This window comes from Blastococcus sp. TF02A-26, from assembly GCF_003319125.1.
Taxonomy (GTDB): domain Bacteria; phylum Actinomycetota; class Actinomycetes; order Mycobacteriales; family Geodermatophilaceae; genus Trujillonella.
The window spans coordinates 1-55,809 of sequence record NZ_QOHG01000005.1; the positions used below are offsets into that span (position 1 = coordinate 1).

Annotated in this window: 53 protein-coding genes, 2 tRNA genes, 1 other RNA gene and 1 pseudogene (1 of these 57 only partly in view); 16 read left to right on the forward strand and 41 right to left on the reverse strand. The window is 74.7% G+C overall.

All coding sequences use genetic code 11. The features are described 5' to 3' along the window. A pseudogene (locus DQ240_RS06805) lies at nt 1-224 on the forward strand (integrase core domain-containing protein); the annotation flags it as partial. Here the strand turns inward: DQ240_RS06805 and DQ240_RS06810 are convergent. Further along, on the reverse strand, nt 221-2,230 hold the full coding sequence (locus DQ240_RS06810) for a TPM domain-containing protein (protein ID WP_233498563.1): 2,010 nt from the start codon (nt 2,228-2,230) through the stop codon (nt 221-223). The pseudogene DQ240_RS06805 and the gene DQ240_RS06810 overlap by 4 nt on opposite strands. Before the next feature lie 94 nt (nt 2,231-2,324). Between DQ240_RS06810 and DQ240_RS06815 the strand changes: the two genes are divergently transcribed. Then, complete coding sequence (locus DQ240_RS06815; RefSeq protein ID WP_113838886.1) at nt 2,325-2,684, forward strand: Rieske 2Fe-2S domain-containing protein; 360 nt, start codon at nt 2,325-2,327, stop codon at nt 2,682-2,684. A gap of 79 nt (nt 2,685-2,763) precedes the next feature. On the opposite strand, the gene DQ240_RS06820 is transcribed toward DQ240_RS06815, so the two are convergent. From DQ240_RS06820 to ffs, 8 genes are all read right to left on the reverse strand, one after another. Then, entirely contained in the window at nt 2,764-4,470 is a 1,707-nt protein-coding gene (locus tag DQ240_RS06820; RefSeq protein WP_113838887.1) for an ABC transporter ATP-binding protein, read from the reverse strand. Next, nucleotides 4,467-5,495: an ABC transporter permease gene (locus DQ240_RS06825; RefSeq protein ID WP_113838888.1), complete on the reverse strand. Its 1,029-nt coding sequence runs from the start codon at nt 5,493-5,495 to the stop codon at nt 4,467-4,469. The genes DQ240_RS06820 and DQ240_RS06825 overlap by 4 nt, the downstream gene beginning before the upstream one ends. Beyond that, nucleotides 5,495-6,601: an ABC transporter permease gene (locus DQ240_RS06830; protein ID WP_113838889.1), complete on the reverse strand. Its 1,107-nt coding sequence runs from the start codon at nt 6,599-6,601 to the stop codon at nt 5,495-5,497. Before DQ240_RS06830 ends, DQ240_RS06825 begins: the two co-directional genes overlap by 1 nt. Before the next feature lie 106 nt (nt 6,602-6,707). After that, entirely contained in the window at nt 6,708-8,354 is a 1,647-nt protein-coding gene (locus DQ240_RS06835) for an ABC transporter substrate-binding protein (RefSeq protein WP_113838890.1), read from the reverse strand. 194 nt (nt 8,355-8,548) lie between these two features. Beyond that, entirely contained in the window at nt 8,549-9,148 is a 600-nt protein-coding gene (gene recR / locus DQ240_RS06840) for a recombination mediator RecR (protein WP_113838891.1), read from the reverse strand. A 31-nt stretch (nt 9,149-9,179) separates the two neighbouring features. Next, nucleotides 9,180-9,515, reverse strand: a complete 336-nt coding sequence (locus DQ240_RS06845) for a YbaB/EbfC family nucleoid-associated protein (RefSeq protein ID WP_113838892.1) — start codon at nt 9,513-9,515, stop codon at nt 9,180-9,182. Nucleotides 9,516-9,585: 70 nt separating this feature from the next. Further along, complete coding sequence (locus DQ240_RS06850) at nt 9,586-11,859, reverse strand: DNA polymerase III subunit gamma and tau (RefSeq protein WP_113838893.1); 2,274 nt, start codon at nt 11,857-11,859, stop codon at nt 9,586-9,588. A gap of 133 nt (nt 11,860-11,992) precedes the next feature. After that, an RNA gene (gene ffs / locus DQ240_RS06855) (signal recognition particle sRNA small type) lies at nt 11,993-12,088 on the reverse strand. Between the two features lie 207 nt (nt 12,089-12,295). On the opposite strand from ffs, the gene DQ240_RS06860 reads away from it, so the two are divergent. Beyond that, nucleotides 12,296-13,222, forward strand: coding sequence for a DMT family transporter (locus tag DQ240_RS06860; RefSeq protein ID WP_113838894.1), 927 nt, complete (start codon nt 12,296-12,298; stop codon nt 13,220-13,222). A 46-nt stretch (nt 13,223-13,268) separates the two neighbouring features. On the opposite strand, the gene DQ240_RS06865 is transcribed toward DQ240_RS06860, so the two are convergent. Together DQ240_RS06865 and DQ240_RS06870 are read right to left on the reverse strand one after the other, a co-directional pair. Beyond that, a tRNA-Ser gene (locus tag DQ240_RS06865) sits at nt 13,269-13,353 on the reverse strand. Nucleotides 13,354-13,389: 36 nt separating this feature from the next. Further along, a complete protein-coding gene (locus tag DQ240_RS06870; protein WP_113838895.1) occupies nt 13,390-15,378 on the reverse strand; it encodes a hypothetical protein in 1,989 nt (662 codons plus the stop codon). A 197-nt stretch (nt 15,379-15,575) separates the two neighbouring features. On the opposite strand from DQ240_RS06870, the gene DQ240_RS06875 reads away from it, so the two are divergent. Next, nucleotides 15,576-15,920, forward strand: coding sequence for a hypothetical protein (locus DQ240_RS06875; RefSeq protein ID WP_113838896.1), 345 nt, complete (start codon nt 15,576-15,578; stop codon nt 15,918-15,920). Nucleotides 15,921-15,960: 40 nt separating this feature from the next. Continuing rightward, nucleotides 15,961-17,670 carry a serine/threonine-protein kinase gene (locus tag DQ240_RS06880; protein ID WP_199589138.1) on the forward strand — a complete coding sequence of 570 codons (1,710 nt, stop codon included), beginning with the start codon at nt 15,961-15,963 and terminating at the stop codon, nt 17,668-17,670. 72 nt (nt 17,671-17,742) lie between these two features. Here the strand turns inward: DQ240_RS06880 and DQ240_RS06885 are convergent. The 4 genes from DQ240_RS06885 to DQ240_RS06900 all read right to left on the reverse strand — a co-directional run bounded on the left by DQ240_RS06885 (nt 17,743) and on the right by DQ240_RS06900 (nt 19,565). Next, a tRNA-Ser gene (locus tag DQ240_RS06885) sits at nt 17,743-17,830 on the reverse strand. A gap of 10 nt (nt 17,831-17,840) precedes the next feature. Beyond that, complete coding sequence (locus DQ240_RS06890) at nt 17,841-18,281, reverse strand: nucleoside deaminase (RefSeq protein ID WP_113839111.1); 441 nt, start codon at nt 18,279-18,281, stop codon at nt 17,841-17,843. Nucleotides 18,282-18,399: 118 nt separating this feature from the next. After that, complete coding sequence (locus DQ240_RS06895) at nt 18,400-19,056, reverse strand: HAD-IA family hydrolase (RefSeq protein ID WP_113838897.1); 657 nt, start codon at nt 19,054-19,056, stop codon at nt 18,400-18,402. Beyond that, complete coding sequence (locus tag DQ240_RS06900; protein ID WP_113838898.1) at nt 19,053-19,565, reverse strand: tRNA adenosine deaminase-associated protein; 513 nt, start codon at nt 19,563-19,565, stop codon at nt 19,053-19,055. The genes DQ240_RS06895 and DQ240_RS06900 overlap by 4 nt, the downstream gene beginning before the upstream one ends. 175 nt (nt 19,566-19,740) lie before the next feature. Between DQ240_RS06900 and DQ240_RS06905 the strand changes: the two genes are divergently transcribed. Both DQ240_RS06905 and DQ240_RS06910 read left to right on the forward strand, forming a co-directional pair. After that, nucleotides 19,741-20,667 carry a prephenate dehydrogenase/arogenate dehydrogenase family protein gene (locus DQ240_RS06905; protein WP_113838899.1) on the forward strand — a complete coding sequence of 309 codons (927 nt, stop codon included), beginning with the start codon at nt 19,741-19,743 and terminating at the stop codon, nt 20,665-20,667. A gap of 38 nt (nt 20,668-20,705) precedes the next feature. After that, nucleotides 20,706-20,939 carry a DUF2630 family protein gene (locus tag DQ240_RS06910; RefSeq protein ID WP_113838900.1) on the forward strand — a complete coding sequence of 78 codons (234 nt, stop codon included), beginning with the start codon at nt 20,706-20,708 and terminating at the stop codon, nt 20,937-20,939. A 13-nt stretch (nt 20,940-20,952) separates the two neighbouring features. Here DQ240_RS06910 and DQ240_RS06915 read toward each other — a convergent pair whose 3' ends face one another. Then, entirely contained in the window at nt 20,953-22,167 is a 1,215-nt protein-coding gene (locus DQ240_RS06915; RefSeq protein ID WP_113838901.1) for a CdaR family transcriptional regulator, read from the reverse strand. Nucleotides 22,168-22,347: 180 nt separating this feature from the next. Here DQ240_RS06915 and DQ240_RS06920 point away from each other — a divergent pair, with 180 nt between their 5' ends. The 7 genes from DQ240_RS06920 to DQ240_RS06955 all read left to right on the forward strand — a co-directional run bounded on the left by DQ240_RS06920 (nt 22,348) and on the right by DQ240_RS06955 (nt 30,481). Next, nucleotides 22,348-23,238 (forward strand): ABC transporter ATP-binding protein, encoded by an 891-nt coding sequence (locus DQ240_RS06920; protein ID WP_233498565.1) that lies wholly within the window; start codon nt 22,348-22,350, stop codon nt 23,236-23,238. Next, nucleotides 23,231-24,016, forward strand: coding sequence for an ABC transporter ATP-binding protein (locus DQ240_RS06925; protein ID WP_233498566.1), 786 nt, complete (start codon nt 23,231-23,233; stop codon nt 24,014-24,016). Before DQ240_RS06920 ends, DQ240_RS06925 begins: the two co-directional genes overlap by 8 nt. 33 nt (nt 24,017-24,049) lie before the next feature. Next, entirely contained in the window at nt 24,050-24,934 is an 885-nt protein-coding gene (locus DQ240_RS06930; RefSeq protein ID WP_113838903.1) for a branched-chain amino acid ABC transporter permease, read from the forward strand. Continuing rightward, a complete protein-coding gene (locus tag DQ240_RS06935) occupies nt 24,931-26,106 on the forward strand; it encodes a branched-chain amino acid ABC transporter permease (protein WP_113838904.1) in 1,176 nt (391 codons plus the stop codon). Before DQ240_RS06930 ends, DQ240_RS06935 begins: the two co-directional genes overlap by 4 nt. A 113-nt stretch (nt 26,107-26,219) precedes the next feature. After that, entirely contained in the window at nt 26,220-27,581 is a 1,362-nt protein-coding gene (locus DQ240_RS06945; RefSeq protein WP_233498567.1) for an ABC transporter substrate-binding protein, read from the forward strand. Between the two features lie 169 nt (nt 27,582-27,750). Then, entirely contained in the window at nt 27,751-28,728 is a 978-nt protein-coding gene (locus DQ240_RS06950; protein WP_113838906.1) for a UDP-glucuronic acid decarboxylase family protein, read from the forward strand. A gap of 97 nt (nt 28,729-28,825) precedes the next feature. Continuing rightward, complete coding sequence (locus DQ240_RS06955; protein WP_113838907.1) at nt 28,826-30,481, forward strand: substrate-binding domain-containing protein; 1,656 nt, start codon at nt 28,826-28,828, stop codon at nt 30,479-30,481. Here DQ240_RS06955 and DQ240_RS06960 read toward each other — a convergent pair. From DQ240_RS06960 to DQ240_RS07000, 9 genes are all read right to left on the reverse strand, one after another. Further along, nucleotides 30,478-31,362 carry a glycosyltransferase family 9 protein gene (locus DQ240_RS06960; protein WP_233498568.1) on the reverse strand — a complete coding sequence of 295 codons (885 nt, stop codon included), beginning with the start codon at nt 31,360-31,362 and terminating at the stop codon, nt 30,478-30,480. The genes DQ240_RS06955 and DQ240_RS06960 overlap by 4 nt on opposite strands. A gap of 131 nt (nt 31,363-31,493) precedes the next feature. Then, nucleotides 31,494-32,873 (reverse strand): D-glycero-beta-D-manno-heptose 1-phosphate adenylyltransferase, encoded by a 1,380-nt coding sequence (gene rfaE2 / locus DQ240_RS06965; protein WP_113838908.1) that lies wholly within the window; start codon nt 32,871-32,873, stop codon nt 31,494-31,496. Beyond that, complete coding sequence (locus tag DQ240_RS06970) at nt 32,870-33,550, reverse strand: SIS domain-containing protein (RefSeq protein WP_113838909.1); 681 nt, start codon at nt 33,548-33,550, stop codon at nt 32,870-32,872. Before DQ240_RS06970 ends, rfaE2 begins: the two co-directional genes overlap by 4 nt. Beyond that, nucleotides 33,547-34,773, reverse strand: coding sequence for a glycosyltransferase (locus DQ240_RS06975; protein ID WP_113838910.1), 1,227 nt, complete (start codon nt 34,771-34,773; stop codon nt 33,547-33,549). Before DQ240_RS06975 ends, DQ240_RS06970 begins: the two co-directional genes overlap by 4 nt. Continuing rightward, entirely contained in the window at nt 34,770-35,762 is a 993-nt protein-coding gene (locus DQ240_RS06980) for a glycosyltransferase (protein WP_113838911.1), read from the reverse strand. Before DQ240_RS06980 ends, DQ240_RS06975 begins: the two co-directional genes overlap by 4 nt. Then, the gene (locus tag DQ240_RS24395) at nt 35,759-36,760 is read right to left on the reverse strand and encodes a glycosyltransferase family 9 protein (protein WP_113839115.1); all 1,002 of its coding nucleotides are present in this window, start codon (nt 36,758-36,760) and stop codon (nt 35,759-35,761) included. The genes DQ240_RS06980 and DQ240_RS24395 overlap by 4 nt, the downstream gene beginning before the upstream one ends. Continuing rightward, complete coding sequence (locus tag DQ240_RS06990) at nt 36,757-38,262, reverse strand: HAD-IIIA family hydrolase (protein ID WP_113838912.1); 1,506 nt, start codon at nt 38,260-38,262, stop codon at nt 36,757-36,759. The genes DQ240_RS24395 and DQ240_RS06990 overlap by 4 nt, the downstream gene beginning before the upstream one ends. Nucleotides 38,263-38,396: 134 nt before the next feature. Then, nucleotides 38,397-38,891 carry a MarR family winged helix-turn-helix transcriptional regulator gene (locus tag DQ240_RS06995; RefSeq protein ID WP_113838913.1) on the reverse strand — a complete coding sequence of 165 codons (495 nt, stop codon included), beginning with the start codon at nt 38,889-38,891 and terminating at the stop codon, nt 38,397-38,399. A gap of 25 nt (nt 38,892-38,916) precedes the next feature. Beyond that, nucleotides 38,917-39,825, reverse strand: a complete 909-nt coding sequence (locus DQ240_RS07000) for a hypothetical protein (RefSeq protein ID WP_147261948.1) — start codon at nt 39,823-39,825, stop codon at nt 38,917-38,919. Nucleotides 39,826-40,250: 425 nt separating this feature from the next. Here DQ240_RS07000 and DQ240_RS07005 point away from each other — a divergent pair, with 425 nt between their 5' ends. After that, nucleotides 40,251-41,720 (forward strand): NAD-dependent succinate-semialdehyde dehydrogenase, encoded by a 1,470-nt coding sequence (locus DQ240_RS07005; protein WP_233498569.1) that lies wholly within the window; start codon nt 40,251-40,253, stop codon nt 41,718-41,720. A gap of 10 nt (nt 41,721-41,730) precedes the next feature. On the opposite strand, the gene DQ240_RS07010 is transcribed toward DQ240_RS07005, so the two are convergent. Both DQ240_RS07010 and DQ240_RS07015 read right to left on the reverse strand, forming a co-directional pair. Beyond that, on the reverse strand, nt 41,731-42,939 hold the full coding sequence (locus tag DQ240_RS07010; RefSeq protein WP_113838916.1) for a glycosyltransferase: 1,209 nt from the start codon (nt 42,937-42,939) through the stop codon (nt 41,731-41,733). Nucleotides 42,940-43,090: 151 nt separating this feature from the next. Continuing rightward, nucleotides 43,091-44,326 (reverse strand): benzoate/H(+) symporter BenE family transporter, encoded by a 1,236-nt coding sequence (locus tag DQ240_RS07015; protein ID WP_113838917.1) that lies wholly within the window; start codon nt 44,324-44,326, stop codon nt 43,091-43,093. A gap of 110 nt (nt 44,327-44,436) precedes the next feature. On the opposite strand from DQ240_RS07015, the gene DQ240_RS07020 reads away from it, so the two are divergent. Next, on the forward strand, nt 44,437-45,003 hold the full coding sequence (locus DQ240_RS07020) for a MarR family winged helix-turn-helix transcriptional regulator (protein ID WP_113838918.1): 567 nt from the start codon (nt 44,437-44,439) through the stop codon (nt 45,001-45,003). Between the two features lie 45 nt (nt 45,004-45,048). Here DQ240_RS07020 and DQ240_RS07025 read toward each other — a convergent pair whose 3' ends face one another. The 14 genes from DQ240_RS07025 to DQ240_RS07090 form a co-directional block, all read right to left on the reverse strand. Next, nucleotides 45,049-45,444: a RidA family protein gene (locus tag DQ240_RS07025; protein WP_199589140.1), complete on the reverse strand. Its 396-nt coding sequence runs from the start codon at nt 45,442-45,444 to the stop codon at nt 45,049-45,051. Then, entirely contained in the window at nt 45,441-45,809 is a 369-nt protein-coding gene (locus DQ240_RS07030) for a hypothetical protein (protein WP_199589141.1), read from the reverse strand. Before DQ240_RS07030 ends, DQ240_RS07025 begins: the two co-directional genes overlap by 4 nt. Further along, entirely contained in the window at nt 45,802-46,899 is a 1,098-nt protein-coding gene (locus tag DQ240_RS07035) for a Rieske 2Fe-2S domain-containing protein (protein ID WP_113838920.1), read from the reverse strand. Before DQ240_RS07035 ends, DQ240_RS07030 begins: the two co-directional genes overlap by 8 nt. Nucleotide 46,900: 1 nt before the next feature. Further along, nucleotides 46,901-47,119 carry a recombinase-like helix-turn-helix domain-containing protein gene (locus DQ240_RS07040; RefSeq protein WP_113838921.1) on the reverse strand — a complete coding sequence of 73 codons (219 nt, stop codon included), beginning with the start codon at nt 47,117-47,119 and terminating at the stop codon, nt 46,901-46,903. Then, on the reverse strand, nt 47,112-47,678 hold the full coding sequence (locus tag DQ240_RS07045) for an alpha/beta fold hydrolase (RefSeq protein WP_113838922.1): 567 nt from the start codon (nt 47,676-47,678) through the stop codon (nt 47,112-47,114). The genes DQ240_RS07040 and DQ240_RS07045 overlap by 8 nt, the downstream gene beginning before the upstream one ends. Next, nucleotides 47,678-49,348, reverse strand: coding sequence for a thiamine pyrophosphate-binding protein (locus tag DQ240_RS07050; RefSeq protein WP_113838923.1), 1,671 nt, complete (start codon nt 49,346-49,348; stop codon nt 47,678-47,680). Before DQ240_RS07050 ends, DQ240_RS07045 begins: the two co-directional genes overlap by 1 nt. 12 nt (nt 49,349-49,360) lie before the next feature. Further along, nucleotides 49,361-50,143, reverse strand: a complete 783-nt coding sequence (locus tag DQ240_RS07055) for an SDR family oxidoreductase (RefSeq protein ID WP_113838924.1) — start codon at nt 50,141-50,143, stop codon at nt 49,361-49,363. Nucleotides 50,144-50,154: 11 nt separating this feature from the next. After that, the gene (locus DQ240_RS07060) at nt 50,155-50,898 is read right to left on the reverse strand and encodes an SDR family oxidoreductase (RefSeq protein ID WP_113839117.1); all 744 of its coding nucleotides are present in this window, start codon (nt 50,896-50,898) and stop codon (nt 50,155-50,157) included. Next, nucleotides 50,895-51,686 carry an alpha/beta fold hydrolase gene (locus DQ240_RS07065; RefSeq protein ID WP_199589142.1) on the reverse strand — a complete coding sequence of 264 codons (792 nt, stop codon included), beginning with the start codon at nt 51,684-51,686 and terminating at the stop codon, nt 50,895-50,897. The genes DQ240_RS07060 and DQ240_RS07065 overlap by 4 nt, the downstream gene beginning before the upstream one ends. Before the next feature lies 1 nt (nt 51,687). Continuing rightward, entirely contained in the window at nt 51,688-52,701 is a 1,014-nt protein-coding gene (locus tag DQ240_RS07070) for a VOC family protein (RefSeq protein WP_113838925.1), read from the reverse strand. Nucleotides 52,702-52,787: 86 nt separating this feature from the next. Beyond that, a complete protein-coding gene (locus tag DQ240_RS07075) occupies nt 52,788-53,759 on the reverse strand; it encodes a PDR/VanB family oxidoreductase (protein ID WP_113838926.1) in 972 nt (323 codons plus the stop codon). A gap of 40 nt (nt 53,760-53,799) precedes the next feature. Further along, nucleotides 53,800-54,345 (reverse strand): cupin domain-containing protein, encoded by a 546-nt coding sequence (locus tag DQ240_RS07080; RefSeq protein ID WP_113838927.1) that lies wholly within the window; start codon nt 54,343-54,345, stop codon nt 53,800-53,802. Between the two features lie 36 nt (nt 54,346-54,381). Next, a complete protein-coding gene (locus tag DQ240_RS07085) occupies nt 54,382-54,753 on the reverse strand; it encodes a RidA family protein (protein ID WP_113838928.1) in 372 nt (123 codons plus the stop codon). Further along, on the reverse strand, nt 54,750-55,809 hold the 3' portion of the coding sequence (locus tag DQ240_RS07090; RefSeq protein ID WP_113838929.1) for an aldehyde dehydrogenase. It continues 506 nt past the right edge of the window; the window shows 1,060 of its 1,566 coding nt (coding positions 507-1,566); its start codon lies beyond the right edge, outside the window; it ends in the stop codon at nt 54,750-54,752. Before DQ240_RS07090 ends, DQ240_RS07085 begins: the two co-directional genes overlap by 4 nt.

Sequence of the window (55,809 nt, forward strand, 5' to 3'; positions counted from 1 at the left end):
CATCAAGCACTCCCGCACCCGCGTCCGACGTCCCCAGACCAACGGCAAGGTCGAACGGCTCAACCGCACCCTGCTCGAGGAGTGGGCCTACAAACGGCTCTACACCTCCGAGAAAGCGCGGCGGGCGCTGGCTGCACCAGTACAACCACCACCGGCCCCACACCGCCCTGCGCAACCTCCCGCCCATCACCCGCTGCACCAACGTCTCCGGGCAGTACACCTAGAAGCTGCCGCCGCCGCTGCGCCGTCCGCCGCCACCGCCGCTGAACCCGCCGCCGCCCCGGCGACCCGAGCCGCCGAACGAACCGCCGTACCGGCGCCCACCGCCCGCGCCGCCCCCGAAGAGGATGCCGCCGAGGACCAGGCTGCCCAGGTCGGGACCGCGCCCGTAGCCGGGTCCGGCGAAGCCACCGCCCCCGTAGCCGCCGCCGTAGCCGCCCCCGCCGTAGCCGGAGTTCCACGACGAGACGTCGGACTGCGCCCGCTGCAGCGCCTGGGAGGCGAGCGCGTCGGCCTGCTGGGCCTCCTGCAGGGCGGCGACCGGGTCGGTCGCCGCCAGACCGGTCGCCGCCTGCAGGTGCCGCTCGGCCTCGGCCAGCCGGGTCCGGGCCTCGGGTCCGACCGCGCCGCGGCGGGTGGCGATGAAGTCCCCCGCGGCGGCGATGGTCGACCGGGCGCTCAGCAGCGTCTGGTCCAGGCTCGCGGCCGCCCGGCGGGCACGGGCCTGCGCGTCGCGGGCCACCCCGAGCGCCTGCTCCAGCGCGATGTCGGCCTCCTCGAGCCGGCGCAGCGCGGTGAACGGGTCCGGCAGCGCCCCGCCGGTGGTGGCCATGGCCTCCTCGGCGGCGGCGAGCCCCGCCTCGGCCCGCGCGATCTGCGGCTGCAGGCCGCTGCGGTCACCGGACGCGACCAGCGCCCGCGCCTCGGCGAGGTCCTCCTCGGTGTCGGCGCGGGCGGCCGGGATGCGCTGCACCGCCGACTCGAGGTCGGCGGCCAGCCGGCCGATGGCGTCGAGCAGCTGGCCGGTCTGCACGACGGCGTCCTCGGCGGCCCGGAGGTCGCCGACCGCGGCCCCCGCCGCGCCTGCATCCAGTGCCGTCCGCGCCTCCGCGACCTCCTTCTCGGCTGCGGCCAGGCGCGCCCGGGCCTGCTCCAGGTTGTCCGCGACGGGCGCGATCGCGGCCGGCGCGTAGCGGCGCTGCAGCTCGGCCATCCGCTGGGCGTCGGCGGGCAGCCGGCCGTGCAGGGCGGTGATCCGCGGGCCGAGCGCCTCCAGCGCCTGCGGGGCGTTCTTCTCGAGGTCGCGCAGCTGGTCGAAGGCCTCGGCCTGCTCGTCGAGGCGGGCGTCGGCGGCCGAGGTCAGCTGCAGCATCTCGGTGAGCATCGCCCGGGTCGTCGGCTCGTCCTCCGGGATCTCGTCGTCGAGCTGCTGCCGGAGGGTGAACGCGCGGGTCAGCTCCTGGCGGGACTGCGCGAGCGCCTCGGCGAACCCGGTGACGGCGTCCTCCCCGTACTGCAGCCGGGCGAAGTCCAGGTCCAGCTGCGAGGTCTTGATCGCCTCGTCCAGCTCCAGCAGCGCCGTGCTGGCCTGCGCCTGGAGCTGCTCGGTGGGCACTCCCGCGTGCGGGTCGGGCCGCTCCAGCCGCTTCACCTCGGGCGCGGCCGCCTCGCGCCGGCGCGAGCGCATGACGAGGTAGGCGCCACCGCCCAGGACCGCCAGGCTCCCGACGACGGCGAGCGTCCCCAGGCCACCTCCGCCGTCGCCCCCCTTCGCGTCGGCCAGCCCGGCGGCGAACGCCTCGACACCGCCTCCCCAGTCACCGTCCCGGAACGGCCCCTCGGCCTCGCGGGCCGCGACCTGCTCGGCCTCCTCGAGCGAGAAGCCGCTGGTCGGCCCGACGCTCAGGGCGTACTCGCGCTCCACGGTGGCGACGGCGAAGAGGACGTCGCTGTCGTCCAGCCCGGACCGCGCCGCGGTCTGCTCGGTCCAGGCCCGCCGGCCCAGACCGTCCCAGGAGTCGACGAAGACCACCAGGAGCTCGATGCCCTCGTCGGTCTCCAGCTGGGCGACGGCGTCCTCCACCTGGGACTGCTCGTCGTCGGAGAGGACGTCGACGCGGTCGTCCACCTGCCCGACGACGTCGACGGGGGGCTCGGCCAGCGCGGCGGGCCCGGTCAGGACCACCGCCCCGGTCACGGCGAGGACGACGGACAACCGGCGGAGAGCCACGACGACGACCCTACCGACGCCGCACGGTCTGGGACGGCCGCGAGCGGGTAGGGCCCGGGAGAGACCGCATGTACACGACCGAGTTGGAGACGACATGGCCGACCAGCCCGACCGCATCCCCGCCGCCGACCTCCCGCCCGGCGCAGTCCGCCGGGTGGGCGACTGGGCGGTGGGCAACCGCGGCGGCGCCTACTTCGCCGTCTCCCGCCGGTGCCGCCACCAGCTGGCCGACATGTCCCAGGGGACGATCGACGCCGAGGGCTGCCTGGTCTGCCCGTGGCACCAGAGCCGCTACGACGTCCGCACCGGCGAGATGGTCAGCGGGCCCAAGGGCTTCCTCGGCTACCGGGGGCCGACGCCGGGCTACACGCAGCTGGTCCGCGGCTACGCGAAGTACCTCCGGCTGCGGGTCCGCCGCGCCCTGCGCCGCGGCGACGACGTCGTCCTCGAGTAGACCAGGCATGGGAAGCGATCCCCACGTATCGGGCGCGAGTACGTGGGGATCGCTTCCCATGCGTCGGGAGGCGGGGCACTCAGGCCAGGGACTGCCAGGCGGCGCGGCGGGTGGCCTGCTCGTCGGGGTCCGGCACGGGCAGCGAGGCGAGCAACCGCTGCGTGTAGGGGTGCTGCGGCGCGCCCAGCACCTGCTCGCCGGTGCCCTCCTCGACCAGCTGCCCTCGGTAGAGGACGGCGATCCGGTCGGCCAGCAGGTCGACGACGGCGAGGTCGTGGCTGATGAACAGGCAGGCGAAGCCGAGCTCCCGCTGCAGCTCGTCGAACAGCTCCAGCACCCGCGCCTGCACGGAGACGTCGAGCGCCGAGGTGGGCTCGTCGGCGATCAGCAGCTCCGGGCCCAGTGCCAGGGCCCGGGCCAGGCTGGCCCGCTGCCGCTGCCCGCCGGAGAGCTCGTGCGGGAACCGGTCGCCGAACGACCGCGGCAGCTGCACCGCCTCGAGCAGCTCGTCGATCCGGCCGCGCGCGTCGTGCGCGTCCGACGCCCGGCCGTGCACGACCAGGGGCTCGGCCACGGCCTCGGCGATGGTCAGCAGCGGGTTGAAGCTGGACGCCGGGTCCTGGAAGACGAACCCGATCCGCTCCCGCACCGGGCGGAAGCGCTTCTCCTTGACGCCGTTCATCTCCGTGCCGAGCACCGTGAGCGACCCGCCGGTGACCTTGGTCAGCCCGGCGATGGCCCGCCCGATCGTCGTCTTCCCGCTGCCGCTCTCGCCGACCAGGCCGAGCACCTCGCCGGGCCGGATGGCGAAGCTGACGCCGTCGACGGCGGTGAAGTCGGGCTGGCGCAGCCGGCCGGGGTAGACGATCCGCAGGTCCCGGGCCTCGACCACCGGTGCCGACTCCGCCCAGCCGGGCGGCCGGGTGGCCGCCCGCTCCTGGGTCCGGGCCAGGCCCTGGCCCAGCCGCGGCACGGAGCCGAGCAGCTGCTTGGTGTAGTCCTCGCGGGGGTTCGCGAACAGCGTCCGGACGTCGGCCTGCTCGACGAGTGCGCCCTGGTACATGACCGCCACCCGGTCTGCGAGGTCGGCGACGACCCCCATGTTGTGGGTGATCAGCACGATCGCGGTGCCGAACTCGTCGCGGCAGCGGCGCAGCAGGTCGAGGATCTCGGCCTGCACCGTGACGTCGAGGGCGGTGGTCGGCTCGTCGACGATGATCACGCCGGGGTCGAGCACGAGCGCCTGCGCGATGACGATGCGCTGCTTCTGCCCGCCGGAGAACTGGTGCGGGTAGTGGTCGATCCGCTTCTCCGGCTCGGGGATGCCGACCCGGCGCAGCACGTCGATCGCCTTCTCGCGCGCCTCGGCGCGGGAGTAGCCGCCGTGCGCGCGCAGCCCCTCGATGATCTGCCAGCCGACCTTGTAGACCGGGTTCAGCGAGGTCGACGGCTCCTGGAAGACCATGGCCGCGTCGCGGCCGCGCACGTCCCCGAGCTCGGCCCGCTTGAGCGTGACGACGTCGGAGCTGCGGCTGCCGTCCTTGCGCGTGAGCAGCACCGCGCCGCGCGTGGTGGCGGTCTCCGGGAGCAGGCCGAGGATGCTGCGCGCGGTCACGGTCTTGCCGCTGCCGCTCTCCCCCACCACGGCCAGGACCTCGCCGGGACCCACCTGCAGCGAGACGTCCTGGACGGCGACGACCCGGCCCGCGTCGGTGGCGAAGGTGACCGAGAGGTCCCGGATGTCGACGACGGGACCGGCCGGGGCGGGCTGCGTGCTCGAGCTCATCGCGTCTCCTCGATACCGGCCAGACCACCGGGGCCCGCGCCGAGCGGACCACCGGGCACCACCGTGACCTCACCGGTCTCGCCGGCGTCGGCCGCCCGCCGGCTGCGCAGCCGCGGGTCGGCCAGGTCGTTGAGGCTCTCGCCGACCAGCGTCAGGCCGAGCACGACCCACACGATCGCGACGCCCGGGAAGATCGACGTCCACCAGATGCCGCTGGTCACGTCGGACAGCGCGCGGTTGAGGTCGAAGCCCCACTCGGCGCCGGAGGTCGGCTCGATGCCGAAGCCGAGGAAGCCCAGGCCGGCGAGGGTGAGGATCGCCTCGGAGGCGTTGAGCGTGAGGATCAGCGGCAGCGTGCGGGTGGCGTTGCGCAGCACGTGCCGGGTCATGATCCGCCAGTGGCTCGCGCCGATGACCTTGGCCGACTCGACGTAGGCCTCGGCCTTGATCCGCACCGTTTCGGCGCGGATCACCCGGAAGTACTGCGGGATGTAGATGACCGTGATCGAGATGGCCGCGGCGAAGATCCCGCTCCACAGGCCCGACTGGCCGCCGCTGATGACGATCGCCATCACGATGGCCAGCAGCAGGGTCGGGAAGGCGTAGACGGCGTCGGCGATCACCACGAGGACGCGGTCCAGCCAGCCTCCGAAGTAGCCGGACAGGAGGCCGAGCAGCACGCCGATGAAGATCGACAGCACGATCGCCACGACGATGACGGCGAGGGCGGTCCGGGTGCCGTAGATGACCCGGGAGAGCACGTCGTAGCCGCCGACGGTCGTGCCGAGCCAGTGCTCGCCCGACGGCGACTGCTGGGCGCCGAACGGCCCGTCGGCGTCGCGCAGCTGGTTGTAGCCGTAGGGCGCCAGGAGGTCGGCCAGCGCCGCCGTCAGCAGGAAGACCCCGGTGAGGACGAGGCCGGCGACGAGCATGCCGCGCTGCAGGCCGACGGCCTGCTTGAGCTGGCGGACGACGGGCAGGCCGCGCCGCGGACGAGCGGTCGGCGGGGTGGTGGCGGTGGACATCAGTACCTCACCCGGGGGTCGATGAGCGCCGCGATCACGTCGACGACGAAGTTGGTGACGGCGACGACGACCGCCAGCAGGACCACCAGCCCCTGGACGGCGACGAAGTCACGGGCCTGGAGGTACTCCGACAGCTGGAAGCCCAGCCCTCGCCACTCGAAGGTGGTCTCGGTGAGCACCGCACCGCCGAGCAGCAGCGCCACCTGCAGGCCGATGACCGTGATGATCGGGATGAGCGCCGGCCGGTAGGCGTGCTTGCGCAGCAGCCGGCGCTCGCTCACCCCGCGGGAGCGGGCCGCCTCGACGTAGCCCATGCCCAGCGTGCCGATGACGTTCGTGCGGACCAGCCGGAGGAACACGCCCGCGGTGAGCAGGCCGAGGGCGACGGCGGGCAGGACCGCGTGCTCGAGGACGTCGCGGACGACCTCGCCGTTGCCGGTCTTGATCGCGTCGATCAGGTAGATGCCGGTCGGGTTGTCGACCGAGGTCTGGATCAGGATCTCGCTGCGGGTGGAGGCCCGGCCGTTGGCCGGCAGCCAGCCCAGGCCGCTGGTGAAGATCAGCTTCAGGATCATGCCCGCGAAGAAGACGGGCGTCGCGTAGCAGAGGATCGCGAAGACCCGGAGGACGGCGTCGGGCCAGCGGTCGCGCGCGTAGGCGGCGAAGCGCCCCAGCGGGATGCCGATCAGCAGGGCCACGACCAGCGCGTAGACGGCGAGCTCGAGGGTGGCGGTGCCGAAGTCGGCGAGCACCTCGGTGACCGGCTGGTTCGTCGACAGCGTGGTGCCGAAGTCGAGCCGGATCAGCTGACCCAGGTACTCGACGTACTGCGTGAGCAGGGGCCGGTCGTAGCCGGCGGCGGCGACCCGCTCCGCCAGCTCCTCGGGACCCAGGCGGCCGCCCAGCGCCGCCGTGATCGGGTCACCGGTCGTGCGCATCAGGAAGAAGACCGACGTCACCAGGATGAAGATGGTCGGGAAGATCAGCAGGAACCGGACCGCGATGTAGCTGCCCAGCCCGCCGCCGCCGCGGCGCCGACGTGTCGGTGGAGCGGCCTCGGGGACGGCGGCCGGCTCCCCGGTCAGCTCGGTGCTCGTGGTGGTCATGTCTCCTGCTCGTGCTCCTGCGGCGGCTGCGAGGCGCCGCACATGGGGAGGCCCCGGGTGATCACCGTGAGGGGATCACCCGGGGCCGGGTACCGCTGTGCTGCCGTCAGGCCCGCTCGAGGGCCCCGTAGCGGAACTTGAACGACGCGTCGAGGGTGTCCCCGGCGCCGCTCACGCCCGTGCGGACGACGGCGATCTGCGCACCCTGCAGGTAGGGCAGCGTGGACAGGTCCGCGGCCACCAGGTCCTGGATCTGCTCGATCAGGGCGGTGCGGGCGGCCTCGTCCGGAGTCGCGAGCTGCTGCAGGATCAGGTCGTTGACCTGCTGGTTCTCGTAGTGGTTGCCGAGGAAGTTCTCCGTGAGGAAGAACGGCGTCAGGTAGTTGTCGGCGTCGGAGTAGTCCGGGAACCAGCCCAGCTGGTAGGCCGGGTAGACGTCCTCGGTCCGCTGCTCGGAGTACTGCGTCCACTCCGTGGTCTGCAGGTCCACCGTGAACAGCCCGGTCGACTCCAGCTGGTCCTTGATCAGCGCGTACTCGTCACCCGAGGACGGGCCGTAGTGGTCGTTGGAGTACTGCAGCGACAGCTGCACCGGGGTCTGCACGCCGGCGGCCTGCAGGCGCTCGGCCGCGCGGTCGGCGTCCGGGCCACCCTGGCCGTCGCCGTAGAGCCCCTCCAGCGACTGGGTCGCGCCGGTCAGGCCGTCGGCCACGTAGGAGTACAGCGGCGAGTAGGTGCCCTTGTAGACCTGGTCGGCGATCTCCTGGCGGTCGATCAGGTCGGCCATCGCCTGGCGGACGGCGAGCGCCTTGGCCGGGTCGGCCTCCGCGGTCGTCGCGCCGTAGGGCTGGGTGTTGAAGTTGAAGACGATGTAGCGGATCTCGCCGCCGGGACCGTCCACGACCTCGACGTCGTCGTTGCCGCGCAGGTCCTCGACGTCGGTCGCGGAGAGGCTGCGGTAGGCGACGTCGACCGCGCCCTCCTCGACGTCCAGCTTCAGGTTCGAGGACTCGGCGTAGTAGCGGACGTTGATCGTGTCCGTCTTCGGAGCGCCGAGCAGACCCTGGTAGTCGGGGTTGGCCTCGTAGGCGATCAGGTCGTTGATCTCGTAGCTGGTGATGACGTACGGACCGGCGAAGGCGTTGCCCTCCACGATCTCGTCGTCGGGGGTCAGCTCGTCGGCGGAGAAGACCTCCTCGTCGACGATCGGCCCGACCGGGCTCGACAGGACCTGCGGGAAGGTCTGGTCGTCGGGGTTCACCAGGTTGAAGACGACGGTGGTGTCGTCCGGCGCCTCGACGCTGTCCAGGTTGGCCAGCAGCGACGACGGGCCGTTCTCGTCGGCGATGGCGACCTGGCGGTCGAAGGAGAACTTGACGTCCGACGAGGTGAGCTCGTGGCCGTTGGCGAAGGTCAGACCGGACTTCAGGGTCACGGTGTACTGCGTGGGCGAGGTGAACTCGGCCGACTCGGCGATGTCGGGCTCCACCTCGGGGCTGCCCAGCGGGGTGTTCAGCAGGAAGGGGAACACCTGGTTCATCACGGCGAACGAGCCGTTGTCGTACGAACCGGCCGGGTCGATCGTCGTGATCTTGTCGGTCGTGCCGATGATCAGCGCGTCGCCGCTCCCGGAGCCGCCACCGGAACCGCCGTCGTCATCGCCGCCGCCGCAGGCGGTGAGCGCCAGCGCCGTCGCGGCGATACCTGCCGTGGCCACGCGCACGCGCCGGCCACCGGAACCCAGGGGGGTCATCCACTACCTCGTTCTCGGTTGTGACGGCCCGTCGAACGACGGCTGCACGCCACGCAAATGGTTAGCTACCCATGAGTAGAACACCCGTCCCAGTGCCTGGGAAACGATCCCCCGATCGGTACCCGACCGTGATGGCCCCCTCGTCGGGGGCCTGCCGCGAGCCCGCGAGTGGTGGGGGGCGAGGGGGTCCTTCGTCAGGCGTCGATGCGGCGGCGGCCCTCGAACGCCCGGCCGAGCGTGACCTCGTCGGCGTACTCGAGGTCCCCGCCCACCGGCAGGCCGCTGGCCAGCCGGGACACGGCCAGGCCCATCGGGGCGACCAGCCGGGCCAGGTAGGCCGCCGTCGCCTCGCCCTCGAGGTTGGGGTCGGTGGCGATGATCAGCTCGGTGACCTGGCCGTTCATCAGCCGGGTCATCAGCTCCTTGACCCGCAGGTCGTCGGGCCCGACGCCCTCGATCGGGCTGATCGCGCCCCCGAGCACGTGGTACTTGCCGCGGAACTCCCGGGTGCGTTCGATCGCGACGACGTCCTTGGGCTCCTCGACGACGCAGATGACGTCCTCGCTGCGCCGCGGGTCCCGGCAGATGCGGCACTGCTCGGCCTCGGCGACGTTGAAGCAGGTCACGCAGAACCGCACCTCGGCCTGCACCCGCTGCAGCGCGGCGACCAGCCGGCCGACGTCGGCGGACTCCGCCGCCAGCAGGTGGAAGGCGATGCGCTGCGCGCTCTTCGGCCCGACGCCGGGCAGCCGGCCGAGCTCGTCGATGAGGTCCTGGACGGCGCCCTCGTACACGGTGTGCCTCTCCCCCTGGTGCGTCCGGCGCTCAGGCGCCGGGCAGCCCGAGCCCGCCGCCGAGGCCGCCCATGAGCGGACCCATCCGGTCGGCGGCCAGCTCGTTGGCGAGGCGACCGGCGTCGCGGACGGCGGCGACCACGAGGTCCTGCAGGGTCTCGATGTCGTCGGGGTCGACGGCGGCCGGGGAGATCGTGACCGCGGTCAGCTCGCCGCCGCCGGTCATCGTGGCGGTGACCAGGCCGCCACCGGCGGAACCGGTGACCTCCTCGCTGGTCAGCTCCGCCCGGGCGGCCATCACCTGCTGCTGCATCTGCTGGGCCTGCTGCATGAGCTGCTGCAGGTCGGGGGCGCCTCCGGGGAACATGCCCCGAGCGTAGGCCCGACGTCAGGGACCCGCGGCGCGCGGAGCAGCCGACGCCTGGCGCGGCGACCCGCTATTCGTCGATGGGGCGGGCGCCGAGCTGGGCGCGCAGCAGCGACAGCGCCGCCTGCTCGGGGTCGACGACGGGCTCGGGCGGCCGGTCGCTGGTCGCCTCGGCGGCCCGCTCCGCCATGAGCTCCCGGGCCTCGGCGGCGTCGGCGGCCCGCTGCGCCTCGCGGGCGGCCTCGCGGTCCGGCCCCGGCGCGCCGCCCGGTGACCGGCCGGCACCCTCGACGACCGCCTGCACCTTCCAGCGCACACCGAGCAGCTCCTGCAGCGCGGTGCGGACGATCTCCTGGTTCAGCTCGTCGCCGAGCATCTTGGCCAGGGCCGGCGAGGTCATCGCCAGGTGCAGCGTGCCGCCGGTCAGGTCGTGCACCTGCGCGGACTTCAGCAGGGCCTCGGTGGTGCGCTTGTGCTTGCGGACCACGGCCAGCAGCTCCGGCCACACCCGCCGGACGTCGGCGGTGGTCAGGTCGCCGCCCGGCGCCTCGGCGGCCGGCTCGGGGTTGGCCGAGACCACGGGGGTCGGCTCCCCGCCGCGAGGCGCCGGCGCGGACTCCGCCGCGGCCCGGGGTGCGGCGCTCTCCCGGGGAGCGCCGACCCGTGCGGCCGCGGCGCGGGCGGCGGCGGGCTCGGCCGGGTGCGGCCAGTCCTCGTCGTCGGTGGGCTCCGGCGGCAGCGGGATGTCGGGCTCGTCGGTGGACACCCGCGGCTTCGGGGTCTCCCGCGCGGGTGCCGGCGGGGCGGGCTTCGCGGCCGCGGGCTTCGCGGCCGGGGCGCCGGACCCCGGCTTGGTCGTCTCCGGCCAGTCGTCGTCCGCCGCCGCGGGGGCTGACGGAGCCATGGCGGCCGGAGCTGCGCGCTCCTCGGCCGCCGGCTCCGCGGCCGCCGGCGACGGGGTGGGTGCCGGAGGCGCGGCGGGCGGAGTGGGTGCCTGGGGCGCGGCTGCGGCCGGGCCGGCGGTCGCCCGGGACGGCCGGACGTACTCCCGCCGTGGCGCGGAGGGCTGTTCCCGGGCCGGCTCCTCGGCGGCCGGGCGCGTCGGCGCCTCGCGGACCGGCGCCTCGCGGACCGGCGCCGGTGCCGCGGCGCCGTCCATCGGCCGGCCGGCGTGCTCCCCCGCGATCGACATCCGGCGCTCGAGCCGCTCCAGGCGCTGGAGGGTGGCGGTCGCGGCGTCGTCCGTGCCGGGCAGCAGCATGCGCGCGCACACGAGCTCGAGGAGCAGTCGCGGCGCCGTCGTCCCGCGCATCTCGGTGAGGCCTGCGTGGACCGTGTCGGCCATCCGGGAGAGGGTCGCCGACCCCAGCGCCCGCGCCTGGGAGCTCATGAGGTCCAGCCGGTCGGGCGGGCAGTCGAGCAGCCCGTTGCCGCCGGCGTCGGGAACGGCGTCCAGCACGATCAGGTCGCGCAGCCGGTCGAGCAGGTCGGTGGCGAACCGGCGCGGGTCGTGCCCGGCCTCGACCACGCGGTCGACCGCCCGGAAGACCCCCGGCGCGTCGGAGGCGGCCAGCGCGTCGATGGTCTCGTCGAGCAGCGCGTCGTCGGTGACGCCGAGCAGCCCCACGGCCGACGCGTAGGTGACGCCCTCCGGCCCGGCACCGGCCAGCAGCTGGTCGAGGATCGACAGCGAGTCGCGCACCGAGCCGCCGCCGGCCCGGACGACGAGCGGGAAGACGGTCGGCTCGACCGTGACGCCCTCGGCCGCGCACGTCTTCTCCAGCAGGCCGCGCAGGGTGGACGGCGGCACCAGCCGGAACGGGTAGTGGTGGGTGCGCGAGCGGATGGTGGGGAGCACCTTGTCCGGCTCGGTGGTGGCGAAGACGAAGACGAGGAACTCCGGCGGCTCCTCGACCACCTTGAGCAGGGCGTTGAAGCCCTGCGTGGTGACCATGTGCGCCTCGTCGACGATGTAGACCTTGTAGCGGCTGCTGACGGGGGCGAAGAAGGCCCGTTCGCGCAGGTCACGGGCGTCGTCCACACCGCCGTGGCTGGCCGCGTCGATCTCGATGACGTCCAGCGAGCCCGGGCCGTCGGGCGCCAGCGCGACGCAGGAGCCGCAAACCCCGCACGGGGTGGACGTGGGGCCCTGCTCGCAGTTGAGCGAGCGGGCGAGGATGCGCGCCGACGACGTCTTGCCGCAGCCGCGCGGGCCGCTGAACAGGTAGGCGTGGTTGATCCGGCCGCCGTCGATCGCGTTCACCAGCGGCGCGGTGACGTGCTCCTGCCCGACCACCTCGGCGAAGGTCGCCGGGCGGTACTTCCGGTAGAGCGCCAGAGCCACGGAGGCAGGTTACGTGCCGGGGGTGACGGCTCAGGACGGCTGCGCCCGCGCCGTCCAGATCGGCGATCTCGTCACCATCAGCGGCTGATCCCGCCGACATCGCCGATCTCGGCGAGGAGGGCCGCCGGAGGACGAAAGGGACCCCCCGCGCACCCGCCAGAGCCCGCTTATCCTTGCTGCCTTCCGGCCCTGGGGAGGTTCACAGGGTGACGCCACGCGAGGGGTCGTGGACCACTGTAGTGGAGAGCGGCCGGGCTCCGGCGACGCCGTCCCCTAGGCTCGCGGCATGACGCCCCGGCGCGCCCTCGCGCTGCCCCCGCCGCGCTCCTGACCCGGAGCGCCGCGCGCCCCTGACACCCGCCGGGCCACGCCCGCGGGTGCACCGCCCCGCGCTCCGGACCGCCGTCCCGTCGATCCGGATCCGCTCAGGAGCGTCATGTCCACCCCCACCCTCGCCGCGACGTCGCGTCGCGGTTTCCTCTTCGTCGTCCTCGCCGCGCTGTGCTGGGGCACCTCGGGCCTCAGCGGCCAGGTCGTCGCCGACCGCAGCGACCTCTCCGCCCTCGACATCGCCTGGTACCGGCTGGCCATCGGGGCCGTCGTGCTGCTGGCCGCCTGGGGGGTCACCTCCCGGCGGCGGACCGGCCGGGTGGTCGTCGGCCGCCCGGTGGCCGCCCGTCTGCTGCTCGTCGGCGCCGGGCTGGCCGGCTACCAGCTGGCCTACTTCAGCGCGGTCGACCGTGCCGGGGTCAGCATCGCGACGCTGGTCGCGCTCGGCCTGGCCCCGCTGCTCATCGCCCTCGGTGCGGCGCTGCTCGGGCACGGCCGGCCCAGCGCCGCCACGCTGACCGCGCTCGTCGTCGCCCTCGCCGGTCTCACGCTGTTGGTCGGGGTGTCCGCCGGTGACGGCGGGACGGCGGTGCTGCTCGGCACGCTGCTCGCCTCGGGCTCGGCCCTCGGGTACGCCGTCGTCACGCTGGCCGGTGGCGGCGTCCCGGCCGGGGTGCCGGTCACGCTGGTCGGGTTCGGCGGCGGTGCGCTGCTGCTCACCCCGGCCGTGCTCGCCGCCGGCCTCTCGGTGCCCACCGACCCGACGGCGCTGGCGGTGCTGCTCTACCTGGGGCTCGTGCCGAGCGCGCTCGCCTACGGGCTGTTCTTCACCGGCGTGCGCACGGTGCCCGGCCCGGTGGCGTCGATCGTGACGCTGCTCGAGCCGCTCACGGCCACCGTGCTGGCGACGGCGTTCCTCGACGAGCGGCTCGCGCCCGCCGCGGTCGCCGGCGGGCTGCTGCTGCTCGCCGCCGTCGCGGGCCTCTACCTGCGCGAGCTCGGCCGCGCGCCGGAGGTCGAGGGCGGGCTCTGAACGCAGCAGGGCCCCCGGCGCTCGCCGGGGGCCCTGCTCTCACGTGCGGAGGATGGGAGATTCGAACTCCCGAGGGGTTGCCCCCAACCCGCTTTCCAAGCGAGCGCCATAGGCCACTAGGCGAATCCTCCCGTGCGGGCCCAGACTACCGGGCGCCACCGCGACGGTCAGCCGCGGCTCTCCACCACCAGCACCTGGTCGGCCGGACCGAGCGCGAGCACCGCGCTCTTCGCCGGGTTGAGGTGCACCGTGCCGCTGGCGGCGTCCCGGTAGCCGAGCACCGACTCGTCGCGGGCCGCCCCGGCGGCGACCAGGGCGCCGTAGGGCACCGGCTCGTGCCCGGCGTAGCGCAGCGCCGGGCGGAAGGACAGCCGCGCCCCCTCGGGGGAGAACAGCTCGAGGAAGACCTGCGCGAGCTCGGTGCGCTCCGACAGCTGGGCGAGCATGAGGCTGGTCACCTCGTCGCTGACGATCCAGTCGTCGACCCCGCCGGCCTGGGCCAGCTCGACGTCGTCGCGGTCGAGCACCTCGGCGACGATCCGGACGCCGCCCTCGCGACCGGCCGGCCAGGCGCGGCGCAGCGCCAGCAGGGTGAGCAGCGTGCGGGCGTCGCTGTCGGCGGCGTCCCCGGCGTCCCGGTAGCTGAGCACGATGCCCTGGTCGTAGCGCTCCGCGGCCACGAGATCGGCCAGCTCGTCGGGCCCCGCGCTGGTCGTGTGCACGACCAGTTCGGTGTTCTCCAGGCCGGGCACGCGGACGTCGAGCGGGTCGACCAGCGCCGGGTCGACCACGACCTCCATCACCGTGCCGGCCCGGGCGAACTGGTCGATCTCGCGCACGACCTTGGGCCCGAGCACGCTCCAGCCGACGACGAGCAGCCGCTGCGGCGCGGGCGGTTCGTCGGCGGCGATCGCCGGCACGGGCAGCGCGTGCGGGACGACGCCGGTGCTGAGGAACGTCGAGTCGTCCTCGGCGACCGCGAGCACCTCGTCGCCCTGGGCCAGCACCGTGGTGCCCGGCGGGTTGACCAGCAGGGTGCCGTCGGCGCGGGCGATGCCGAGCACCGCGCAGCGCTCGAACGCCGTCAGCACCTCGGCGTAGGTGCGACCGGTCAGCTCCGGGAAGGAGCCGAAGTAGATCTCGTCCCCGTCGAAGTCGAGCAGGTCGCGCAGCACCTGGGACAGGCCGCTCTGCCGGCAGGACTGGGCGGTGATCTCGGCGATCACGTGGTCGGAGTTGACGGTGACGACGCGGCCGTCGGTGAGCGTCTGCAGGCTCGCGGCGTACAGCGGGTCGGAGATCTCGGCCACCACGCGCGGCCCGCTGAAGTCCGGGTCGAGCGTCTTGATGGCGAGGACGGCCTTGATCGCGTCGGCGTCCCCCGCGCCGGCGCCCATGACGACCACCGAGCGGGCGCCGAGCAGGTTCACCATCCGCAGGTCGGCGGCCTTCGCCGGGGACCCGGAGCGGCAGACCACCCGGGTGCTGCCGGTCTCGGGGACGGCGGCGGCCAGCGCGTCCTCCATGACGGTCTTGTCCTCCGCGCCGAGGACGACGACGGCGGCGTCCCTCTCGCTGGCGTTGGCGACCACCAGCTCGGAGATGATCGCGGCGATGCGCGGCGACCAGCCCAGCACCACGGTGTGCCCGCTCTCCAGCACGTCGCTGCGGCCCTTGCGCAGCCCCTCGATCCGCTGGTCGACGGCGTTGGCGATCAGGCCGATGAGGCTGCCGGCGATGAAGATGCCGGCCAGCGTGACGACGAAGGACAGCAGCCGCATCGGCCAGCTGGAGTCGCCGGCGAAGGTGCCGGCGTCGACCACCCGCAGCATCGCCTGCCAGATGCCCTCGGCCGGGTTGGACACCGGACCCTCGCCGTTGACGCCGTCCAGCCGGAAGGCCCAGAACGCCAGTCCGGCCAGCACGAAGATCGCCAGCGTCACCAGCGCCAGCCAGCCAATGACGACCGCCGGGCCCCGGGCCAGCGCGTTGTCGAACCGGTAGCGCAGCCGCTGGCCCAGCGTGGGCCGCATCGTCGGCCGGGGACGGCGGGCACCCGGCGGCAGCGGCGCGGGGGCACTGCTCATGCGGCTGCGGCGGCTGACCGCCTTGCCCGGGCGGGCGGGCCGCGACGTGGCGGTCGTGATCTCGGGCATGGGAGGCTCCTCGCTGCGAACCCGGCCGTCCGCAGCTCGGCGGTCGGGCGTCGGCGCACCGTAGCCCTCCGGACGCCTGAGCTGGGGCGTCGTCGTCACGGCTGGGACGGCGGTTGGACGACGGACGCGTGGGAATGGAGAACCGGTCGGGCCGCAGCGGACCGGCCGGAGGAGCCGGAGAACGGGAGGCGGTCGGGATGAGCGCAGCAGAGCCACGGCCGGAGGTCGTCGACGCCATCGTCGCGGTGCTCAAGGGCGCCGACCCGGAGGGCCTGCCGCCCGGTGCCACGCCGGAGGAGAAGCAGGCCGCCAAGGACCGCTACCTCACCGAGTTCGCCGCGGAGCGCATGCACCGCGACCGGCAGACCCAGGCGTGGGAGCTGCTGCTGACCCGCAGCTACGACGAGCCGCCCACCTGGCGGACGCTCTTCGACGACCTCTCCCCCGACGCCGCGGAGGAACTGGGCGAGCTGTACGACGCCCTGCCGGCCGGCGCCCAGGAGGAGTACGCCCGCCGCTTCGGCGCGCCCAGCACCGTCTGAGCGGCGTGCGGCTCGGGGTTCGGCGCGGCGGGGAGCACCCGTGCAGGTGATCGGGCCGGGCCACCTCGTCTCCGGGCGCTACCGGTTGCTGGCGCAGATCGCCGGCGGCGGGATGGGCACGGTCTGGCGCGCCCGCGACGAGCTGCTCGGCCGCCAGGTCGCGGTGAAGCAGATCCTCCCGCCGGCCGACGCGGGCCCGGAGCTGATCGACCAGCAGCGCCAGCGGGCGCTGCGGGAGGGCCGGATCGCCGCCCGGCTGAGCCATCCGCACGCCATCTCCGTCTACGACGTCGCCACCGACGGCGGCCAGCCGTGGCTGGTGATGGAGTACCTGCCCTCGCGCAGCCTCGCGCAGGTCCTGTTCGACGACGGCCCGCTGCGCCCGGACCAGGTCGCCCAGATCGGGGCCCAGGTCGCCGACGCGCTGGCGGCCACGCACGCGGCGGGGATCGTGCACCGCGACGTCAAGCCGGCCAACGTGCTCGTGGGCCAGGGCGGGGACGTCGAGGGCCTGGTGAAGATCACCGACTTCGGCATCTCGCACGCGATCGGCGACGTCACCCTCACCCAGACCGGCCAGATCACCGGCACGCCGGCCTTCCTGGCGCCGGAGGTGGCCCAGGGGGTGGAGATGAGCGAGGCCAGCGACGTCTTCTCGCTCGGCGCGACGCTCTACACCTGCCTGGAGGGCCAGCCGCCGTTCGGCATGGACGACAACGCCCTCCGCCTGCTGCACCGGGTGGCGCAGGGCTCCGTGCGACCGCCCGGCCGCGCCGGCTCCCTCACCGCGCCGCTCATGGAGATGCTCGTCGACGACCCGGGGGCGCGGCCGACGATGGAACGGGTCCGCGACCGGCTGGTCCGGCTCGCCGCCGGACGCGACGGCGACCCCACGACCGTGCTGCTGGCGCGCACCGACCTCCGTGCCGCGCCCGGGCGCTCGCGGACGGCGTCCCTGCCCGTCGACGAGGCCCCCGTCCGCGCCGCTCCCCCACCGCCGCCGACGCCACCGCCGCCACCACCGCGGACGCTGGCCGGCCCGGCGCCGGAGCCCGCCGCGGCGCCGGACCCGACGCCCACCCCGACCCCCGATCCGCCGGCCGCCCCGGCACCGGCGGCTGCGCCCGACCGGGAGCCGGCCCGGGCGGTCGCTCCGGCGGCGGCCCGGCCCCGGCGGGACCGGCGCCGCTGGCCGCTGCTGGTCGCGGGGCTGGTGCTGCTGCTCCTCGTCGGCGGCGGGGTCACCTGGTTCGCGCTGGCCAACGGCGGCGACGGGGACGACCCGAGCGCGGACCGGCCGGCGTCGTCGTCGGAGCCGACCGCGCCGACGTCCTCGGAGACGGAGGAGACCCCGACCACCTCCGGCGTCGACGAGGACGAGCCCACGTCGTCGGCGGAGCCCGGCCCGCCGTCGTCGGAGGAACCGCCGCCGGATCCGGCCGCGGAGGTGCAGCAGACCCTCGAGCAGTACTACGCCCTCCTGCCCGGCGACCCCGAGAGCGCCTACGCCCTCACCGGCCCGGGCCTCCGGTCACTGGTGAGCTACGGGTCCTACTCCGGGTTCTGGAGCACCTGGGCCGCGGTCCAGCTGCTCGACGTCCGGGACGTGACCGACCAGGGCGACCGGATCACCGCGACGACGGAGGTGCAGTTCTCCCGCTCCGGGGAGACGCAGGTCGAGACGCACTCCGTCGAGTTCGTGCGCGGGGAGGACGGGCGGCTGCTGGTCGACCTCGACGTCGCGGTCTGAGCGCTCCTCCGGTACGACGACGGCGGCGCCGGCCCGGGACACGGTCCCGGACGGACGCCGCCGTCGGTGTGCTGGCGGTGGCGGTGGGATTTGAACCCACGGAGGCTTGCACCTCACCCGCTTTCGAGGCGGGACCCTTCGGCCGCTCGGACACGCCACCGCCGGAGAGACTACAGGCTCCGCCGGGCGCGGAAGAACGCGCGTAGCAGCGTGGCGGACTCCTCGGCCCGGATCCCGCCGGTGACCAGCGGGCGGTGGTTCAGCCGCCGGTCCCGGAGCACGTCCCAGAGCGAGCCGGCCGCGCCCGCCTTGGGGTCGTCGGCGCCGTAGACGACGTGCGCCACGCGGGACAGGACGCTCGCGCCGGCGCACATCGTGCAGGGCTCCAGCGTGACCACGAGGGTCGCGCCGGTCAGCCGCCAGCCGTCCCCGACGACCGGCGCCGCCGCGCGCAGCGCCAGCACCTCGGCGTGCGCGGTCGGGTCACCGCGCTTCTCCCGCTCGTTGGCCGCCTCGGCGAGGACGGTCCCGTCCGCTCCGAGGACGACGGCGCCGATCGGGGTGTCGCCCCACTCCTCCGCCGCGGCGGCCAGCTCCAGGGCCCGGCCCATCGCCGCCTCGAGCACGGGACCGGCGAGCGGTCCGGCGCCGGTCACCGGGTGTCCCCGCGCCCGCTCGGGCTCTGCTCCACATCGGGAGCACAGCCCGAGCGTGCGGGGAGGGACACCGTCACCGGCCCGCGCCGGCGAGGTCCAGGCCGACGAGGTCCGAGAGCTCGGCGAGCGCCACGGCCGGGTCGACCACCTTGATGGTGTGCATGCCCAGCGCACGGGCCGGCTTGAGGTTGATGCCCAGGTCGTCGAGGTAGGCGCAGTCCGACGCGGTCACCGGGCGTCGCACGGCCTCCGACAGCCGCTGCAGCGCCCGCTCGTAGATCTCCGGCTCCGGCTTGCGCACGCCCTCCACCGAGGACTCGACCACGGCGTCGAACACTCCCAGCAGGTCCCCGAGCCGCCCGGTCCGCTCCATCGGCGCCACGTTGTTCGACAGCAGCGCCAGGGGCACGCCGGCCTCCCGCAGCGCGGCGACGGCGGCCAGCATCGCCGGCCGCAGCTCCCCGGCCAGGGCGGCGAGCACGCGCCGGGCGTCCACGCGGTGACCGGCGGCCAGCGCCTCGGCCTCGAACGCGGCGCAGAAACCGGCCGTGTCGAGCTCTCCCCGCTCGTACCGGGCCCAGGCGTTCGCGTCCGGATCGGTGCTGTTGAGCCGGCGGATCAACCCGTCGGGCAGGCCGGCCTCCGCCTCGTAGGCGGCGAACGCGGTCATCGGGCTCTCCGTGATCACCCCGCCGAGGTCGAACACCACCGCCGAGACCGTCGCGCTCACGGGGCCACCGCCGCGGCGAGCTCGTCGGCGAAGCCCAGCCGGCCGGCGATGCGGGCGACCATCTCGTCGGCCCACAGGTCGTCGGCGGTCACGATCGGCCGGAGCTCGTCGGCCGGCAGCCCGTAGTCGGCCAGGAGGTCGAGGTCACCGCCGGGCCAGCCGGTCTCGTCGTCGTCGAACGCGCCCTCGGTGTCCACCGCGATGCCGTAGCGCTCGACCACCTCGCTGGCGAGCAGCCACTCCAGCATCGTGGCGTCGGAGATGAAGGCCCGCACCATGCCGCCGGGGCCGTGCCGCAGGACGACGAAGTAGAGCCGCGAGTCGACCACGACGACGAACGGGCCGGGCCACTCCTCGGCCCCGGGCTCGCCGAGGGCCCGCTCGAGCACGGGCAGCTCGTCCCCGGCGTCCTCGGCCAGCAGCTGCACGTGCCACGTCCCCCCGTTCCGGGCGACGCGCAGCGCGTAGCTGGCCGGGCCGGGCGGGGAGGAGGGGTCGGCGGAGGTCATGGCACGCGGCGGAGGGGGAGCGTGTGGGACATGGCGCGCGGAGATGGGGGGAGCGCGTGGGACATGGCGCGCGGAGATGGGGGGAGCGCGTGGGACATGGCGCGCGGAGATGGGGGGAGCGCGTGGGACATGGCGCGCGGAGATGGGGGGAGCGCGTAGGTCATAGCCTCTGATCATGGCCGACGCCGCGTTCCCGGTGCCCACGATGCCCGTCCCGCCGGTCGGGGTGGTGGGCCTGGGCCAGCTCGGCGGGTCGTTCGCCGCCGCACTCGTCGAGGCCGGCCGCGAGGTCACCGGGTGGGACGTCGACCCCGCCGCCCGGGACGCGGCCGCCGGGCGCGGGGTCCGCATCGGGACGGAGATGTCCGGGGTCGTCGTCCTCGCCGTGCCGGTCCCGGCGATGGCCACGGCGCTGGCCGGGGTCGCGGTCGACCCGACCGCCACGGTGACCGACCTCGGCTCGGTGAAGCTGCCGGTGCTGCGGACGGTCGGCGCCACCCTCGGGAACCGGTTCGTGGGCGGCCACCCCATGTGCGGCACGGAGCGCTCCGGCCACGCCGCGACCGATCCCGCTCTCTTCCGCGGCGCCCGGTGGGCGGTCTGCCTGGAGCCGGACACCGACCTGGCCCGGTGGCTGCGCGTCGCCGAGGTCGCGCTGGCCGTCGGCGCCGAGGTCGTGCCGGTCGCGGCCGCGGAGCACGACGACGCCGTCGCGGCGATCAGCCACGTGCCCCACCTGCTGGCCGCGGCCCTGGCCGCCGCCGCGGGGCAGGCCGGGCCGCTGGCGCTCTCGCTGGCCGCCGGCAGCTTCCGCGACGGGACCCGCGTGGCGGCCAGCGACCCCGCACTGGTCACCGCCATGGTCGAGGACAACGCCGGGCCGACGGCCGCCGCGCTCGCCCGCGTCCAGGAGCAGCTCACCCGGCCCTGGCCCGAGCTGGTGGCCGCCGGCCACGCGGTCCGGGCGGCGGCGCCGGCCGGATCGCGCACGATCCGGGTGCCGCTCGAGCGGGCGGCGCTGCTGGCGCTGGGCCGGGCCGGGGGTGCCGTCACCCGGCGCCTGGCCGCCTTCGTGGAGGGCCGGCTGCCCGACACCCCCTGACCGTTTCCCCGCCCGGCACCGCGGGCAGGGAGGCGATCATGGACGAGAAGGACCTGCTGAGCCGCATCCACTCCCTGGTCGAGGAGGAGCACGCGCTCCGCGACAGCGGGGAGCACACCGACGAGCAGCGCTCGCGCATGAGCGAGCTCGAGGTCCAGCTGGACCAGTGCTGGGACCTGCTCCGCCAGCGGCGCGCGAAGCGGCAGTACGACGAGGACCCCGAGGAGGCCGAGGTGCGCCCCGCCTCGGAGGTCGAGGGCTACCTGCAGTAGCGGAGGGCCGCCGTCACGCGGCGGGGCGGGCCGCCGTCTGCAGTTGGGGCGCGATGAGCAGGGCGAGCTGCCACAGCAGCCGGGCCCTCGGGTCGGTGACCTTGCGCCCGGTCACCGACTCGATCCGCCGCAGCCGGTGCATGACCGTGTTGCGGTGGCAGTAGAGCTCGTCGGCCGCGCGGGTCGGTGAGCCGTCGGCGGCCAGGAACGCCGCGAGGGTCTCCAGCAGCACCGCCTGCTCGTCCTCCGGCAGCTCCAGCAGCCCGCCGAGGGACTGCCCCACCAGCCGCGAGCTGATCTCCGGGGAGTTGCTCAGCAGCGCCTCGGGCAGCCGGTCGTCGATCGTGACGACCTGGCGGGTGCCCACCGGCAGCGTGCGGGCAGCGGTGTCGGCCAGCCGGTAGGCGGTGGCCACCCCGGCGGCGCCCTCCACCTCCGCGGAGACGCCGACCGGCCCGGCGGCCATCGCCCGCAGCCAGCCCAGCACGTCGGTCGACCGGCGGGTGCCCAGCGCCACCACGCCCACCTGCGCGCCGGACCGCTCGCCCCACACCGAGCGGACGCCGCGGCGCAGCAGACCGCCCGCGGGGTCCACCAGGCTGGCGGCGCCCTCCTGGTCCGGGATCGCGACGACGGCCAGCAGCCGGCCGGCGAGCGGCATGCCGAGCAGCTCGGAGGCGGCACGGACGAACGCCGGGTCGCCGCCCCGGCCCTCCAGCAGCCCGTCGAGCACGTGGCTCCGGGCGGCCTCGTCGACCGAGTCCATCCGCCGCTGCTCCTCGCGGTAGCCCTCGGCGAGCGCCGCGCACTCCACGTCGTTGGTCCGCCAGACCGAGCCCGCCACCTCGACCAGGAGGGTGTCGTTCGCGGCGCCGGAGTCACGGGCGACGGCCAGCAGCGTCTCCCAGGTGATCTGCCCACCCAGCCGGTAGGCGCGCAGCACCGCCTCCAGCGGGATGCCCTGGGCGGCCCGCCGGCGGCCCACCTCGCGCGCCTCGGAGCAGTGCACCTCGCTCGTCCCGCCCGCCAGGCCCACCAGACTGCGGACGCCGCCGGCCAGACCGGCCCGGCTGGACCGGCGCAGCTCGACCAGGTCCAGCTCGCGGTAGGCCGGCTCGGTCCGCAGCAGGACGTCGACCATGCGGTCCACCATCGCGTCCACCTGGTCGAACATCTGTGGCGCGATCTGGCTCAGCCGGTCCGCCACCTCCGACGGGAACACGTGCACCGCCCACCTCCCCTGCCACGCTGCGCTGCGCACAACCCCGGTCGTCCATCACTGTGCGTCGCGCCCATTGTGACCGTCACCACCGGCAGGCAATCTCCTGGGGACGTAGCCGTGACCCAATCGTCGCCGACCGCACACCCGGTCGGGTGACCTCCTAGACCCCCGAGGAGATGTGGGCCCGTGGCGGAACCGCCGCACGACCGCACCGCCGATGGACCGGACCGGTCCCCCACTGCCCGACTCGAGATGACGGGCATCAACGTCGCCTTCGGCGGTGTGACCGCCCTCGAGGACGTGTCCCTCACCGTCGAGCCGGGCCAGGTACACGGCCTGATCGGCCCCAACGGGGCCGGCAAGACGACGATGTTCAACGTCGCCTGCGGGCTGGTGCGCCCCGACTCCGGGCGCATCACCTGGCGCGGAGAGGAGCTCCGCCGACTGCGCCCGGCCCAGCTGTCCAAGCTGGGCATCGCCCGCACGCTGCAGGGCGTCGGCCTGTTCCCCGGCATGACGGTCCTCGAGAACGTCATGGTCGGCGCGCACCGGCACGCCAAGGCCGGCTTCTTCTCCGCCCTGTTCGCCATCCCCACGGCGGACAAGGACGAGGAGCGGCTGCGCCGGCGCGCGCTGGACGCGCTCGCCGAGCTGGACGCCGTCGAGTACGCCGGGCGCTACCCCGGCAGCCTCCCGTACCCGGTGCAGAAGCGGGTCGCACTCGCCCGTGCCCTGGTCGCCGACCCGGAGCTGCTGCTGCTCGACGAGCCGGCCAGCGGTCTGTCCGAGGACGAGATGCACGAGCTCGGCGAACTCATCCGCGTGCTCTGCAGCCGGATGAGCGTGCTGCTGGTCGAGCACCACATGGACCTGGTCATGCGGGTCTGCGACCGGATCACCGTGCTCGACTCCGGCCGGCAGATCGCCGTCGGCACACCCGAGGAGATCCGCGCCGATCCCGCCGTCACCGAGGCCTACCTCGGCGACGACGTCGACGTCGACGCCGATGCCGCGGAGCTCGGCGGCCGGTCGGCCGCCCAGGTCCCCGCCAGCACCCAGGAGGGCCCCCGTGGCTGAGCCGCACGGCGCCACCCGCTACGGCGGCGGCCGCCCGGACACCGCCGTAGCCGGCGGGACGACGACGACCACCGCGCTGCTCGAGGTGCAGGGCCTGTCCACCTCCTACGGTCCCGTGCGCGCCCTCGACGGCGTCTCGCTGACCGCGGAGGCCGGCCGGATCACCGCCGTCCTCGGTGCCAACGGCGCGGGCAAGACGACGCTGCTGCGCACGATCAGCGGACTGGTCCGCCCCACGTCCGGGAAGGTCCTGCTCGACGGCGAGGAGATCACCCGCGCGCCGGTCGAGGCCATGGTCCACAAGGGCATGGCGCACGTCCCGGAGGGTCGCGGCGTCATCGCCGAGCTGACGGTGGACGAGAACCTGCGCGTCGGCTCGCTGTTCCGCGGCAAGGTCGGGCGCGAGGAGTTCGACCGGGTCTACGACCTGTTCCCGCGCATCGCGGAGCGACGGGACAACCCCGCGCACACGCTCTCCGGCGGTGAGCGGCAGATGCTCGTCGTCGGCCGCGCCCTGCTGGCCCGCCCGCGCATCCTGCTGCTCGACGAGCCCTCCCTGGGGCTCGCGCCGCGGATCGTGGCGCAGATCTTCGGGCTGGTGCGGCAGCTGGTCGACAGCGAGGGCCTGTCGGTCCTCCTCGTCGAGCAGAACGCCCGCAGCGCCCTGTCGGTGGCCGACACCGGCGTCGTCCTGAACCTCGGCCGGGTGGTCGTCACCGACGACGCCCGCGCCCTGGCCGCCGACGAGGACCTGCGCCATGCGTACCTCGGCTTCTGACCACTCGTCCGCATCGTCGAAGGCAGTCCACTAGTGGAGCAATTCCTCTTCCTCAGCCTCAGCGGGGTGATCGACGGGCTGGTCTACGCCGCCTTCGCCCTGGCGCTCGTGCTGATCTGGCGGTCCACCCGGATCGTGAACTTCGCGCAGGGTTCGATGGCCGCGGCGACCACGTTCATCGCCGTCGCCCTGATCGACAACGGGCTGTCCTACTGGCTCGCCCTGGTCGTGGCGCTGCTGTCGGGTCTCGTCCTCGGCGCGGTCATCGAGCGGGTGGTGGTCCGTCCGGTCGAGGGCGGCCCCGAGCTCAACGCCGTCATCGTGACCCTGGGTCTGTTCATCGCCATCCAGGGCGCGGTCGCGCTGATCTTCGGCGTCGACCAGCGCGCGTTCGTCCCGCCGGTGTCCAACCGCTTCTTCCAGGTCGGTGACGGCTTCACCCTGGGGCTGTCCAACAACGGGCTCTACACGCTCGCCGCGGTCCTGATCACGATGGTGCTGCTGATCGTCCTGTTCCGGTACACCCGGGTCGGCCTGGCGATGCGCGCCTCGGCGTTCGGCCAGGAGGTCGCCCGGCTGCTCGGTGTCCGGGTGGGCCGCATGCTCACCCTGGGCTGGGCGCTGGCCGCGGTGGTCGGCTCGCTGGCGGGCATCCTGATCGCCGGCGACGTCGCGTTCATCTCGCCGAACTTCATGGACACGCTGATCGTCTTCGGCTTCGTCGCCGCCGTCCTCGGCGGCCTCGACTCGCCGATCGGCGCCGTCGTCGGCGGCCTGCTCCTGGGCCTGGCGCTCAACTACGTGCGCGGCTACCTCGACGACTCGCTGCTCGGCATGGCCGCGCTGGTGATCCTCGTGGTGGTCCTCCTGGTGCGCCCCGGCGGCCTCTTCTCGACGACCCCCGCCCGGAGGGCATGACCGTGAGCGACACGCAGACCCCCGCGGGCACGCCCGGCGCCGCCTCGAGCGACGCCCCCTCGACCGCCACCGCCGCCGGCAACGCCTCGTCGGCGGCCGCCTCCAGTGGCCGCTCGTTCCTGCCCAAGAGCACCCTGCTGCGGCACCTGCTCGTCCTGGTGCTCTGCGCCGTCGGCGCCGTGGCCCTGCTCGAGCTCACCGAGCCCGGCACGAACGCGCAGATCAGCTCGGTCGCCTACTACGCCATCGCGGCCGGTGGCCTGACCCTGCTCACCGGTCTCAACGGGCAGATCTCCCTGGGCCACGGCGCGCTCATGGCCGTCGGCGCCTACACGACGGCGCTGCTGCTCGACGTGGACGAGGGCGAACCGCTCCCCCTGCCGCTGATCTTCCTGATCGCCGTCGCGGCGACCGCGCTCGTCGGTGCACTCGTCGGCGTCGCGGCCGCCCGCCTGCACGGCCCGTACCTGGCCGGCGCGACGCTGGCCCTGGCGGTGGGCGTGCCCGGGCTGACGCTGTACTTCAAGGAGACCCTGGGCGGCGAGCAGGGCATCAACGTCCGCATCGAGCGGGCGCCCGACTGGTTCGACGAGGCCATCAACGCCATCTCGGGCGAGAACGGCAGCCAGACGAAGTGGCTGGCCTACATCTCCGTCGCCTGCCTGCTGCTCACCTACTTCCTGCTTGCGAACCTCATGCGCAGCCGGATGGGCCGGACCTGGCGGGCGGTGCGCGACCAGGAGGTGGCCGCCGAGCTGGCCGGGATCTCGCTGGGCGCCTGGCGGATCCTCGCCTTCGTGGTCAGCGCCGCGGCAGCGGGGCTCGCCGGAGCGGTGCTGGCGATCGTGGTCCGGCTGGCCGCACCGGGGTCGTTCCTGCCGGTGCTCTCGCTGTCGCTGCTCACCGCGGTCGTCATCGGCGGTCTGGGCAGCCTCTTCGGCGCGCTGCTCGGCTCGGCGCTGCTGGTGTTCCTCCCGCGCTGGGCCAGCGACATCGGCCGGGACTCCTTCGACATCGCGTCCGCGCAGGCCTCGCAGGCCGCCTACGTCGTCTACGGCCTGCTGCTGGTGGCGGTCATGCTCTTCGCTCCCGCAGGGCTGGTCGGCACGGTCCGGCTGGCACTCCTCCGACGGCGGGCCGCGCGTGCGACCGCCCGAGCCGGCGGGAGGTGAGCCGCCACCACGAGACCGTCATCTCCCCCGTGGCCGGCATCCACCGCCGCCGCGCGCGCCGCATCCCCCAGTCTCCCGGGCAGAGCTGCCCGGGCAACACACAAGGAGAACCCTTGACCCGAAACTCCCGACGCCTCGTGAGCTTCCTGGCCGCGGCGACGATCGCCTCCACCCTGGCCGCCTGTGGCGGCGACGACGACGGTGGTGGCGGCGGCGGTGGCGGTGGCGGCGGCACCGCCGAGGACAACGAGGCCACCGATCCCGGCATGACCGAGGACACCGTCCTCATCGGTGCGCACTACCCGCTGACCGGCCCGGCCGCGCCCGGCTACAGCGAGATCCCGACCGGCGTCCAGGCGTACTTCGACTACGTCAACGCCAACGGCGGCGTCTACGACCGCCAGATCGAGTGGCGGTACCTGGACGACGGCTACAACCCGACCAACACCGGTCAGGTCGTCAACCAGCTCGTCCTCGAGGACGAGATCTTCGCGATGATGGGCGGGCTCGGGACGGCGACGCACAACGCCGCGCTCGACCTGCTCAACGGCGAGGGCGTCCCGGACTTCTTCGTCGCCTCGGGCTCGTCCCTCTGGGACAACCCCGAGGAGAACCCGTACACGTTCGGCTGGCAGACCGACTACGAGAGCGAGGGGAAGATCATCGGCCAGTACATCGCCGAGAACCTCCCCGACGCCAAGGTCGGCCTCTTCCTCCAGGACGACGACTTCGGCGAGGACGGCGAGCGGGGCGTCCGCCAGTACCTGGACGACGACCAGATCGTCGAGGTGCAGACCTACACCTCCGGCAACACCGACCTCGGCGCGCAGATCTCGGCGCTCCAGGCGTCGGGTGCCGACTTCGTGGTGGGCTTCAACACCCCGATCTACACCGCGCTGGCCCGGATCACCGCCCAGCAGCTGGGCTACGACCCGGAGTGGTTCGTCTCCAACGTCGGATCGGACCCGCAGCTGGTCGGCTCCCTGCTCGAGCGCTTCTCCCAGGGCGCGATCAGCGGTTCCGCTCCGCTGGAGGGCACGTACACCACGGACTACCTGCCGACGGTGGACGAGGTCGACAACCCCTGGGTCCAGCTCTTCCAGCAGGTGTGGGAGGAGTCCGGCCAGGAGGGCGAGCTCACCAACTTCCGCATCTACGGCATGTCGCAGGCCTACACGATGGTGCAGGCCCTGCAGGCGGCCGGCCGCAACCCGACCCGCGACGACCTCGTCGAGGCGCTCGAGGAGGCCGGTGGGGACTTCCAGGGTCCGGCGCTCGCTCCGTTCCGCTACTCCGCCGACCGGCACGCCGGCATCAGCGGCATGGCGGTCAGCCGGATCAACGCCGACGGCAGCGGCGAGGCGCTGACCCCGGTCCTGGTCACCGACGTCGGCGACGCGGAGATCGAGGAGTTCGACGGCGAGGCGTCCACCCCGCCGGAGAACGGCATCCCGGACGAGGAAGCCATCGGCTGATCACCTCCTCGTAGCACCGGCGGCCGCCGGTCCCCTCGTGGGACCGGCGGCCGTCGGCGTTCCGGCGCAGGAACACTTCAAGGGCTGAGTGTGTGGCCGTCCCGCCGCCGGGTAGGAGACCGGGGACGCGCCAGCGGAGCGCGTCGGCTGCGGCCCGAGGAGATCCGAGATGGTGCACGCGACCCGGACGATCCGGCGGGCGGTGGTGACCGGCGGCGCCGGTTTCCTCGGCTCCCACCTGTGCGAGCACCTGCTCGACCGCGGCGTCGAGGTGGTCTGCCTCGACAACTTCCTCACCGGGTCGCCGCAGAACGTCGTGCACCTGATGGAGCACCCCGGCTTCCGGCTGGTCCGCTGCGACGTGACCGACTTCGTGCACGTGCCCGGGCCGGTGGACCTGGTGCTGCACTTCGCCTCGCCGGCCAGCCCGATCGACTACCTCAGGATGCCGATCGAGACGCTCAAGGTCGGCAGTCTCGGCACGCTGCACACCCTCGGCCTGGCCCACGAGAAGGGCGCCCGGTACGTGCTGGCGTCGACCTCCGAGGTCTACGGCGACCCGCTGCAGCACCCGCAGACCGAGGAGTACTGGGGCAACGTCAACCCGGTGGGCCCGCGCGGCGTCTACGACGAGGCGAAGCGGTTCAGCGAGGCCATGACCACCGCCTACCGGACGTCGAAGGGCACCGACACCGGCATCGTGCGGATCTTCAACACGTACGGCCCGCGGATGCGCCCGGACGACGGCCGCGCCATCCCTGCGTTCGTCGGCCAGGCCCTGGCCGGGCGGCCGGTCACCGTGGCCGGCGACGGGTCCCAGACCCGGTCCATCTGCTACGTGGACGACACCGTCCGCGGCATCCTCGCCCTCGCCTTCTCCGGGCACCCCGGGCCGGTGAACATCGGCAACCCCGACGAGCTGTCGATGCTCCAGCTGGCGCAGCGGATCGTGCAGATGACCGGCTCGGACTCCCCCGTGGAGTTCATCGACCTGCCGGTCGACGACCCGAAGGTCCGCCGTCCCGACACCACCCGCGCCGAGCAGCTGCTCGGCTGGAAGCCGCAGGTGCCCTCCGAGGAGGGCCTGCGGCGCACCGTCGCCTGGTTCGCCGCGCAACGGGAGGCCGCGCAGCGGGCCGCCGGCTGAACGCTCGGTCGTCGCACCGGCACACCCCGTTGTCCCTCTAGTCTGGAGGCGGCGAACGGGGTCGCCTTGAGTGTCCGGACGACGACGGAGCGCATCGATGGGCCGCCATGCCTCTCCCAGCACCACCGACAGCCGGCGCGGCTGGCGGCCGCCCCTCGTCCCCCTGATCGCCGCGCTGGCCGTGGTCGTACTGATCGCGGGCGGGCTGGTGTGGTGGCTGGCCGGTTCCGACGACGGATCCGGCGGGGGCTGTGACGAGACCCAGGCCGTGCGGGTGACGGTGGCGCCGGAGATCGCGCCGGTCGCCCAGGAGCTGCTCGCCGGGAACTCCCTCGACGGCTGCGTCACCGCCGACGTGACCCCGGAGGACCCGCTGCAGACCGCGGCCGCGCTGCGCGCCGGGGCAGAGACGGGCCTGCCGGACGTCTGGGTGCCCGACTCCTCGATCTGGCCGGCCCAGGTCGAGGGCGCTGCACTCGAGTCGACCGGCTCGATGGCCACCTCCCCCGTCGTCCTCGCGACGAGCCGCGCCGCCGCCGAGGACATGGACCTGCTCGACCCCACCCCGGTCTGGCTCGACGTCGTCGTCGCGGCACTGACCTCGGGGCGGTCGCTGCCGACGGCGGACCTCACCGGCTCGGCCCGGCAGCTGGGCATCACGTTGTCGGTGGAGCAGACCGGCAACGGGGTCGAGGTGTCCGACGAGGAGCTCGCCGCGTCGCTGGGCCTCGCGCGATCCGGCGCCACCGTCGAGGAGGTCCGCAGCGCCTCCATCGCGGGTGAGGTCGACGCCGGCGTCTGGGCGGCGAGCGAGCAGGACGTGCTCGCCAGCCACCAGGCCGGCGACTCGCAGATGATCGCGCTCTACCCGGAGGGCGGCTCGGCCTACCTGGACTACCCGGTGCTGCGGTCCGGCGACGCCGAGGACGACCGGCGCCTCGCCGTCGACGCCGTGGTCGCCGCGCTGACCTCCGACGAGGCCGCCGAGGCCGTGCGCGCGGCCGGGTTCCGCGACGCGGACGGGAACGCCCCGGAGGGCGCCGGGCCGGACACCGGCACGCAGGAGTCGGCGCCGGAGCGGCTGCCGATGGAGCCCGAGGCCGCGATCGCCGCCATCGAGCAGGCCAACCGGGTGCTCGCCCCCTCCCGCCTGCTGGCGGTCATCGACACCTCCAGGTCGATGGAGGCCCCCGCGGCCGGCGGTACCCGGATCTCGCTGGCGGTCGACGCCGCGCGCACCGCACTGGCCGGGCTCCCCGACGAGTACTCGGTGGGGCTGTGGACCTTCGCCTACCAGGTCAACGGCACCGACGACCACGTGGAGCGGGTGCCGCTGCGGGCCCTGGACGCCGACGTCGACGGCCGCTCCCAGCGGGAGACCCTGGCCGGTGCGCTGGACGGCCTGGCCGGGTCGCTGACCGCCGGGGGGACCGGCCTCTACGACACCGCGCTGGCCGCGGTCCGGGCCGCCCGCGAGGAGTACCAGGAGGGCGCGGTCTCCAGCGTGGTCCTGCTGACCGACGGGACCAACGACGACGACGCGCAGGGCATCTCGCTGCAGGGCCTCATCGACACCCTGCGGTCGGAGGCCGACCCCGAGCGGCCGGTGCAGATCGTGGGCGTGGCCCTGGGACCGGAGACCGACCTGGTGGCGCTGCAGCAGCTGTGCGAGGCCACCGGCGGGCGGGCCTACGACGCCCAGGACCCCGGCGACCTGCAGGGCGTGCTGTTCGACGCGATCCGTCAGCGCTAGGCGGCCAGCACCCGGTCCAGCGCGGCGAGCACCTCGTCGACGGTGGTGCGGGCCAGCGCCGGGTCGAGCTCGGTGCCCCAGGGGTCGCCGGCGCCGTCGCCGTGCCAGAGGACGACGTGCAGTGCATCTCCGCCCAGCCCGGCCCGCGGCGGCGGGCCCCACAGCGCCGGTGACACCGGCCCGAACAGCACCACCGAGGGCCGCCGGTAGGCCGTGGCCAGGTGCGCCACCCCCGTGTCACCGCAGACGACCACCCGTGCCGCGGCGACGACGGCGGCCAGCTCGAGCGACGTCGTCCGCCCGGCCAGGACCGCGTCCGGCCCCAGGCCCGCGTGCCCGGCCACCGCGTGGGCCAGGTCGACCTCGGCCGGGCCGCCGGTGACCCGGACGTCGTGCCCGGTCCCCGCCAGGTGCCGGGCGACGGCCGCGAACCGCTCCACGGGCCACCGGCGGCCCGGGAAGGCCGCGCCGGGGTGCACGAGCGCGGCGCCGGTCACCGGCGGCGGCACGGCCGGGACGGCGAGGTCGAGCGCGTCCGGGTCGGCGTCGACGCCCAGCCCCTCGGCGACCAGCCGGCACCACCGCCGCACCTCGTGCTCGTCGGCGTACCAGGTCGGGCCCGGGTAGCCGGGGCTGTCGAAGGTGAGCAGCCGTCCGGGGTGCAGGTCGGCGACGACGGCGTGCGACAGCGGCCCCTTGCCGTGCAGGTCGACCGCGAGCTCCGGCGGCGGCCCGGCCCAGTCCAGGGGTTCGAGCTCCCGCGCGGGCAGCACCTCGTCGACGGCGTCGATCAGGCCGGCCAGCGGCTCGAGCGCCCGGGTGGTGGCCAGCACCAGCCGGTGGCCGGGCACGGCGGCCCGTACCGCCCGGATGGCGGGCACGCCGGTGAGCAGGTCCCCCAACCCCAGCGGCCGCAGGACCAACGCGACGGGTCGACCCGACCGGTCGCTGGAACGGCCCTGCTGCAGGGGCCCGCGCCGAGCGTGCGAGGCGTGGGGGGCAGCAGGGTCCTTCACGTGCGGGAGCGCTCGACCAGCGCGGTCGTGGAGTGCCCGTCGAGGTAGGGCAGGACGACGGCCTGGCCGCCCCACGTCCGCAGCACCGCGGCCTCGGGGAGGTCCGCGCCCGCGTAGTCCCCGCCCTTGGCCCAGACGTCGGGCCGCAGCCGGTCGAGCACCTCGGCGGGGGTGTCCTCCTCGAAGACGACGACGGCGTCGACGAACTCCAGGGCCTCGAGCACCCGCGCCCGGTCGGCGGCGGTCACCAGGGGGCGCGAGGGGCCCTTGAGCCGGCGCACGGAGTCGTCGGAGTTGATGCAGACCACCAGGCAGTCCCCCAGCCCGCGGGCGGCGCGCAGCGTCGCGACGTGGCCGGGGTGGATGAGGTCGAAGCACCCACCGGTGGCGACCACCGTGCCGCCGGCGGCGCGGACCCGCGCGATGACCGAGTCCACGCCCGGCTCGGCGATCACGTTGGGCGCGGGCGCGTCCCGCCGGGTGGCGTCCCAGGCGGCGGCCCCGCCGCGGCCGACGAACGCCGAGGCCGCGGCGACCGCGCCGGCCACCGCCTCGCCGGTCACGGCGCCGTCGGCGAGGAGCAGCGCCGCCGCCGCGGCGAACGAGTCCCCGGCGCCGCACGGGTCGCCGCCGGTCACCGGCACGGCGGGCACCACCATCGGTGCGCCCTCGCCGTAGGAGAGCAGGGCACCGCGGGAGCCCAGGGTCACCGACACCGCGCCGACGCCCCAGTGCCGGATCAGCGCCTCGGCCCGCGCGCCGACGGCGGCCAGGCCGTCACCCGCGGCATCCACCGGCGCCACGCGTGCCGCCTCGGCGCCGTTGGGGGTGACCAGCCGCGTCGAGGGCACCGGGTCCGCACCACGCGGGTGCGGGTCCCAGACGATCGGTCCTCCGGCGTCGGCGAGCGCCTCGCGGACCTGCGGCGAGGCCGTCGTCCCCCGGCCGTAGTCGGCCACCAGGACGGCGGCGGCGTCCCGGAGGACCGAGCGGGCCTCGTCCGGGAGCGCGCCGAGGGTCGCGGTGGGAGCGCCGGAGTCGATCCGCACGACCGAGTGGTCGCCCACCCGCACGCGCTGCTTGACCGCCGTCCCGCCGGTCGCCGGGATCTCGACCAGCCGCACCCGGCCGGCGAGCAGCGCCCGCAGCCGGTCGGCGCCGTCGTCGTCGTCCATCGGGGCGATCAGCACGACCGGGCGGGAGGTCTGCGCCGCGGCGATGACCGCGGCCAGCGCCGCGCCGCCGGGGCGCTCGCGGGTCTCGACGTCCTCGACGACCGGCACCGGCGCGTCGGGGGTGAGCCGCGAGGCGGTGCCGACCAGGTCGACGTCGAGGAGCGCGTCGCCGACCACGACGAGCGGCCGGGAGCCGGTCACCGGGCGACCCCGAGCCGGGAGTCCGGGATCCGGGCCGGCTCGGCCAGGACCGCGGCGTCGAAGGCGGCGCACAGCAGGTGCAGCGCCACCAGGTGGCACTCCTGCACGGTCGCCGTCCACGGGGAGTCGATGCACACCGCCTCGTCGGCCTCGGCGGCCAGCGGGTTGGGCGCCGGGCCGGTCATCGCCAGCACGGTCATCCCGCACTCGCGGGCCCGGCGGGCGGCGGCCACGGCGTTGGGCGAGCGGCCCGAGGTCGACAGCAGCACCACGACGTCCCCGGCCCGGCCGTGCGCCTCGACCTGCCGGGCGAACAGCTCGTCGGCCGGGTAGTCGTTGGCGATCGCGGTCAGCGAGGAGGTCTCGGCGGTCAGGCAGATGGCGGAGAAGGGCGCGCGGTCGGCGCGGTAGCGGCCGACGAGCTCGGCGGTCAGGTGCTGGGCCTGCGCGGCGCTGCCGCCGTTGCCGGCGGCGAGGAGGCGGCCGCGCTGCTCACCGCAGAGGACGTCGGCGAGCAGCCGGCCCCAGCGGTCGAGGGTGTCGACGTGGCCGGTCACGTCCCGCAGCGCCGCGGTGAGCGAGGCGACGTGGTCGTGCCCGGTCAGGTGGGTGCACGCGTCGGGCGAGACGACCTCGCCGGCGGAGTGCGGGGCCGCGCTCATCGGGGCGGGGTTCATCGGGCGACCTCCATGGCGCGCGTCGAGCGGTTCTCGGTCTCGGTGGGGGCGCCCAGGACCTGGGCGTAGACGGCCTCGGTGTCGGCGACGACCCGGGCCCAGCGGTAGCGGGACCGCGCCCGGCGCACGCCGGCCGCACCGTAGGCGGCCCGCCGTGCGTCGTCGGCGAGCAGCGCGGCCACGGCCTCGCCGAGCCGCGCGGGGTCCCGGGGCGGCACGAGGTCGCCGGTGGCGCCGTCGACGACGCTGTCGACCAGCCCGCCGACGGCGGTGGCGACGACCGGCCGGCCGCAGGCCATGGCCTCGAGCGGGGTGATGCCGAACGGCTCGTACCAGGGGACGGCGAGGACGACGTCGGCCGAGCGGATCCAGGCCGGGACGTCGGCGCGGGCGACCGCACCGGTGAAGCAGAGCCGGTCGGCGACGCCCGCATCGGCGGCCACGGCCCGCAGGCGCTGGACCTCGGGGTCGCGGCCGAGCTCGTCGGCCGGGGGCCCGCCGACCACGACCAGCTCCGCGTCCGGGACGGCGGTCAGGGCGCGGACGGCGTCGTCCTGGCCCTTGCGCTCGACCAGCCGGCCGAGCACGAGCAGCCGCGGCCGGTCGGTGCGCGGCGCGACCGGACCCCGGGGCGTGAACACGGAGGTGTCGACGCCGCACGGGACGATCGACACCTTCTCCCGGGGCAGGCCGAGCCGGCGCAGCTCGAAGACCTCGTCGGAGCAGGTGGCGACGACGTGGCGGACGTTGCGGCACAGCGCCCGCTCGAGCTCCACCCGCTGCGGCGGCGAGGGGTCGGCGGCGCCCTGGTGGCGGCGCTTGACCGAGCCGAGCGCGTGGAAGGTCTGCAGCACCGGGACCGTGCCCGCGGCCGCGACGCTCGCCAGGCCGCTCATCCAGAAGTGCGCGTGGACGACGTCGGGCCGGTCGGCGGTCCACTCGCGGCGCAGCACCCGCGCGAAGTCGGGCATGTGCCGCAGCAGGTCGTCCTTGGGCAGGTTCTCGGCCGGACCGGCCGTCACGTGCCGGACCCGGTACCCGTCCTGCACGACCACCTCGTCGGGCAGGGCGGCGTCGTCGCGGCGGGTGTGCACCGTGACGTCGTGACCGCGGGCGGCGAGCCCGGCGGCCAGCGCAGCGACGTGCACGTTCTGCCCGCCGGCGTCGACGCCACCGATGGCGGCCAGTGGCGAGGCGTGCTCGCTCACGAGGGCGATCTTCATCGCGTCACCTCTCCGAGAAGGCGGTCCCAGTCCGCCAGGAAACGGGCCAGGCCGTACCGCTCCAGCGCGGCCGCGCGGGCGGCCTTGCCGGCGAGCCGGGCGGCGCCGGGGTCGTCGAGGAACCCGCGCACCGCCTCCCACAGCCGCTCGGGCCGGGTCGAGATCACGCCCGCCTCGGCCGGCACCGCCTCGACCACCTCGGTGGTGGCCAGGGCGACGACGGGCATGCCGAGGTGCATGGCCTCCAGCAGCGACAGGCCCAGCGAGGTCCAGCGGACCGGGTGCACGTAGACCCGGCGGCGGGCCAGCTCGGTGTGCATGGCCGCCTGCGGCGGGTCGTCGTACAGCGCGACCCGCTCGGGGTCCAGGCCGTGGCGCTCGTGCAGCCCGGCCAGGCCCATGCCGAAGACGTCGACCGGGGCGACGGCGGCCAGCCCGGGCAGCAGGTCGGCCCCGACGGTGCGGCCGCGGCGCACCGGCTCGTTGGTGACCACCGCGGCGCGGGCCAGCTCGCCGGTCCAGCGCTCGCCGGGGTCGACGATGCCGTGCTCGATCACCGTCGTGGGGGCCCGGCCGTTGTCGTAGAAGAGCCGGTTGAAGTGCGTGACGTGCGCGATCGGGACGTCGTCCCGGTCGGCCAGCGGGTGCCGGGTGTGCGGTACCGGTGCGGCTCCGTCGTCCAGGCCGGGCGCGTTGTGCTCGAGGAAGACCGCGGGCAGGTCGCGGCCGGGCTCGCGGCCCAGCCACTCGCGGCACAGCTCGAGGTCGCGGGTGCGCTGGAGGACGACGACGTCGATCCCGCCGCCGTCGCTGAGGTCGCGCAGCTCCTCCGGGGTCACCTCGCGGGCCGACGCGGGCCAGTCCCAGGTACGGGCGCGGCCCAGCCCGTCGGCGTCGCGGCCGGGCGTGACCGGGATCAGGTACTCGTGGTCGCCCTCCACGAACGCCGTCGTCCAGGAGCCGTGCACGTGCCAGACGAGGACCTTCATGCACTCACCAGCTTCTCGACGGCGGCGACGACGTCCCCGGTGGTCACCGAGGTCAGGCAGGGGTGGCCGGGCACCGGGCACACCCGGGCCCGGGTGTCGCGGCAGGGTGCGTCCTGGTCGCCGAGCAGCACGCTGGGCACCCCGTAGGGGGCCCACCGGACGGCGGGGACGACCGGGGAGAACAGCGAGACGACGGGAGTGCCGACGGCGGCCGCCAGGTGCGCCGGGCCGGTGTTGCCGACGACGACCGCCGCGGCCCCGTCGAGCAGCGCGGCCATCTCCGCGAGGCTGGTGGCGCCGCCGAGGTCCTCCCCGCGGGTGCCGGCGACGGCGGCGGTCAGCTCCCGCTCCCCCGGGCCGCCGGTGACCAGCACGCGGTGGCCGGCGTCGGCGAGCGCCTCGACGGCCTCCGCGCAGCGGTCGGCCGGCCAGGCGCGGGCCGGCACCGAGGCCCCGGGGTGGAGCACGACATAGCCGGGGGCGTGCGCGGCCGGGGGCAGGGGCCGGCGCACCTCCAGCCGTCCGTCGTCGCCCGGCGGCAGCTCGAAGCCGGCCGCCCGGGCGAGAGACAGCGCCCGCTCGGGCTCGGGCAGGTCGTCGTCCACGGTGTGCCGGACGTCGAGCAGCGAGCCCGGGTAGTCGACGCTGATCGCGGAGATCCGCGGCACGCCGGCCGTCCGGAGGACCAGCGCCAGGGGCAGGGGCGACTGGTGGAACGAGGTGGAGACGACCGCCTCGGCGGGCGCCAGGGCCCGGAGCCGCTCGGTGAGGGCGGCGAGGTCGGCGGCCTCCACGGGGGGCGGGTCGCCGAGGATCCACGGGCAGGCCCAGGTCCAGACCTCGTCGACGCCGGGCAGGAGGGCGGCGGCCTCGGCTCCGGCCGGTCCGGCCAGGAACACGACGCGGTCCGCCCCGTGCGCGACGGCGCGGACCAGCGGTCCCTGCAGGAGGACGTCGCCGGCGTTGTCCAGCCGGACGACGAGGACGGTGCGGCTCACCACGACCCAGCCAGGACGTCGTCGACCGCGCCGGTCAGCGTCTGCGCCACGTGCGCCGCGGACGCCACCTCCGACCGCCGAGTCACCGGCGTCGGGACCATGATCCCGACGGCGCCGGCGGCCTCGGCGGCCTCGACGTCGGCGGCGATGTCGCCGATCACGACGCAGCGCGCGGGATCGACGCCCACTTCGGCGCAGGCGGTCTCGACCATGCCGGGGGCGGGCTTGCGGCAGGCGCAGCCGTCCTCGGGCCCGTGCGGGCAGTACTGGAGCGTGTCGAAGGGGCCGAGGAGCTCCTCGAGCCGGGCCATGCACGCGTCGACCTGCTCCCGCGTGATCAGCCCCCGGGCGACGCCGGACTGGTTGCTCACAACGCCGATCCGCACGCCGCGGGCGCGGAGCGCGTCGAGGGCCGCGCGGGCACCGGGCACCGGCGTCACCAACGCCGGGTCGCCGTTGTACGGGTAGTCGCGGACCAGCGTGCCGTCGCGGTCGAACAGGACGAGGTCGGGCAGGCCCCGCCAGCGGGTCACCCGGCGGTGCCGGACGACGCCGCGGAGGAAGTGCCAGGCGGCCAACGGCGGGATGACGGCGCTGGTGGCGAGCATCGTCGTCACCTCGGCACGGTCACGCGGACCGGGCCCGATGCGCGCCCAGGCGAACTCCGCGGTGCCGGCGGCCCAGGCCAGCGCCGCGGCCGCGGCGGCCCGGGGCCGGCGGGCGGCGGCGAGGCCGACGGCCACCACCGCGGCCGCGCTCACGGCCAGGTGCTGCGGACGGCGGCCGAGCGGGGCGTCGGCCCGGTGCGGCTCGCGCCAGTCCGGGCCGTGCAGGCGGCGCATGAGGACGTCGTCGGCGTTGCCGGCCTGCACCCGGACGCTGACCCAGCGGTCGGTCGGCCGCACCGGGTGGGTGATCCACCGCTGGCCGCGGACGAGCCGGGCGCCGGTGTCCATGACGCGCAGGGCGAGGTCGGAGTCCTCCCGGAACGCCCGGGGGAAGCGCTCGTCGAACCCGCCGACCGCGGCCAGCGCGCTCCGGCGGTAGGCGAGGTCGGCGGTGATCCAGGCGCTGGTCGCCAGCCCGGCCGTGCCTCGCTCCCAGTCGGTGGGGCGCCGGTCCTCGGGCAGCGGGACCCGCACCCGCCCCTGGCTGCCGGCGACGTCGGCCGGCAGGTCGGCCAGGTCGGCGGCCAGGCACCGGTACCAGTCGGCGTCGGGGACGACGTCGTCGTCGAGGAAGGCGATCCACTCGGTGCGGGCCACCCGCCAGCCGAGGTTGCGCGCCCGGGCGGGCCCGCCACCACCGGTGCGGACGACGCGGACCGGCGGCAGCCCCGGCCGCTCGGGTCGCAGCGGCTCCCCCGTGGGGCGGTCGTCGACCAGCACGATCTCGGCCGGGCGGTCGCCGGGGGCGGCGGCCAGGGCGTCGAGCAGCGCGTCCAGCGACGGTCGGCCGATCGTCGGCACGACCACCGAGACGCGCGCGAGTACACCCTCCACGGGATGCGTCGTGCCCTACCGACCGGTGTCGAAACACTACGGGCTTGAAGCTTTGCCTCCCGTCCACCCGACCGGGGGGACTCTCGCGCGCGAAGTGCTCTCCGTCGGCGAACGTCTCGCGCGCGAAAGGCTCCTCAGCGGCGGGCGCGGGCGGCCGCGGAGACCCGGGCGAGCGCGTCGGTGACCACCGGAGCGTCGTCCCCCAGCCGGACCAGCAGGTGCGCCACGAGGTCGTCGTGGGTGACCGCCGCCTCGCGCACCTTCGCCCGTCCGGTGTCGGTGAGCCGGGCGTGCAGCAGCCGGCGGTCGTCGGCGGCCCGCTCCCGGACGACGAGGCCGACCGCGACGAGCCGGCTCACGGTGCTGGTCACGCCGGCCCGGGAGAGGCCGAGCGCCTCGGCGACCTCACCCATGCTGGCGCGCTCCCCGGGGGCCTCGGCGATCCGCCGCAGCGCCTCGAAGCCGGTCAGCGAGATGTCGTGCTGGCGGTGCAGGGCGGAGTCGACCCGACGGGTGATCCGGTCGTGCACCTGCACGATCCGCAACCAGGTCTCCTCCGGCCGCGGCAGCGCTCCGGCGAGGTCGGGGACGTCGGGGACGGCAGGCGCCAGGGCCTTGTCCGGGGGCACCGGTCCATCGTGACCGACGACGGCCTCACGCGCTCCCGGACGGCGGGCGGGCGGCACGGCGGCGCAGCGCCGACAGCGCGAGCCCCCCGGCGGCGGCGACCACCGCCACCCCGGCGACGGCGAGCGGCCAGACGGCGTCCCCACCGCGGTCGGCCGGGGAGCCGGCCCCCGCGATCCGGAGCTCGACGGCGACGGTGGTCTCGGTGACGGCGCCGACGACCACCAGGCTCGTGGACCCGGCCCGCGCACCGGCCGGGATGGTCACCTCCGTGACGACCAGCCCGTCGATGTCGGCGACCGAGCTCCCCAGCGCCGTCCCGTCGGCCAGCCGCAGGACGACGTCCTCACCGGCGGCGAACCCGGAGGCGGTCACGGTGACCACCTCCCCCGCGGCGACGCCGGGCGAGCTCCCGGACGACGCCGCGACCGAGATGGCCGGTCGGGTCGGCGCGTCGGGGCCGGGGAGCACCCCGCCGGGCGGGACGTCGTCGGTCCCGGCACCGGAGGAGCCCACCGCCGGCGGCACCGTGGCAGCGGCGGTCGGCGGCGCGATGGCGGCGCAGTCCTCCTCCGCCGGCCGGGTGAACTCGTAGCCCTCGAGCTCGTCGACGGCGGTGGCACCGGAGCCGTCCAGGGCGGTGAACAGCACGCGGGAGTCGATCCGCTCGCCCCAGGCGACGTCCCCGGTGGTCAGCCGGACCGTCTGCCCCGGCTCGACCCGGGCGCGGTCCTCACCCCCGGGGGCGCGGGTCGTGGCGAGGACGACCTCGTAGGGGACCGTCGCGCCGGTGACCTCCACGGCCACGCCCCCGGGGCGGCAGCTGGGCCCCTGCGTGACCTGGACGACGGGACGCGTCGGGTCGTCGACGGCGAGCGCGGGGCCCGCGGTCGCGGACCCCAGAGTGATGAGCCCGCCCACGAGGACGCCGAGCACGGCGGACCTGCGGACGACCCTCGGCGACGCACCGGACGGCACGCAGTTCCCCCTCGAGCAGTCGTACTGCCGGTGACGAACGGACGTCGGCACGTCGGCCCGCTCATGATGGCTGCTGTGAGGGCCTCCGGACGGTCTGTCACTGACGCTTCTGGCGTGTCGACCCGGCGTGTCGGCAGAAAGTGAGCGGAGTCGCTCGATGACGGGTTCCGCACTCGAGCGACTCCGACGGGACACGCCGGTCGGGGGTTGACCCCCCGCTGTCGGCTGGGTCACAGTTGGTGCGGGCGGGGGAAGCCGGGAAACCACTGGCCATCCACCGCTGGATGGACCGACCAACGCGGCCAGACCGCCAGAGCCGGCCCCCCGCCCCACATCCTCCTCGGCGCCCTGCACGGGTCCCCGCGCAGGCGCAGGATGGAGCCGTGACCAGCACCGCGACGATCTCCGGACTCAGCCGCCCCGTCCCCACCGACCTGTTCGTCGGCGGCGCCTGGCGGGCGGGCAGCGGCGGGGCGACGTTCGAGGTCCGCGACCCGGCGGATGCCTCCGTCCTCGCCCGCGTCGCCGACGCCACGGCCGACGACGCCCGGGCCGCCATGGACGCCGCCGAGGCCGCCGCACCCGCCTGGGCCGCCACCCCGCCGCGGGAGCGGGGCGAGATCCTGCGCCGCACCTTCGAGGCCATGACCGGGCCGCGCGCCGACGACCTGGCCCTGCTCATGGTCCGGGAGAACGGCAAGACCCTCACCGACGCCCGGGGCGAGCTGACCTACGCCGCCGAGTTCTTCCGCTGGTTCAGCGAGGAGGCCGTGCGCATCGACGGCGACTACCGCGTCGCCCCCGCCGGCGGCACCCGCACCGTCGTCGTCCGCCAGCCGGTGGGCATCTCGCTGGCGATCACCCCGTGGAACTTCCCGGCGGCCATGCTGACCCGCAAGCTCGGCCCGGCATTCGCCGCCGGCTGCCCCGTGGTGGTCAAGCCGGCGTCGGAGACGCCGCTGACCGCGCTGCTGCTCGCCGAGCTGCTGGCCGACGCCGGCCTGCCCGAGGGTGTGCTCAGCGTGCTGCCCACGACCAGCGCCAAGGACGTCGCCGGCACCGCGATGGCCGACCCGCGGCTGCGCAAGGTCAGCTTCACCGGCTCCACCGAGGTCGGTCGGGGACTGCTGAAGCAGGCCGCCGACCAGGTGCTGGTCAGCTCGATGGAGCTCGGCGGGAACGCGCCGTTCATCGTCTGCGCCGACGCCGACCTGGACGCGGCGGTCGAGGGCGCGATGGTCGCCAAGCTGCGCAACGGTGGCGAGGCGTGCACCGCGGCCAACCGCTTCTACGTCGAGGACGCCGTCGCCGACGAGTTCGCCCGCAGGCTCGCCGAGCGGATGGGCACCCTCACCCTCGGCCGGGGCGACGACGAGGGCGTCGGGCTCGGCCCCCTGGTCAACGAGGACACCGTCGGCAAGGTGGAGCGGATCGTGCGGGAGACCGTCGACGCCGGAGCGCGGGTGGTCATCGGCGGCGAGCGGCCCGAGGGGCCCGGGTACTTCTATCCGCCGACCGTCCTGGTCGACGTCCCGGCCGGCTCACCCGCGACCGACGAGGAGATCTTCGGTCCGGTCGCGCCGATCGTGCGGTTCAGCTCGGACGAGGAGGTGCTCGCCCTGGCCAACGGCACGGAGTTCGGGCTGGTCTCCTACGTCTTCACCGGCGACCTGGCCCGCGGGCTGCGGCTGGCCGAGTCGCTGGAGTCGGGCATGGTCGGGCTGAACCGCGGCGTCGTCAGCGACCCGGCTGCGCCCTTCGGCGGGGTCAAGCAGAGCGGCTTCGGCCGCGAGGGCGGGCACGAGGGGCTGGCCGAGTACCTCCAGACGAAGTACATCTCCTTCCCGCTCTGACCCGCGGGGGCTACCCCGCGGCGGTCGGGGGGCGCTCGTCGGCGGCCGGACCGCCGTCGCCACCGGGCGACGCGGCGCCCTGGAGCGGGGCGATGGCCATGACGTCGATCGGCGGTCCGGCCTCCGCGAGCGTCTCCTCGGGGGAGCGCCGGGGCCGGTAGACGACGGTGGAGACGAAGACGAACCGGGCGAGGAAGGCCACTCCGAGCGTCAGCCCCTGCGCGAGGACCGACGGCACGTTCATGGCCTCGACCAGGAAGGCGAGGACCGGCAGCCGGACCAGCGTGTCCAGGTTGTTGTAGAGCAGCGAGTGCACGAACCGCAGCCACCGCGGGTGCCGGTTGTCCTTGAGGTCGCCGAAGACGAAGCGCTCCTGCAGCACGAAGTTGTGCGCGATCGCGATCTCGGTCGCGATGACCGCCGCCGGCAGGTAGTGCAGGCCCGTCTCGCGCAGCAGCAGCCACATGATGAGCAGGTTCACGATGGTGCCCAGCGCACCGACGGCGGCGAAGCGGGACATCTTGCCCATCCGCAGCGCGGCCATCTGGTACAGGAACTGGGCGCCGTTGCGCCACGAGGCCTTGCTCTCGCCGTCGTGCCGCTCGCCGAAGGCGAAGGGGATCTCGGCGACGGCGAGGTCGTGGCGGGCGAGGATCTCGAGCAGGATCTTGAACCCGCGCGGGCGCAGCCGGTCGAGGTGCACCGCGCTGCGCCGGACGCAGAAGAAGCCGGTCATCGGGTCGGTGCAGACCCGCCCGACCCGGCGCGGGAAGCAGGAACGCGCCAGCAGCGTCGACCCGCTGGAGACCGCGCGGCGCCACGAGGAGGACAACCCCGACGAGTCGCCGGCCCCGCAGTAGCGGCTGGCCACGACCATGTCGACGGGGTCGGCGTCGTCGCGCAGCAGCGGCACCAGCTCCGGCGGGTGCTGCAGGTCGCCGTCCATGACGACGACGTACTCGCCGCGCGCGGTCGCGATCCCGGCCGCGACGGCGCCGGCCAGCCCGCCCTCCTGCTGGTCGCGCTCGCGGTGCATGAGCCGCACCGGCAGCGTGCTGGTGCGCGCGACCTCGCGGACGACGTCGGCGGTGTCGTCGGAGGAGTCGTCGACGAACAGGATCTCGGCGTCGCGCCCGGCCAGCGCCTCGTCCAGCCGCCGCACGAGCTCCGGGACGTTGCCCCGCTCGTTGAACGTCGGCACCACGACGGTCAGGTCCACGTGCGATGCCTCCAGCGGTCGGGCCGGTCGGGTGGGCCGGACCGGGGGATGACCCCACGAGGGTGCCACGCCGCGGGCGTCGTCCGCCGGACGGCCCGGTCCGGGCTCCGGCCCGCACCCCTCCTGTCCCACCCGCACCACCCCGCAGGCCTCAGCCGCGGGCGGCCGGGCGCTCCAGCAGCCAGGAGGCCGCCAGACCCGCGACCAGGCCCCAGAAGGCGGAGCCGATGTTGAGCACCGTGACGTCGGAGACGGTCACCACGAAGGTGATGAGCGCACCGAACGTCCGGTCGCCCCCGAAGGCGGTGACGAACGAGGTCTGCAGCACCCGGAGCATCGCCAGCCCGCCGAGGACGGCGACGAACGCGGCGGGCGTGCCGAGCATCAGCCCGGTGAACAACGGCGCGAACACCCCGAAGACGATCGCCAGCAGGCCGCACAGCACACCCGCGGTGTACTGCCGGGACCGCTCGCCGGAGGCGGAGAGCAGCGCGTTCGTCGGGCCGGTCAGGCAGGTGGAGACCGTGCCGACCGCGGCGGTCAGCACCGACCAGGCCCCGCAGGCGACGGTGACCGCGGTGACCGGTGGGTCGTGCCGGGCCGCTCGGAGGACGGCCACACCCTGCCCGTTCTGGACGACGAGCACGGTGATCGCCAGCGGCACGACGAGCTCGAGCATCGCCTGCAGCGACCAGGCGGGAGCGGTGAACACCGGCGCGGCGAGGACGCCGTCGGCCGTGCCGGGGTCGAACCGGCCCGACACCGCGACGGCCACCGCCCCGACGACCAGGGCGCCGAGCACCGGCGGCACCCGGGCGCCCAGGGCCGGCACCGCGCTCAGCGCCAGGAAGACGACGACCATGGGGGCGGCCACCGCGACGTCGTCCTCCAGGGCGCGGACGAGGTCGACCCCGAAGCGCAGGAAGACCCCGGCGACCATCGCCATGACGATCGGCATGGGGACGACGGCCATGACGCGGCGCACCAGCCCGGTGAGGCCCAGCACCGCGATGAGCAGACCGGTCACCACGAAGGTGCCGACCACCTCGGGCCAGCTGAGGTGACCCAGCGCCGGCCCGACCAGCACCGTGCCGGGGATGGTCCAGAAGAAGGCGAGCGGCTGGCGGTACAGCCAGGAGGAGAGCACCGTCAGGACGCCGTTGAGGAAGAAGGCGCCGAACACCCAGCTGGCGATCTGCGCCTGGGTCAGCCCGCCCTGCTCCCCCACCGCGAGGATCACCGCGACCGGACCGGTGGCCGCGAAGACGAAGCCGACGAGCGCGTTGCCCGCGTAGAGCGGACCGGCGTCGCGCAGCACCCGGCCGGGGCCGGGCAGTGGGCGCGCCGGGCGCTCGATCAGCCGCTCGGCGGCACCGCTGTCGCGCATGGCCTCCCCCGTCGATCCGGCACCATGAGGTCCGGATCACAGAACACGGAAAGATTCTCAGTGCCAAGATGTTACGGCGCACACACTGCCCGACCGGCACGAGGAGGACCATGACCACGACCGACCCCGTCGGCGCCCGTCCCCGGGACGCCGTCGACGAGATCATCGGGCAGTGGGGCCGGGTCCGCCCGGACCTCGACGTCTCCGCGATGCAGGTGTTCGGCCGCCTGCACCGCAGCTTCCTGCTGTACCGGTCGGCCATAGGAGAGCGCTTCACCGACGTCGGGACGACCGAGCCCGGCTTCGACGTCCTCGCGGCGCTGCGCCGGTCGGGCGCCGAGCAGCGGCTCAGCGCCGGTGAGCTGGCCCGGCAGACGCTGGTCACCACCGGCGGGCTGACGCTGCGGGTCAAGCGGCTGGAGAAGGACGGCCTGGTCCGGCGCGAGCGCGACCCGGAGGACCACCGGATGGTCTACGTGTCGCTGACCGACGCCGGCCGCGAGCTGGTCGACCGGACCGCCGACCTGCACTTCCCCAACATGGCCCGGATGCTCGAGGGGCTCACCGCCGGCGAGCGCGACGACCTCGCGCGGCTGCTGGGGCGGCTGTTCGACTGCCTGCAGGAGGCCACCCCGGGCCTCGACCTCACCGAGGCCGCGGCCGCCGCCGAGCGCTGACCGCGGGCCCGCCACGATCAGGTCCCCTGATCGTGGCGGCGGCGGTCAGGAGGACGACGACGCGCCCCTGATGCCCTGCGCCTCCACCTCGACCTTGAGGCCCGGGTCCACCAGCGCGGCCACGCCGACCAGCGTGGAGCAGGGGAAGTCCCCGCTGAAGACCTCGCCGCGGGCCCGGCCGACGGCGACCTTGTCCTCGACGTCGGTCAGGTAGACCCGCAGCACGAGGATGTCGTCGACCGACGCCCCGCAGGCCTCGGTCAGCTCGCGCACCCGCCGGAAGGTCTCCTTCGCCTGCAGGTAGACGTCGTCCCCACCGACGGGGCCGTCCGGGCCGCCGGCGTGCATGCCCGACAGGAAGAAGTGGTCGCCGTGCACCCGGGCGTTGCTGAACATGCCCGGCCGCGGCGGCTCCGGTACCGACTCCGCTGCGACCCTCATGCCCGTCCCGTCCTCTCGTTGGCCTCGCGCACCAGCCGCTCCCGGGTCTCCCGGAAGTCGTAGGTGGGGTAGAAGTCGGTCTGGAAGACGCCCCACGCGCGGCGCTCCAGCTCGACGTTCACCGACTGCAGCAGCCGCGGCGGCAGCCGCAGCGTGACGATCTGTCCCACGCCCATCGCCACCACCCACGAGACGACCTCGCAGCCGGCCGGCGGGAAGCCGTTCCACCAGTCGACGGCGTCCAGCTTGTCCCGCTGCTCGACGAGGTCCTGGGACTGGTCGTGCCGCAGGAAGACCGTCAGCAGCATGGTCTCCTCGGCGGCCGGGTGACCCGACCCGGCCGCCGAGGGCTGCGCGTCAGCCATTCGCCGCGGCCACCAGCTTCGCGGCCTGGGCCTGTGCGTCGGCCCGGTACATGCGGCGGATGCGGGAGACGCCGAGGTCGTGCTGGTAGAGGTGCTCGTCGACGTCGGCGTCGGCGGCCAGGGCCTCGAGCACGATGCGGTCCTGCTCGAGCACCGCCCAGTGCTTGGCCTCCAGCTGGGTCCGGTACAGGAAGCGCCAGACCTCGCGCTCCCAGCCCTCCACCCGCCGGGTCCGCCAGTGGAAGATCGCCGAGTTGTGCTCGTCGATCGGCGTCGCCATGCCGACGATGCCGAAGGTGCCACCGGGCCCGGCGTTCTGGGCGTAGGGGATCTCCAGGTCGACGTAGTCCATCGCGCCCCGGGCGAACTCCACCCAGTCGAAGTTGACGCCGCGCTGGTCGGTCTTCTCGAAGAAGAAGCCGCGCTCGGTCTCGCGGATGCGGAACCGGGCCGAGGTGTCGCCGCCGAACATCGAGTGCGAGTCCCGGTGCAGGAAGGCCCCGTGCATCGGGTCGAGCACGTTGTCCATGTAGAACCGCCACGGCCCGGCCCACTCGGCGTAGTTCGGGAACCAGGAGACGGCGGGGTCGGCGAGCCGGTCGGGCAGCGCGAACTCGGTCGGCTGCGAGTCCTCGGTCAGCGGCACGAACGCGAAGATGGTGTCCGCGGCCTCGACGACCGACAGCGAGACGGTGGCCTTCTTGCCCTCCAGGGCGCAGCCGGGCATGCCGGGCACCGAGACGACCGTGCCGGTGCCGTCGACCTGGACGCCGTGGTAGCGGCAGGCCACCCGGTCACCGAGGTGCTGGCCGACCGACAGCGGCGCGCTGCGGTGCGGGCAGCGGTCCTCGAGCATCGAGATGGCCCCGGACGCGTTGCGGAAGAGCAGCCAGTCGACGCCGAGGCGGGTGACCTTCTTCATCTCGCCGGCGCCGACCATGTGCGAGGGCAGGATCGGGTACCAGCGGTCGCGCAGACCGGTGGCCGCGATCTCCTCCGCCGACAGGGTGCGGCGGGTGCCGACGACCTTGGGCGTCTTGACCGGGCGCGGACGGGCCAGGGCGGCGGGCGTGGTGGTCGGGGTGCTCATCTCAGTCTCCCAGTCGGCGGAGCTCGGCGCGGAGCGAGTCCGCGGTCCAGGGACCCCCGTCGGGGGCGTTGAGGCCGAGGCCGTTCAGGCCCTCGACCAGGCCGGGCAGGTCGTGCACGCCGCGCCCGAAGACCTCCATGATCGCGCCGGAGAGCTTGAGCTCGTAGGGGCTGATCGGGTGCGGGTGCGTCTGGTGCTCTTCCAGGTACTGCTCAGGCATGCGCTTCCTCCCTGGCCTGGGGCACGAGGGACGACAGCCCCTCGGCGATGGACATGAACGCGGTGACCCACTCGGCGAAGGAGCGGGGGTTGCTGCGGTGCACCGGGGCGGCGGTGCCGTCGACGATCACCATCACGCCGTTGGTCACGCCACCGGCGACGGTCTGGGCCTGCGAGGTGTCGGTGTCGGGCTCCGGCGCGGCGACGACCACGAGCGTCGGGGTCTGCACCTCCCGCAGGAGCTCCCAGTAGGCGGGGTCGGCCTCGTCGACCTCGGGGTCGGCGGCCAGGATGCTGACCACCAGCTCCGGGGCGCGGGCCGCCAGGAGCAGCGCCCGCGGCACCGCCGTCCCGGAGGCGAGGACGTGGACCGGGCCGCCGGCCGCGTGCACGGCGACGGCCTCGCGGACCTGGGCGAGCCACTCGGCGTCGGCCGGCTCGCCCTCGGGACCCCACTCGACCGCTCCGAGGGCGTGCACCTGGTCGAGGAACCAGTCGGCCGGCTCGCTGCCCGAGCGCAGGCAGAGGACGCCGGCGGACAGCTCGTCGTCGGGAACCATCAGTGGCCTCCGTCCGGGGTGGGGATGTGCACGGGCGGCGTGAACGCGCCCGGCACCGGGTCGAGTGCGGTCACGTCGACCTCGACGAGCACCGGGCGGTGGGCGTCGACGGCCTCCCGCAGCACGGCCTCGAACCGCCCGGGGCCCTGCACCAGCCAGTACGGCATGGCGAGGGAGCCGGCGAGCTTGCCGAAGTCGGGGGTGAACAGGTCGACGCCGGTGACGTCGAAGCCGTTGGCCTGCTGCATGTTGCGCAGGACGCCGTAGCCGCCGTCGTTGAACACGAGGACGACGACCCAGGCGCCGGTCCCGCAGAGGGAGGCCAGCTCGCCCAGGTGGACGGCGAGCCCGCCGTCGCCGGCCATGACGAGGGTCGGCACCTCCGGCCGGCCGACGGCGGCGCCGATGCCCATCGCCAGGCCCTGGCCGATGCCGCCGCCGAGCGGGAAGACGTTCGAGCTGCGCGCGTAGAACTCGAGCAGCCGGTTGCCCCACTGGCTGGACGGGATCGTGACGTCGCGGGCGACGACGGCCTTGCGCGGCAGCACCGAGCGCAGGCCGGCGCAGATCTCGGCGTAGCCCCCGATGTACTCGTAGAGGTCGTCGCGGACCTGCTGGCGCACCGACCGCACGCGGTCGGCCCAGCCGGGCTCGGTCGAGACCGACGGCAGCCGCCCCAGCAGCGCCGTCAGCACCGCGCGGGAGTCCCCGACCAGTCCCACCTCGGCGGGGTACACCCGGCCCACGGCGGCGGGGTCGACGTCGATCTGCACGTGCCGCTTGGGCAGCTCGAGGGCGTAGCTCTTCGTCTCGTTGGACCGGAAGTGCGTGCCGACGCTGAGGATCAGGTCGGCCTCGGCCAGCAGCGGGCCGACCGCGGGGGTGGCCGCGAAGTTGCCGACGACCAGGTCGTCGTCCTCGGGCACGATCGCCCGGCCCGAGTTGCTGGTGAGCACGCCGGCACCGAGGCGGTGCACCAGCTCGGTGAGCTCGGCGGGCGCGCCGGCCGCACCCCCACCCACCCAGAGCAGCGGGCGCTGGGCGGCGGCGAGCAGGGTGGCCGCGGCGTCGAGGGCGTCGTCGTCGGGGTGCGGCACGGCCAGGGGCACCGGCTCGTACGGCTGCTGCTGGTCCGGCCGGGCGAGGTACTGCAGGTCCGAGGGCCACTCGACGCTGGCCGGGCCGTTCGGCGTGGCGGTGATCGCGGCGATGGCCTCCTCGAGGGTGGCCTCGGCGCGGTCGGCCGAGGGCACGGTCGCGGCGAACGCGGAGATCGCCTCGAGCATCTTCCGCTGGCCGGGGAACTCGTGGATGACGCCGCGGGCCGAGCCGGGGGCGGCCGGGTCGTAGTGCTCGCTGTCGATCTGCCCGGTGACGTGCAGGACGCGGCTGCCGGCGGTGAGCGCCTCGATCATCGAGCCGGCCGCGTTGCCCGCGCCGGTGCCGGTGCTGGTCAGCGCCACGCCGACCTTGCCGGTGGCCCGGGCGTACCCGTCGGCGGCGTTGACGACCGCGGCCTCGTGCCGCATCTCCACGAAGCGCAACTCGCGGGCCACGGCCTCGACCAGCGGCAGGTTGTGCACGCTGATCACGCCGAAGGCGGTGTCGATGCCGTGCCGCTTCATCACGGCGACGAGGACGTCACCGCCGGTGGGCTGTCGTTCGGTCATGTGGTCCTCGCTTCAGAGGTAACGGGAGACGCCGCCACCGACGTCGATGGTCGCGCCGGTGCAGTACGAGGACAGGGGGGACAGCAGGCTGACGATCGGGAAGGCGACCTCCTCGGCGCGGCCGAACCGGCCGAGGGCGATGCCGCGGTCGGCGGCGATCTCCGCGCTCCACTCCTCGTAGCTCTGCGAGGTACCGGAGGCGTCGTAGCGGCGCCGCCACTGGCCGGTGTCGACGAGGCCGAGGGCGACGGAGTTGACCCGGATGCCCTCGGGTCCGAGCTCCGCCGACAGCGTGCGGGTGAGGTTGAGCAGCGCCGCGCGGGCCGCGGAGGTGATCGCCAGCCGGGCCTCGGGCTGCTTGGCCAGGATCGCGTTGACGTTGACCACCGAGGCGGCGTCGGACCCGGCGAGGTGCGGCCGGGCGGCGCGGATGACGTTCCACGCGCCGAACACCTTGAGGTCGAGCTCCTCGCGGATCTGCTCGTCGGTGGTGTCGGTGATGGGCGCCATGAGCGAGCGGCCGGCGTTGCACACCACGCCGTCCACCCCACCGAACACCTCGACGCCCTCGGCGACCATCGCCTCGACCGAGACGCGGTCGACGACGTCGCAGGCGACCGCGTGCACCTTCCCCGGGCCGGGCAGCGCGCCGACGGCGGACTGCAGGCGCTCGAGGTCCCGGGCGGAGGCGACGACCGAGGCGCCCTCGCCGACGAGCATGCGGGTGGTGGCCAGCCCGACGCCGGAGCTCGCCCCGGTGACGAGCACGACGCGGCCGTTCAGCTGCAGGTCCATGTCCGCGCTCCCTACTGCACCATCGTGAAGCCGCCGTCGACCGCGACGACCTGGCCGGTGACGAACCCGGCCTTGTCCGACAGCAGGTAGGCGACGAGGTCGGCGACGTCCTGCGGGGTCTGCTCGCGCTCCAGCACCCGGTTGTCGGCGTAGAGCCGGTAGCGGTGGTCGGGCACCGTCTCGGTGGCCTCGACCCGGATCAGCCCGGGGGCGACGGCGTTCACGCGGACGCCGTGCGGGCCGGCGTCACGGGCCATCGTGCGGGTCATCGCCATGACCGCGCCCTTGGAACCGACGTAGTGCACCAGCCGGGGCGAGCCGTAGATGGCGGTGTCGGAGGCGACGTTGACGATCGCGCCGGCGCCCTTCTCCAGCATCTGCGGGACGAGCCGGGCCGCGACCTGCCAGGTACCGAGGGCGTTGACGGTCATGATCCGGCGGAACGCCTCGACGTCGAGCTCCCAGAAGGCGTCGCCGCCGACGCCGTCCGCGAGAGCCGCGTTGTTGACCAGCGCGTCGACCCCGCCGAGAGACTCGGTGGTCTCGGCGAGCGCGGCCACGGAGTGCGGGTCGGCGATGTCCAGCGCGACCGCGTGCACCTCGGCGCCGCCGGCGCGGAGCTCGTCGGCGGTGCGCTCCAGCAGCTCGGTGCGGATGTCGCCGAGGACCAGCCGGTCGCCCTCCGCGGCGAGGGTCTCGGCGATGACCCGGCCCAGCCCGCGGGCGGCACCGGTGACGACGGAGAGGCGACTCACGCTGCCGCCTCCCACAGCTCGAGCACCGCGGCGGCGACCTCGGCCGGCTTCTCGGTGAGCGCGGCGTGGCCGGCGCCGGGCACCACGACCAGGCGGGCGCCGGGGATGCGGTCGGCCAGCAGGCGCGACTCCTCCACCCCCGTGACGACGTCGTGCTCGCCGACCACCACCAGCGTCGGCGCGGTGATCGTGGGCAGGAGCTCGGCGGTGTCGGTGCCGGCCATGTACTCGGCGGCGCCGCGGTAGCCGGCCAGCCGGACCTGCGCCATCTCGGCGCGGACGGCGTCGGCCACCTCGGGGTCGCAGCCAGGCGCGACGAGCCGCGGGGCGCGGGCGGTGGCGAAGGCCTCCGGGCCGGACGCGGCGAGGTCGGCGGCCCGCGACCGCATGGCCGCGGCCTTCTCCGGCGCGGTGCCCGATCCCCGGGTCGAGTCGGCCAGCACGAGGGTGCGCACCCGCCCGGGGGCACGGGCCGCGACCTCGGTGGCGATCACGCCGCCCCACGAGGTGCCGAAGAGGTCGACCCGGTCGAGGCCGAGGTCGTCGAGCAGCGCCAGCACCCGGGCCGGGTAGTCGACGTCCGCGTCGCCGCTGGGGTCGGCGGACTCGCCGTAGCCCGGGGCGTCCCAGGCGATCGCCCGGGCGCCGGAGGCGGCGAGGACGGCGGCGACCCCGGCGCAGGAGGCGGCGCTGCCGCCGATCCCGTGCAGGAGGAGGACCGGGCGGCCGGTCCCCTCGTCGGTGACGGCCAGCCCTCCGGCCAGGCGGGTGCGGACGGGTGCGGACACGTCAGGCCTCGACCCCGACACCGATGCCGGCGCCGTTGTCCTCCGACACGGGGAGGAAGTAGCCGGGCTTGGCGTCGACCCGGGCGCGGGCACCGGCGTCCGGGATCCCCGCCATGGCCGAGCGCACCGAGGTGGTGGGCGGGCCGGCGGTGCGCCACTGGTCCGACAGCTCCGGCGTCCGCCGCCAGGTGCGGCACAGCCACGAGTCCTCGTCGACCTGGATGACCTCGGAGGTGTACTCGCAGACCAGCTGCGCCGGGTCGGTGTAGTAGCTGAACGTGTTGTCGCCGGGGCCGTGGCGGCCGGGACCCCACTGCGGCGTCACGCCGGCGACCTTGAGGCTGCCGATGCCGCGCATGAAGTGGTCGACCGAGGCCATCTCGTAGGCGACGTGGTTGATCGACGTCCACGGGGCCTGGTTGAAGGCGATGACGTGGTGCTCGGGGTTGCAGCGCAGGAACGACATCTGGTGCTCGGACCAGTCCGAGATCCGCATGCCCAGGACCTGGCAGTAGAAGGCGGTGGCGCGGTCGATGTCGACGGTGTTCAGGACGACGTGGGCCAGCTTCTTGGGCAGTGCCGCGTAGCCGCCCTGGTCCTGCCGGACGACGGCGTTGACGTCGGCGGCGAGCTCGACGACCCGGCCCTCGGGGTCGACCAGCGCCAGGCCGTAGCCGCCGGCGGCGTCGTCGTAGGCGCCGGGCTCGCGCAGCAGCGGGATGCCGAGGTCGGTCAGCCGGCGGGCGGCGTCGTCGATCTCGCGCCGGGTGCCGACGGCGAAGCTGACCCCGCCGAGGGAGTTCTGCTCGGCCTTCTGCAGCTCGAGGACGTGGTGCTCCTCGCCGGTGCCGCGCAGCCAGAAGCGGTCGGTGTCGGCGTCGCTGAGCCCCAGCCCCCAGGCCTCGTTGTAGAAGTCCTTCGAGGTGACCGGGTCGGGCACCCCGAGGGTGACCGAGCGCAGGGCGCGCAGCCGGACGACGGGCTGGTCGGCGTAGTGCACGCGGTGGTCGCTCATGGGGTCTCCTTGGTGAGGTGCTGGAACGGCCCCCCTTCAGGGGCCCGCGCCGAGCGTGCGAGGTGCGGGGGGAGGGGGGGGTCCTTCTAGAGGTCGAGGACGAGCTCGCGGGAGCGGCAGCGGGAGACGCAGACCATCATCGTCCCGGCGGCCTCGTGCTCCTCCGGGCTCATCAGGAAGTCGCGGTGGTCGACGTCGCCGCTGACCACCCCGGTCTCGCAGGTGCCGCAGATGCCCTCGGTGCACGAGGAGTCGACCGGCACGCCGGCGTCCTCGAGCGCCTGCAGCACCGACACCTCGGGGCCGACGGGGATCCGCTCGCCGGTCGACTGCAGCACGACCTCGAAGGCCTCGTCGGTCTCGCCCTCGGGGACGACCCGTTCGGGCGCCTTGAACCGCTCCAGGCGCAGCAGGGAGGGGTCCTCCATCGCCTCGGCGACGGCGTCCATCAGGGCGGTCGGGCCGCAGCAGTAGACGAGCGTGCGCGGGTCCTGGCTGTGCAGGATCGCCTTGAGGTCGGGGTAGCGCCCGTTCTCCTCGTCGACGTGGACGTGGACCTTCTCCCGCGGCAGCGCCTCGACGGCGTCGAGGAAGGCCATCGTCTGCCGGCTGCGGCCGGTGTAGAGCATCGCCCAGTCCGCGCCCCGGGCCTCCAGCTCGCGGGCCATGGTGATGATCGGGGTGATCCCGATGCCACCGGCGATGAGGAAGTGCTTGGGCGCCTCCTCCAGGTGGAAGGCGTTGCGCGGACCGTCCACCTGGATGTGCGCGCCGACCGACAGCGCGTCGTGCACGCAGCTGCTGCCGCCGCGCGAGTCCGGCGTCCGCAGCACCGCGACCGTCCACCGCGTCGAGTCCGAGGGGTCCGAGCACAGCGAGTACTCGCGCAGCATCCCGTTGGGCAGGTGCAGCGCCAGGTGCGCACCCGGCTTCCACGTGGGCAGCGCGCCACCCGCGGGGTCGACCAGCGTCACGCTCGTGATGCCGTCGGCCTCGTAGGTCTTCTGCTGGACGCGCAGCGTGTGCCGCCCGTCCTCGCCCGCGAGGTTCCTCTCCATGCCCGGACTCCCCAGATCGAAGCGGTGGTTCAGGTGCGCGTCAGCGCTTGACGCCGTACATCTCCGACGACGGCGGGTAGGTCGGCAGCTGCGGCTTCGGGGCGCCGATGACGACGCAGAACAGCGCGTCGGTGTCGCCCACGTTCTTCAGCGAGCGCGGCACGCCGGCCGGCACGCGGATGAGGTCGCGGTAGCCCAGGACCCGAGTAGCCTTCTTGGTGCCGTCCTCGACGTCGTGGACGGCGACCTCCAGCTTCCCCTCGAGGACGTAGAAGACCTCCTCGACGTCGTGGTGGGTGTGCTCGGGGCCGACCGCGCCGACGGGCAGCTTCATGTTGGAGAACGTGAAGCCGCCGGGCTTCAGCGTGCGGCTGTCCGCCGAGTGGTCGCCGGTGGCGCCGGAGCCGATGTAGCGGATCTGGGCGCGCCGGAAGCGGTCGCCGCCCTGGGAGGCCTGGAAGCCAAGGGCGTCCCAGTCCTCGTAGCGGCTCTCGGCACTGGCGATGCAGGAGTCGATGAGCGACTCGAGGTCGGCACCGGGGGCCGGGGCCGTCTGCTCGGGGGTGGTGGTCTGCTCGGTGGTCACTGCTGTTCTCCTTCGGTTACCGGGGCGGGGGGCTGGTCAGTGGGTGCGACCGCGGTGCGCGATCGCCTCGATCTCGACGGTGGCGCCGTAGGGCAGGCCGGCGACCTCGACGAAGCTGCGCGCCGGCCGGGGCTGGGCGAAGGTCCGCTCGTAGTGCGCGTTGGCCTCGGTGCGGAGGCTGAGGTCGGTCACGAAGTACGTCGTCTTCACGACGTCCTCCAGGGCCATCCCCACGGTCGCCAGCCGCTCGGTGAGCCGGGCGGTGGCGGCCTCGATGGCCTCGGTGCGCCCGTGGACGGCGGCGCCGTCGGCGTCCACCGACAGCGCGCCGGAGACGAACGCCAGGTCGCCGACGGCGAAGGCGGGGCTGTAGGGGTGGGCGCCGCTGATCTGCGTGCTCGTGCTCATCGCTCGAAACCTCCCGGGGCGCCCCACGCGATCGGGCGTCCGCTGACGTCGACGTAGATGGACTTCTGGTGCATGTACGAGCGGATCCCGTCGCGGCCCTTCTCCAGGCCGATGCCGCTCTCCTTGAGACCGGTGAACGGGGTCGAGATGCTGAACTGCTTGTAGGTGTTCACCCAGACCGTGCCCGCCTTGACCGCGCGGGCGATCCGCCAGGCGCGGGGGAAGTCGCGGGTCCAGATGCCGGCGGCGAGGCCGAAGACGGTGTCGTTGGCCTGCGCGACCAGGTCGTCCTCGTCGTCGAAGGTCAGCAGCACGGCGACCGGGCCGAAGACCTCCTCCTGGCAGATGGTGTCGTCGTTGGAGACGCCGCTGAGGACCGTCGGCAGGTAATAGGCGCCGGTCGCCAGCTCGTCGTCGTCGGGGACCCGGCCGCCGGTCAGCACCGTGGCGCCCGCGGCGACGGCGTCGTCGACCATCCGCGCCACGCCGTCCCGGTGCGAGTGCGTGATCATCGGCGCGACGTGGGTGCGCGGGTCGTCCCCGGGGCCGACGACGAGCCGCTCGGTGGCGGCGACCAGCCGGGCGGTGAACTCCTCGGCGACGTCGCGGTGGACGAAGACCCGCGAGCCGGCGATGCAGCTCTGCCCGGTCGAGCTGAAGATCCCGTAGACGACCCCGGCCACGGCCTGGTCCAGGTCGGCGTCGGGGAAGACGATCGTCGGCGACTTGCCGCCGAGCTCCAGGGTGACCGGCATGACCTTGCGGGCGGCCACCTCGCCGAGGTGCTTGCCGGTGGTCGTGCCGCCGGTGAAGCTGATCTTGGACACCTCGGGGTGGGCGACGAGCGCCTCGCCGACGGTGCGGCCGGGGCCGGGGATCACCGAGAGCAGGCCGGCGGGCAGGCCGGCCTCCTCGGCCAGGCGGGCCAGGCGCAGGGTCACCCACGGCGCCCAGACCGGCGGCTTGGAGACGACGGCGTTGCCGGCGGCCAGCGCGGGGGCGATCTTCTGCGCGTCGCTGGCGATCGGGGAGTTCCACGGGGTGATGGCGCCGACG

Bases quoted from the DNA above. Each gene is read 5' to 3' on its own strand.
- DQ240_RS06910 (WP_113838900.1), top strand. From the start codon at position 20,706: ATGGACGAGAAGGACCTGCTGAGCCGCATCCACTCCCTGGTCGAGGAG.
- DQ240_RS07015 (WP_113838917.1), bottom strand. From the start codon at position 44,326: ATGCGCGACAGCGGTGCCGCCGAGCGGCTGATCGAGCGCCCGGCGCGC.
- DQ240_RS07040 (WP_113838921.1), bottom strand. From the start codon at position 47,119: ATGCCTGAGCAGTACCTGGAAGAGCACCAGACGCACCCGCACCCGATC.
- DQ240_RS06830 (WP_113838889.1), bottom strand. From the start codon at position 6,601: ATGACCACCACGAGCACCGAGCTGACCGGGGAGCCGGCCGCCGTCCCC.
- DQ240_RS06825 (WP_113838888.1), bottom strand. From the start codon at position 5,495: ATGTCCACCGCCACCACCCCGCCGACCGCTCGTCCGCGGCGCGGCCTG.
- DQ240_RS06970 (WP_113838909.1), bottom strand. From the start codon at position 33,550: ATGAACCCCGCCCCGATGAGCGCGGCCCCGCACTCCGCCGGCGAGGTC.
- DQ240_RS06975 (WP_113838910.1), bottom strand. From the start codon at position 34,773: ATGAAGATCGCCCTCGTGAGCGAGCACGCCTCGCCACTGGCCGCCATC.
- DQ240_RS06905 (WP_113838899.1), top strand. From the start codon at position 19,741: ATGGCCGACGCCGCGTTCCCGGTGCCCACGATGCCCGTCCCGCCGGTC.
- DQ240_RS06875 (WP_113838896.1), top strand. From the start codon at position 15,576: ATGAGCGCAGCAGAGCCACGGCCGGAGGTCGTCGACGCCATCGTCGCG.
- DQ240_RS06890 (WP_113839111.1), bottom strand. From the start codon at position 18,281: ATGGGCCGGGCCCTGGAGCTGGCCGCCGCGGCGGAGGAGTGGGGCGAC.
- DQ240_RS07085 (WP_113838928.1), bottom strand. From the start codon at position 54,753: ATGAGCACGAGCACGCAGATCAGCGGCGCCCACCCCTACAGCCCCGCC.
- DQ240_RS06815 (WP_113838886.1), top strand. From the start codon at position 2,325: ATGGCCGACCAGCCCGACCGCATCCCCGCCGCCGACCTCCCGCCCGGC.
- DQ240_RS06980 (WP_113838911.1), bottom strand. From the start codon at position 35,762: ATGAAGGTCCTCGTCTGGCACGTGCACGGCTCCTGGACGACGGCGTTC.
- DQ240_RS06845 (WP_113838892.1), bottom strand. From the start codon at position 9,515: ATGTTCCCCGGAGGCGCCCCCGACCTGCAGCAGCTCATGCAGCAGGCC.
- DQ240_RS07035 (WP_113838920.1), bottom strand. From the start codon at position 46,899: ATGAGCACCCCGACCACCACGCCCGCCGCCCTGGCCCGTCCGCGCCCG.
- DQ240_RS07025 (WP_199589140.1), bottom strand. From the start codon at position 45,444: ATGAGGGTCGCAGCGGAGTCGGTACCGGAGCCGCCGCGGCCGGGCATG.
- DQ240_RS07070 (WP_113838925.1), bottom strand. From the start codon at position 52,701: ATGAGCGACCACCGCGTGCACTACGCCGACCAGCCCGTCGTCCGGCTG.
- DQ240_RS07030 (WP_199589141.1), bottom strand. From the start codon at position 45,809: ATGGCTGACGCGCAGCCCTCGGCGGCCGGGTCGGGTCACCCGGCCGCC.
- DQ240_RS06935 (WP_113838904.1), top strand. From the start codon at position 24,931: ATGACCGTGAGCGACACGCAGACCCCCGCGGGCACGCCCGGCGCCGCC.
- DQ240_RS06820 (WP_113838887.1), bottom strand. From the start codon at position 4,470: ATGAGCTCGAGCACGCAGCCCGCCCCGGCCGGTCCCGTCGTCGACATC.
- DQ240_RS06835 (WP_113838890.1), bottom strand. From the start codon at position 8,354: ATGACCCCCCTGGGTTCCGGTGGCCGGCGCGTGCGCGTGGCCACGGCA.
- DQ240_RS06870 (WP_113838895.1), bottom strand. From the start codon at position 15,378: ATGCCCGAGATCACGACCGCCACGTCGCGGCCCGCCCGCCCGGGCAAG.
- DQ240_RS06860 (WP_113838894.1), top strand. From the start codon at position 12,296: ATGTCCACCCCCACCCTCGCCGCGACGTCGCGTCGCGGTTTCCTCTTC.
- DQ240_RS06900 (WP_113838898.1), bottom strand. From the start codon at position 19,565: ATGACCTCCGCCGACCCCTCCTCCCCGCCCGGCCCGGCCAGCTACGCG.
- DQ240_RS07055 (WP_113838924.1), bottom strand. From the start codon at position 50,143: ATGGACCTGCAGCTGAACGGCCGCGTCGTGCTCGTCACCGGGGCGAGC.
- DQ240_RS07020 (WP_113838918.1), top strand. From the start codon at position 44,437: ATGACCACGACCGACCCCGTCGGCGCCCGTCCCCGGGACGCCGTCGAC.
- DQ240_RS06950 (WP_113838906.1), top strand. From the start codon at position 27,751: ATGGTGCACGCGACCCGGACGATCCGGCGGGCGGTGGTGACCGGCGGC.
- DQ240_RS07075 (WP_113838926.1), bottom strand. From the start codon at position 53,759: ATGGAGAGGAACCTCGCGGGCGAGGACGGGCGGCACACGCTGCGCGTC.
- DQ240_RS07050 (WP_113838923.1), bottom strand. From the start codon at position 49,348: ATGACCGAACGACAGCCCACCGGCGGTGACGTCCTCGTCGCCGTGATG.
- DQ240_RS06955 (WP_113838907.1), top strand. From the start codon at position 28,826: ATGGGCCGCCATGCCTCTCCCAGCACCACCGACAGCCGGCGCGGCTGG.
- DQ240_RS07045 (WP_113838922.1), bottom strand. From the start codon at position 47,678: ATGGTTCCCGACGACGAGCTGTCCGCCGGCGTCCTCTGCCTGCGCTCG.